General features: G+C 43.3%; 44 protein-coding genes and 1 riboswitch (2 of these 45 only partly in view). Of the genes, 18 read left to right on the top strand and 26 right to left on the bottom strand.

Features of this window, described 5'->3' with window-relative positions; all coding sequences use genetic code 11:
- The 4 genes from ACYVBM_RS03335 to ACYVBM_RS03320 all read right to left on the bottom strand — a co-directional run.
- On the bottom strand, nucleotides 1–2,101 hold the 5' portion of the coding sequence (locus ACYVBM_RS03335; protein WP_460684196.1) for an efflux RND transporter permease subunit. 1,523 nt of this gene lie to the left of the window's left edge; only the first 2,101 of its 3,624 coding nucleotides appear in the window; its start codon is at nucleotides 2,099–2,101; its stop codon lies beyond the left edge, outside the window.
- Between the two features lie 93 nt (nucleotides 2,102–2,194).
- On the bottom strand, nucleotides 2,195–3,406 hold the full coding sequence (locus tag ACYVBM_RS03330; protein WP_460684195.1) for an efflux RND transporter periplasmic adaptor subunit: 1,212 nt from the start codon (nucleotides 3,404–3,406) through the stop codon (nucleotides 2,195–2,197).
- 31 nt (nucleotides 3,407–3,437) lie between these two features.
- Complete coding sequence (locus tag ACYVBM_RS03325; RefSeq protein WP_460684194.1) at nucleotides 3,438–4,841, bottom strand: TolC family protein; 1,404 nt, start codon at nucleotides 4,839–4,841, stop codon at nucleotides 3,438–3,440.
- On the bottom strand, nucleotides 4,828–5,472 hold the full coding sequence (locus tag ACYVBM_RS03320; protein WP_460684193.1) for a TetR/AcrR family transcriptional regulator: 645 nt from the start codon (nucleotides 5,470–5,472) through the stop codon (nucleotides 4,828–4,830). Before ACYVBM_RS03320 ends, ACYVBM_RS03325 begins: the two co-directional genes overlap by 14 nt.
- A gap of 199 nt (nucleotides 5,473–5,671) precedes the next feature.
- Between ACYVBM_RS03320 and ACYVBM_RS03315 the strand changes: the two genes are divergently transcribed.
- Both ACYVBM_RS03315 and ACYVBM_RS03310 read left to right on the top strand, forming a co-directional pair.
- The gene (locus ACYVBM_RS03315; protein WP_460684192.1) at nucleotides 5,672–6,265 is read left to right on the top strand and encodes a DUF502 domain-containing protein; all 594 of its coding nucleotides are present in this window, start codon (nucleotides 5,672–5,674) and stop codon (nucleotides 6,263–6,265) included.
- An 11-nt stretch (nucleotides 6,266–6,276) separates the two neighbouring features.
- Entirely contained in the window at nucleotides 6,277–6,849 is a 573-nt protein-coding gene (locus ACYVBM_RS03310; RefSeq protein WP_460684191.1) for a UbiX family flavin prenyltransferase, read from the top strand.
- Between the two features lie 50 nt (nucleotides 6,850–6,899).
- On the opposite strand, the gene ACYVBM_RS03305 is transcribed toward ACYVBM_RS03310, so the two are convergent.
- Nucleotides 6,900–8,645, bottom strand: coding sequence for an ABC transporter ATP-binding protein (locus ACYVBM_RS03305; protein WP_460684190.1), 1,746 nt, complete (start codon nucleotides 8,643–8,645; stop codon nucleotides 6,900–6,902).
- Nucleotides 8,646–9,024: 379 nt separating this feature from the next.
- Here ACYVBM_RS03305 and hflX point away from each other — a divergent pair, with 379 nt between their 5' ends.
- From hflX to ACYVBM_RS03285, 4 genes are all read left to right on the top strand, one after another.
- Complete coding sequence (gene hflX, locus ACYVBM_RS03300; protein WP_460684189.1) at nucleotides 9,025–10,212, top strand: GTPase HflX; 1,188 nt, start codon at nucleotides 9,025–9,027, stop codon at nucleotides 10,210–10,212.
- A gap of 75 nt (nucleotides 10,213–10,287) precedes the next feature.
- The gene (locus ACYVBM_RS03295) at nucleotides 10,288–10,614 is read left to right on the top strand and encodes a Rieske (2Fe-2S) protein (protein WP_460684188.1); all 327 of its coding nucleotides are present in this window, start codon (nucleotides 10,288–10,290) and stop codon (nucleotides 10,612–10,614) included.
- A 119-nt stretch (nucleotides 10,615–10,733) separates the two neighbouring features.
- A complete protein-coding gene (locus tag ACYVBM_RS03290) occupies nucleotides 10,734–10,997 on the top strand; it encodes a type II toxin-antitoxin system HicA family toxin (RefSeq protein ID WP_460684187.1) in 264 nt (87 codons plus the stop codon).
- Nucleotides 10,990–11,355, top strand: a complete 366-nt coding sequence (locus tag ACYVBM_RS03285; RefSeq protein WP_460684186.1) for a type II toxin-antitoxin system HicB family antitoxin — start codon at nucleotides 10,990–10,992, stop codon at nucleotides 11,353–11,355. The genes ACYVBM_RS03290 and ACYVBM_RS03285 overlap by 8 nt, the downstream gene beginning before the upstream one ends.
- 126 nt (nucleotides 11,356–11,481) lie before the next feature.
- On the opposite strand, the gene ACYVBM_RS03280 is transcribed toward ACYVBM_RS03285, so the two are convergent.
- A complete protein-coding gene (locus ACYVBM_RS03280) occupies nucleotides 11,482–12,963 on the bottom strand; it encodes a S41 family peptidase (protein ID WP_460684185.1) in 1,482 nt (493 codons plus the stop codon).
- A gap of 88 nt (nucleotides 12,964–13,051) precedes the next feature.
- Here ACYVBM_RS03280 and uvrB point away from each other — a divergent pair, with 88 nt between their 5' ends.
- The gene (gene uvrB, locus ACYVBM_RS03275; protein WP_460684184.1) at nucleotides 13,052–15,091 is read left to right on the top strand and encodes an excinuclease ABC subunit UvrB; all 2,040 of its coding nucleotides are present in this window, start codon (nucleotides 13,052–13,054) and stop codon (nucleotides 15,089–15,091) included.
- A gap of 175 nt (nucleotides 15,092–15,266) precedes the next feature.
- Nucleotides 15,267–16,028 carry a DUF5995 family protein gene (locus ACYVBM_RS03270; RefSeq protein ID WP_460684183.1) on the top strand — a complete coding sequence of 254 codons (762 nt, stop codon included), beginning with the start codon at nucleotides 15,267–15,269 and terminating at the stop codon, nucleotides 16,026–16,028.
- A 94-nt stretch (nucleotides 16,029–16,122) separates the two neighbouring features.
- Here ACYVBM_RS03270 and ACYVBM_RS03265 read toward each other — a convergent pair whose 3' ends face one another.
- Nucleotides 16,123–16,290 (bottom strand): hypothetical protein, encoded by a 168-nt coding sequence (locus ACYVBM_RS03265; RefSeq protein WP_460684182.1) that lies wholly within the window; start codon nucleotides 16,288–16,290, stop codon nucleotides 16,123–16,125.
- Between the two features lie 204 nt (nucleotides 16,291–16,494).
- Nucleotides 16,495–16,698, bottom strand: a complete 204-nt coding sequence (locus ACYVBM_RS03260; protein ID WP_460684181.1) for a hypothetical protein — start codon at nucleotides 16,696–16,698, stop codon at nucleotides 16,495–16,497.
- Between the two features lie 100 nt (nucleotides 16,699–16,798).
- Nucleotides 16,799–16,895, top strand: a riboswitch (TPP riboswitch).
- A gap of 34 nt (nucleotides 16,896–16,929) precedes the next feature.
- Between ACYVBM_RS03260 and pnuC the strand changes: the two genes are divergently transcribed.
- Entirely contained in the window at nucleotides 16,930–17,562 is a 633-nt protein-coding gene (gene pnuC, locus ACYVBM_RS03255) for a nicotinamide riboside transporter PnuC (RefSeq protein ID WP_460684180.1), read from the top strand.
- A complete protein-coding gene (locus tag ACYVBM_RS03250) occupies nucleotides 17,543–18,631 on the top strand; it encodes an acyl-CoA dehydrogenase family protein (protein WP_460684179.1) in 1,089 nt (362 codons plus the stop codon). Before pnuC ends, ACYVBM_RS03250 begins: the two co-directional genes overlap by 20 nt.
- A 7-nt stretch (nucleotides 18,632–18,638) precedes the next feature.
- Here the strand turns inward: ACYVBM_RS03250 and ACYVBM_RS03245 are convergent, their stop codons facing one another.
- The 4 genes from ACYVBM_RS03245 to ACYVBM_RS03230 form a co-directional block, all read right to left on the bottom strand.
- Complete coding sequence (locus ACYVBM_RS03245; RefSeq protein WP_460684178.1) at nucleotides 18,639–19,277, bottom strand: hypothetical protein; 639 nt, start codon at nucleotides 19,275–19,277, stop codon at nucleotides 18,639–18,641.
- 85 nt (nucleotides 19,278–19,362) lie between these two features.
- Nucleotides 19,363–21,570: an FUSC family membrane protein gene (locus ACYVBM_RS03240; protein ID WP_460684177.1), complete on the bottom strand. Its 2,208-nt coding sequence runs from the start codon at nucleotides 21,568–21,570 to the stop codon at nucleotides 19,363–19,365.
- Nucleotides 21,571–21,775: 205 nt separating this feature from the next.
- Entirely contained in the window at nucleotides 21,776–22,861 is a 1,086-nt protein-coding gene (locus ACYVBM_RS03235; RefSeq protein ID WP_460684176.1) for a mandelate racemase/muconate lactonizing enzyme family protein, read from the bottom strand.
- Between the two features lie 194 nt (nucleotides 22,862–23,055).
- Nucleotides 23,056–25,206 carry a S46 family peptidase gene (locus ACYVBM_RS03230; RefSeq protein ID WP_460684175.1) on the bottom strand — a complete coding sequence of 717 codons (2,151 nt, stop codon included), beginning with the start codon at nucleotides 25,204–25,206 and terminating at the stop codon, nucleotides 23,056–23,058.
- A gap of 358 nt (nucleotides 25,207–25,564) precedes the next feature.
- Between ACYVBM_RS03230 and ACYVBM_RS03225 the strand changes: the two genes are divergently transcribed.
- From ACYVBM_RS03225 to ACYVBM_RS03215, 3 genes are all read left to right on the top strand, one after another.
- The gene (locus ACYVBM_RS03225) at nucleotides 25,565–25,987 is read left to right on the top strand and encodes an SET domain-containing protein (protein WP_460684174.1); all 423 of its coding nucleotides are present in this window, start codon (nucleotides 25,565–25,567) and stop codon (nucleotides 25,985–25,987) included.
- A 165-nt stretch (nucleotides 25,988–26,152) separates the two neighbouring features.
- Nucleotides 26,153–27,157: a GTPase ObgE gene (gene obgE, locus ACYVBM_RS03220; protein ID WP_460684173.1), complete on the top strand. Its 1,005-nt coding sequence runs from the start codon at nucleotides 26,153–26,155 to the stop codon at nucleotides 27,155–27,157.
- Between the two features lie 271 nt (nucleotides 27,158–27,428).
- The gene (locus ACYVBM_RS03215; protein ID WP_460684172.1) at nucleotides 27,429–30,125 is read left to right on the top strand and encodes a family 78 glycoside hydrolase catalytic domain; all 2,697 of its coding nucleotides are present in this window, start codon (nucleotides 27,429–27,431) and stop codon (nucleotides 30,123–30,125) included.
- A gap of 277 nt (nucleotides 30,126–30,402) precedes the next feature.
- On the opposite strand, the gene ACYVBM_RS03210 is transcribed toward ACYVBM_RS03215, so the two are convergent.
- Nucleotides 30,403–34,224, bottom strand: coding sequence for a TIM-barrel domain-containing protein (locus tag ACYVBM_RS03210; RefSeq protein WP_460684171.1), 3,822 nt, complete (start codon nucleotides 34,222–34,224; stop codon nucleotides 30,403–30,405).
- A gap of 340 nt (nucleotides 34,225–34,564) precedes the next feature.
- Between ACYVBM_RS03210 and ACYVBM_RS03205 the strand changes: the two genes are divergently transcribed.
- A complete protein-coding gene (locus ACYVBM_RS03205) occupies nucleotides 34,565–35,062 on the top strand; it encodes a hypothetical protein (protein ID WP_460684170.1) in 498 nt (165 codons plus the stop codon).
- A 218-nt stretch (nucleotides 35,063–35,280) separates the two neighbouring features.
- On the opposite strand, the gene ACYVBM_RS03200 is transcribed toward ACYVBM_RS03205, so the two are convergent.
- From ACYVBM_RS03200 to ACYVBM_RS03190, 3 genes are all read right to left on the bottom strand, one after another.
- Nucleotides 35,281–37,437 (bottom strand): PspC domain-containing protein, encoded by a 2,157-nt coding sequence (locus tag ACYVBM_RS03200; RefSeq protein WP_460684169.1) that lies wholly within the window; start codon nucleotides 37,435–37,437, stop codon nucleotides 35,281–35,283.
- Nucleotides 37,438–37,460: 23 nt separating this feature from the next.
- Nucleotides 37,461–37,793 (bottom strand): PadR family transcriptional regulator, encoded by a 333-nt coding sequence (locus ACYVBM_RS03195; RefSeq protein WP_460684168.1) that lies wholly within the window; start codon nucleotides 37,791–37,793, stop codon nucleotides 37,461–37,463.
- Between the two features lie 350 nt (nucleotides 37,794–38,143).
- Nucleotides 38,144–38,341, bottom strand: coding sequence for a hypothetical protein (locus ACYVBM_RS03190; protein ID WP_460684167.1), 198 nt, complete (start codon nucleotides 38,339–38,341; stop codon nucleotides 38,144–38,146).
- Between the two features lie 101 nt (nucleotides 38,342–38,442).
- Between ACYVBM_RS03190 and ACYVBM_RS03185 the strand changes: the two genes are divergently transcribed.
- From ACYVBM_RS03185 to ACYVBM_RS03175, 3 genes are read left to right on the top strand one after another with little or no spacing between them, the layout of a single operon-like run.
- On the top strand, nucleotides 38,443–39,144 hold the full coding sequence (locus ACYVBM_RS03185; protein WP_460684166.1) for a DUF1003 domain-containing protein: 702 nt from the start codon (nucleotides 38,443–38,445) through the stop codon (nucleotides 39,142–39,144).
- A 53-nt stretch (nucleotides 39,145–39,197) separates the two neighbouring features.
- Nucleotides 39,198–40,175, top strand: a complete 978-nt coding sequence (locus ACYVBM_RS03180) for a 2-hydroxyacid dehydrogenase (protein WP_460684165.1) — start codon at nucleotides 39,198–39,200, stop codon at nucleotides 40,173–40,175.
- A 19-nt stretch (nucleotides 40,176–40,194) separates the two neighbouring features.
- Nucleotides 40,195–40,863 (top strand): YceH family protein, encoded by a 669-nt coding sequence (locus tag ACYVBM_RS03175; RefSeq protein ID WP_460684164.1) that lies wholly within the window; start codon nucleotides 40,195–40,197, stop codon nucleotides 40,861–40,863.
- A 70-nt stretch (nucleotides 40,864–40,933) separates the two neighbouring features.
- Here the strand turns inward: ACYVBM_RS03175 and ACYVBM_RS03170 are convergent, their stop codons facing one another.
- From ACYVBM_RS03170 to ACYVBM_RS03145, 6 genes are all read right to left on the bottom strand, one after another.
- Nucleotides 40,934–41,923: an FAD:protein FMN transferase gene (locus ACYVBM_RS03170; protein WP_460684163.1), complete on the bottom strand. Its 990-nt coding sequence runs from the start codon at nucleotides 41,921–41,923 to the stop codon at nucleotides 40,934–40,936.
- Between the two features lie 253 nt (nucleotides 41,924–42,176).
- Nucleotides 42,177–44,366 (bottom strand): PepSY domain-containing protein, encoded by a 2,190-nt coding sequence (locus ACYVBM_RS03165; protein WP_460684162.1) that lies wholly within the window; start codon nucleotides 44,364–44,366, stop codon nucleotides 42,177–42,179.
- A 51-nt stretch (nucleotides 44,367–44,417) separates the two neighbouring features.
- Nucleotides 44,418–44,897, bottom strand: coding sequence for a DUF2271 domain-containing protein (locus ACYVBM_RS03160; RefSeq protein ID WP_460684161.1), 480 nt, complete (start codon nucleotides 44,895–44,897; stop codon nucleotides 44,418–44,420).
- Between the two features lie 202 nt (nucleotides 44,898–45,099).
- On the bottom strand, nucleotides 45,100–46,593 hold the full coding sequence (locus tag ACYVBM_RS03155) for an ankyrin repeat domain-containing protein (RefSeq protein WP_460684160.1): 1,494 nt from the start codon (nucleotides 46,591–46,593) through the stop codon (nucleotides 45,100–45,102).
- 210 nt (nucleotides 46,594–46,803) lie between these two features.
- Complete coding sequence (locus ACYVBM_RS03150; protein ID WP_460684159.1) at nucleotides 46,804–48,231, bottom strand: hypothetical protein; 1,428 nt, start codon at nucleotides 48,229–48,231, stop codon at nucleotides 46,804–46,806.
- 24 nt (nucleotides 48,232–48,255) lie between these two features.
- Nucleotides 48,256–50,700 carry a TonB-dependent receptor gene (locus ACYVBM_RS03145; protein ID WP_460684158.1) on the bottom strand — a complete coding sequence of 815 codons (2,445 nt, stop codon included), beginning with the start codon at nucleotides 50,698–50,700 and terminating at the stop codon, nucleotides 48,256–48,258.
- A 404-nt stretch (nucleotides 50,701–51,104) separates the two neighbouring features.
- Between ACYVBM_RS03145 and ACYVBM_RS03140 the strand changes: the two genes are divergently transcribed.
- Nucleotides 51,105–52,187, top strand: a complete 1,083-nt coding sequence (locus ACYVBM_RS03140; RefSeq protein WP_460684157.1) for a helix-turn-helix transcriptional regulator — start codon at nucleotides 51,105–51,107, stop codon at nucleotides 52,185–52,187.
- Between the two features lie 126 nt (nucleotides 52,188–52,313).
- Here the strand turns inward: ACYVBM_RS03140 and ACYVBM_RS03135 are convergent, their stop codons facing one another.
- The 4 genes from ACYVBM_RS03135 to metE form a co-directional block, all read right to left on the bottom strand.
- Nucleotides 52,314–52,964 (bottom strand): tetratricopeptide repeat protein, encoded by a 651-nt coding sequence (locus ACYVBM_RS03135; RefSeq protein ID WP_460684156.1) that lies wholly within the window; start codon nucleotides 52,962–52,964, stop codon nucleotides 52,314–52,316.
- Nucleotides 52,965–53,371: 407 nt separating this feature from the next.
- A complete protein-coding gene (locus ACYVBM_RS03130) occupies nucleotides 53,372–54,499 on the bottom strand; it encodes a hypothetical protein (RefSeq protein ID WP_460684155.1) in 1,128 nt (375 codons plus the stop codon).
- Nucleotides 54,500–54,547: 48 nt separating this feature from the next.
- Nucleotides 54,548–55,504: a methylenetetrahydrofolate reductase gene (locus ACYVBM_RS03125; protein ID WP_460684154.1), complete on the bottom strand. Its 957-nt coding sequence runs from the start codon at nucleotides 55,502–55,504 to the stop codon at nucleotides 54,548–54,550.
- Between the two features lie 50 nt (nucleotides 55,505–55,554).
- A protein-coding gene (gene metE / locus ACYVBM_RS03120) for a 5-methyltetrahydropteroyltriglutamate--homocysteine S-methyltransferase (RefSeq protein WP_460684153.1) crosses the window boundary here: on the bottom strand, nucleotides 55,555–57,671 show its 3' portion. Its footprint extends 190 nt past the window's final position; the window shows 2,117 of its 2,307 coding nt (coding positions 191–2,307); its start codon lies beyond the right edge, outside the window; its stop codon occupies nucleotides 55,555–55,557.

The raw sequence follows: 57,671 nt of genomic DNA, 5'->3' as shown, positions 1-57,671 counted from the left end.
CGGCAACGTTCGCGATCACACTTTCCACTACCGGGTTTGTTTTATTTTTCGCATGATCAATATCTAAAGCCTGGTTCACCCTGCTTTCCAGGTAGCGTGTAACAGAATCGGTGTATTCAACATCTGTTCCTGTGGGTAGCTTCAGATAAACATAAATAAAGTTAGGATCGGAGCCCGGGAAGAATACTACCTGTGTTCTGCCTACTGCACTTGAAATACTGAAGACGATAAAAGAGAAGATGAGCAACCCGAATGCGCCTACCAGCAACCAAACCGGCCTCCAGCCGTTAACCGCCCATTTCAACAGCGATTCATAGTGATCCATGATCCAGGGCAATACTCGGTTCTGGAAACCATGTATCCAGTCTGTTAAAAAGTAAGTATTCAGCACCGTAAGTAAAGCCATGCAAAGGGAAAGATTACCCACAAAGAAAAAACCGCTTCCATTAGGCCTTGCCATTAATCCGAGTATATCGAACAGTACACCAATGATGACCATTGTTAAAAATGGTTTGGAACGGAATACGCGGGATTTCTTTTTTTCTGTATGATCTTCGGGATGATTCATGAAATCCACTGCAAATACAGGGTTCATGATAAAGGCGACCAGCAGGGATGCTGTAAGCGTAAATATCAGCATCAAAGGCAGGTACACCATGAACTTCCCAATGATGCCCGGCCAGAAAAGAAGCGGGAAAAATGGAGCCAGCGTCGTAAGCGTACCGGCCAGTACCGGCACAAACACCTCTCCGGCAGCCATCATGGCCGACTTCTGCGAATCAATCGCACCTTTGGCTTCTACAAAGATGCGGTGGGTATTTTCTATTACCACAATGGCATCGTCTACAATAATACCAAGGCCGAACAGAAGCGCAAACAGCACCATAAAATTCAGCGTAATACTTCCACCTATCACTATTTCTCCTAACGGAATGAACATAAATGCCACGAACATACTCAGCGGTACGCTTAATGCTACGAAGAAGGCATTCGTTAATCCCATAAAGAACATCAGGATAATCAAGACCAGTATGAAGCCGATGACAATAGAGTTGACCAGGTCGTTAAATGATGTGCGTGTAGAGATACTCTGGTCGCCGGTAATTACCACGTTCAGGTCCTGCGGAAAGATATCTGCTTTCATTTCATCAGCGATTTTTTTAACAGCATCGCTGGTTTCAATAAGGTTTTCACCAGACCTTTTCACTATATTCAGCGTTACCACATTCTTTCCATCCAGCCGCGCATAGCTTTCTGTTTCCTTCACAGTATCCTTAATAGTGGCGATATCCTTCAGGTAAACGGGGTTGCCGCTGGTGTTGCGCAGAATTACTTTTTCAATATCGAAAGCGGTTTTAAACTGGCCTTTCAGCTGCAGGTTGCGCCTCATGTTACCCACTTCAAGCAGGCCGCCGCTGATATCCATGTTTTCGTATTTGATAGCATTGGATATATCATCGAAGGTAATGCCGGCGGCCTGCATACGTGCGTTATCCACGTTTACCTGGAATTCCCTTTCAGGGGCACCCACCATATCTACCCGTGTTATTTGCGGCAGTTCTTCCAGCTTGTCCTGTAACTTATCAGCATATTCCTTTAAACGCACCCCGTCATAATCGCCACTGAGGTTTACATACATAATAGGCATTTCCGAAAGACTTACTTCGAGCGCGGTAGGCTCCTGGGTAAGATCGGTAGGAAGGTCCTGCTTGGCTTTATCAATCGCGTCTTTTACTTTCTGCACTGCCACATCTACTTTTACATCAGTTCCAAACTCAACCTGTATGGCGGAATAATCCTGTACCGAAGTACTGGTTACTTTTGAGATCTTAACACCTGTAATTCCTTTTATTTGTTTTTCTATGGGTTGGGTAACCAGGTTCTCCATATCCTTGGGAGAGTTCCCTACGTAAATAGTAGAAACATAAACTGTAGGGATTACCACGTCTGGAAAGCTTTCTTTAGGAAGCGTAACAAAAGTGGTAGCGCCAAATATGGTTACAAAGAGAATAAGCAGGTAAACCGTGGTACGGTTTTTTACAGCCCACGATGTTGGCTTAAACTCTTTAAATTTTTCAGTGAAATTTTCTAAAACACTCATTGAGGTTATTTTTGATTTGACAAAGGATAGTTGACAGATGGCAGTAAGCAGAGGTGAGATGTCGCTGTTATCTGTCCTCTGCCAACCATCAGCTTATTGACTAGCGGTTGTGGTTATTACCTGGCCATCATATATGCTTTGGTAACCTTCGGTTATCAGCTGATCTCCGGCAACAAGTCCCGATTTAATTTCCAGCCTGTCGCCATATAGTTCCCCGGGAATAACGCGTTTTTTACGCGCGATCATTTTTTTGTTTTCGGTAACAGCAACTAAAACATATTTGCCCTGCTGGTCGGTTTGCAGTGTATTTACCGGGATGGTGATGGCATCGGGCCTGCTGTAATCTTCAATCTGCACTTTAGCGATCTGGTTGGCACGGATGGCAGGGTCGGCAGGAACTCCGGCTTCTACATAGAAGCTTCTTGTAGCAGGATCGATCAGCTTACTTACTACTGAGGCTTTCGTTTTTATTTGTTTATTATTGGCTTCCGGCAATGTAACAGTGATCGGTGTGCCAACATTTACCCGTTCCAGGTAATTTTCCGGAACGTTTACCAGTAACCTTAAAGCGCTTGTGTTCACTATTGATATTTGAGGGCCTGTAGCGCTTACGCCGGTAAAGGCTTCGCCTACTCTTACGTTCAGCTGGTCTATAGTTCCATCAATATCTGCTGTAACATTTGTAAAACCAACCTGTTCTCTTGCGGCACCGGCCTGCGCTTCCACTGCTTTTAGCTGTGCATTCAGCTGGTCTACATTTGCTTTGGCCTGTATTACCTGCATTTCAGCACCGATATTATTTTCCCAAAGATTTTTCTGGCGCTGATATGTAGTGCTTGCCAGTTCCAACTGGGCTTTTACAGTAGCTACCTGTTGCTGGGCGGCCACTAACTGCTGACGTGCGATCGCATCATCTAATTTTAAAAGGGTCTGTCCCTTGCGTACCCTGTCGCCTTGTTTTACGAAAATAGCACGTACAATACCGCCCTGGCCGTTGCGCGGAGCCACATATGCATTTTTCCGGGCATCTATTTTTCCCTGCAGATCGATATAATGATCAAAAGCATCGCTACCTATTTTTTCTACTGAAACCAGCTTGGCTTTTATATAAGTGGGGTCTAAAGCAGCGATTTCATCATTCAGCGTATTGATCTGATCTGTAATTTTCTTTTGCTCGCCTTTCAGCTTCTCGAGCTCGGCTTTTTTATCATTTAGTGCGGTGTTCTTCTCTTTTTTGCCACTGCCGCAGGAAGCCAGGACAGCCGCAAATACTACGATGGTTGTCAGTTTTAAAATATATTGCATAAAAGGGATTTTAGTGGTTTGTTTATAAGGTTTAAAGTTTGCCCGATGCTTTTAAGAAATCTACTTTTGCGATTACTGCATTATAAAGGGCATTGTAATAATTGGTTTGAGCGCTCTGCAATTGAACACGAGCATTATCGATCTCCAGCTGGCTGCCGGTTCCCACTTCATATTTCTTTTTGGTTTGCTGGTAAACTCTTTCTGCCAGCGACATGTTTTGCTTTTGGTAATCCATATCTGTAATGGCCGATTTAAAAGTATTTACAGCAGTCTCGCGCTCCTGGTCAATACTTAATTTAAGCGCATCTATCTGGTTCTGCGTTTGCTGTAACCTGATCCTGGCCTGGGCAATTTTTGCATTAGTGGCAAAGCCTGTAAAAATCGGGATGTGCAGGTTCAATGCTATAGAACTTGCGGTAAACCACTTGCCGTTCATGGTTCTGCTCAATGTGTTTTCCATAGCCATTTTTGTATAATTACCGCTTAATGAAAGAGTAGGGATTTTGCTGTACTGGTATCGCTGAATATCATATTCATTCAATTTTTCTCCCAATAAAGCCGTTTGGTAATCTTTTCTTTGTGAATAATCAAAAGCCATCGCTTCCAGTATGCCCTCTTTCAGGTTCTCATCAGTCAAAGTATCAGAAAGCTGTAACTGATCTTTCATTGGCATACCCATTAGAACCTTTAAGCCCAGATAACCATTGTTTACACTATTAAATATTTGTGTTTTCTGGGATCTGATATTGGTTATTTGCACATCCAGCTTATCAATATCCAGCTTTTCAGCAAAACCATTATCATACATGATTTTGGTATCGTGCTTATTTTTTTCAAGTAATGCCAGATTTGAATCGATAAGCGCGATTTGTGTTTTGCTTAATACAAGCTGATAATATATTTTTGCGATGTTTTGTTTTATCTGTTCAAAAGTTACTTCGGCAGCCTTTTCCTTATAGTCAATCAATGTTTTCCTTGCCTGTAATCCGGTAAAGACCTGGCCGTCGAATAATATCTGGCTCAGTGAAACGCCGGCATTGGAAGTCCATTTAGTGCCGAACTGGGCATCAATAAATCCATAATCGCCGTTTGGATTCGCTTCAATGGGTTGCCCGTTACCGTTACGCACATCTAATTCCTGTAATACTCCTATTATTGCCGGTGCAAAGAAATTGGGAAACCGCTGAACGGCAACATTAGGGTTGTATGTGATATTGCCATTAGCGCTTATTTGCGGATAAGCATTACCGGTAACCTCCCTGTTTACCTCTTCCTGCAGCTTAATATCCAGCAAAGCATTCTTCACCTGCATATTATTCTTTTGTGCGTAGTCTAAGGTTTGTTGTAGAGAGAAATAGTGCGTTTGCTGGGCAAAGATTGGTTTTGTAAATGCAAAGAGCAGGAGGGCTGCTATTGCTATTTTATTTTGTGTCATCGATCAGTGGTTTTAACTTTTCGGTTTTATATTTATTGATCATCCTTGTACCTTTGGTAGTTGCTATTGCATGTAAGAACAGGATAAGTATCTCTTTTTGTAATGCACCTGGGTCTGTTTTTATTTCCTCGTAAATCTTTCTCTGAAAAGGCAGGTTTATACCTTCTATTCTTAGCCGGCTTACCAGGTGTATATTAATATCATCCCTGAACAAACCGTCCCTTACTCCCCATTCAATATTTTGACAGATAAAGTTGTACAGGGATTCTTCCTTAAATTTTAAGAACTTGCGGTAAGCGGCAGGATAATATTTTTGCATATCGAACAATAAGGCCGGGTTCATACTTTTCATCATTTCTTCTACAAAATCTGAAGCTAAAAAACCTTCATGTATAGCATTATGAGCTTTTTGCCTGCAATATTCACAATTGGAACTGCTGATTTTGAGAACCATTTCAATAGTATCGGCTACCAGTGTTTCTTTATCAGTATAATAGTGATAAAGAGTTTTTTTACTCATACCAATAGCATTAGCTATATCATCCATGCTTACGCTTCTTATGCCTAATTGCATAAAAAGCTCTCTCGATTTCTCCCGTATCCTTGTTTTATTGTCAATAAGCATTACCATTGTGCCGCGAAACTAAGGAAACTTTTACAGGTTCTAAAGTTTCCTTGTGTAATTTTTTGGTCAAAAAGTATTTAAGGAATAACGATCGCGAAAGTAAAATACTTTATTTTCAACCGGTATTTTTTTAGGTAAACAGCATTTTTTTAAGGGTTAGCTGTTATGATGCCGATCCGTAAAGATATGCTATCTTGCACGGCAAATGGCCAGATATTTACCACACAGACCCCAGGATACGGTTTTGAAAACGCTTTTCAGGTACTTTGTCCAGGGAGTGATTATTTTAGCTCCTATTACTATTACAGTATATATATTGTATGTTGTATTTGACTGGATAGACAGCCTGCTGCGCCCAGCCTTGTTTACGACACCGGGTATAGGCTTTTTGCTTATTATAGCGTTTATTATTTTTATCGGCTGGTTAAGCAGTTATTTTATTATGGAAAGCGTGATCAATTTTTTTGATCACTGGCTGGAACGTACGCCGGGCATTAAGCTGATCTACAAAGCGATCAAAGATTTTTTCCAGGCTTTCGCCGGAGACAAAAAAAAGTTTACCAAAGCAGTATTAGCGAACGTATTCAATAATGATGTATGGATCGTAGGCTTTTTAACTGATGATGAAATGGATAAATTTAATATGGGGCATGATATGGTTGGGGTATATGTACCGCAGGCATATAATTTTGCTGGCCAGCTTTATATTTTACCTAAAGAAAGGGTGAAACCAATAGAAAATCTCACCCCCGGCGATGCTATGAAGTACACCGTAACCGGCGGGGTAGTGGAAAGCTAAAAAATTTTGATATGACGAAACGAGTGCTGATTGCAATTACCGGGGCCAGCGGTTCAGTTTATCCGGCCCAAATGATCGATAAGCTTTTACAATTAAAAGATCAGTGGGAAGAATTATCTGTAGTAGCTACCGATAACGCAATGGAAGTGTGGCATGTAGAAATGCAGGCCCCCTTCATCAAAAAGGAAGGAGTGCGATACTTTCACAAGAACGACTTTTCGGCCCCTTTTGCATCAGGTAGCGGGCAATACGATACCATGATCATTGCACCCTGCTCTATGGGAACGCTAGGTCGTATCGCCGGTGGGATATCCAATGATTTAATTACCAGAGCCGCGGATGTGATTTTAAAAGAGCGCCGCAGGCTGATCTGTGTGGTAAGGGAAACGCCTTATAACCTTATTCATATCCGGAATATGGAAAAAATAGCTATGGCAGGCGGTATTATTTGCCCGGCTACTCCGTCCTTTTACAGTGTGCCCGAAACGATTGAAGCGCTTGTTGCTACGGTTACAGACAGGGTGCTCGATCTTGCGGGGTTTGATATCAAGAGTTTCAGGTGGGGCAGTAGTGGTGAACAATAAGTGCTGGATGCAGGCACTCCTTGCTCATTATCACTCCCTATTTCCAATTACTAAGCCATTTCCTGCATATCTACCAGGCGGCGGTAAATGCCCTTTTCAATTTGCATCAGCTCATGATGTTTGCCACGTTCAGCTATTTCACCCTTGTTCATTACAATGATCTCATCGGCATTACGAACAGTACTAAGGCGGTGAGCAATAACCAGTGAAGTGCGGTTCTGCATCATATTGTTGATGGCATCCTGCACCAGCCTTTCGCTCTCCGTGTCTAAAGAAGAAGTAGCCTCATCGAGGATCAGGATCGGCGGATTTTTTAATACAGCGCGGGCAATGGTGAGTCGCTGCTTTTCCCCGCCGCTTAATTTTGCACCCCTGTCGCCAATATTGGTGTCAAATTTATCGGGCTTGCCCTCGATAAATTGGAAAGCATTGGCCACCTTCGCGGCATTTTCAATTGCTGTGCCTGATGCATCCGGGGCTGCTAAAGTGATATTATTACCAATAGTATCATTAAATAAAATAGGCTCCTGGCTTACAATACCAATTTTTTCCCTGATGCTTTGGATGCTGTAATCTTTAATATTCACCCCGTCTACCAGTATTTCTCCATCTGTTACATCATGAAAGCGGGGAACCAGGTCGGCCAGGGTGCTTTTACCTGCGCCGCTGCTGCCTACCAATGCTACAGTTTTACCTTTAGGAATGATCAGGTTGATGTTCTTAAGAATCGGCGTATTGTTATAGGAGAACGATACGTTTCTGAACTCGATGCCCTGCTCAAAAGAAGCCAGTTTTTGCGTACCATTATCTTCAACCTTTACAGGGGTGCTCAATAAATCCTCGATACGTTCAATAGCGGCAGAGCCGGCCTGTACGTTGAAGAAAGAGGAAGACAGCGCTTTTGCAGGGTTGATCATCATGGCAAACATAGCAATGAAAGCAATTAATTCGCCGGGGCCCAATGAGCCGCCTTTAAGAATAAGATTTGCACCAAAATAAATAATAATGCACAGCACCATTACGCCCAGCAGCTCTGTAAGCGGGGAGGCCAGATCTCTTCTTGCCGATATTTTTTTATTAATACCCAGCAAAGTGCTGTTCAATGCAAAGAAACGGTTACTCAGGATTTTTTCTGCACAAAATGCTTTGATAATTCGGATACCGCCCAGCGTTTCATCCAGTATAGAAAGGGTATCGCCGACTCTTAAGGCCGCGGCATTGCTTTGTTTCTTTAAAGTGCGGCTGATACGCCCAATAATAAAAGCGGTTGCCGGCAATAGTATCAAAAGAAAAACAGACAGGCTTGGGCTGATAGTGATCATTGCAGCTAAATAAAAAAGAACCATAATAGGGTCTTTGATCATGCCTTCCATCGCGTTGACGATCGAGCTTTCAATTTGTCCCACATCATTCGTCATCCGGCTCATAATGTCTCCTTTTTTCTGCTCCGAAAAATAACCAACCGGCAGCGTCAGCACCTTTGCGTACATATCATTTTTTAAATGGATAATGATAGAGCTTCTTACCGGAACCGATATTAGTGAAGAGAGGTACAGCAACAGGTTTTTCAGAAAAATCGCGATGATAATAAAAAGACAGCATAAAAATACCGCATGCATTTGCCTGCCGTTATTCACTGCTTCCAGCAATGCTTCTCCCAGATAATGGCCGCCCGGTATTTTTTTAAGAATACTTTCGCTGGAAAATCCCTGTACATTAAAAATGATAGACATCAGCGGAGCCAGCATACTGATAGAACAGACAGACAGAGCGGACGCAAGAATTGTCAGCGACATATAAAGGACTATTTTTCCTTTATACAACCCGATATATTTAAATATTCTTTTGAATTTTTTCAATTGATTTCAAATTTTAAAACGCACAAAGGTAGTTATTTACCCATTATTGGGGCTGCAGAACAAAATTATCGCGCGCGCTCCTTGAAGGATGGCTAACTTCTTTTGCCCAAAACGGTATCCTCAAAAATGTTCAAAAGAGGCCTGTTGCCGGCAATTTGAATCATCCCAGAACAAAACGCATCGGATTTGTACCTCCGAAGGAGCCGTTTAAGACATCCACTTCAGCTCCTGTGGATGGCTCAGCCAGCTTATAAGACGAACAAATTGGCATAAACCTTTATCCGGCAGCATTTTTGTTAACTTTGCTAACATCAATATGTTAGATAAAAAGAATATTATACAGGACAGGGAAACGGCTGTCATAGTGGGTGTTGTGCAGAAGGACCAGACAGAACAACAGGTAAAAGACTATCTAGATGAGCTGGCTTTTTTGGCAGAAACCGCAGGTGCGGAAACAAAAAAGCGCTTCATCCAGAAATTACAGCACCCGGATTCCCGGACTTTTGTAGGCAAAGGTAAATTAGAGGAAATACGCCAGTATATTGTAACGCAGGGCATTAATCTTGTGATTTTTGATGATGAGCTGAGTGGCGCCCAGATCAATAATATCCAGAAAGAGCTGAAAATAAAAGTGATCGACCGCTCGGACCTGATACTCGATATTTTCGCCCGGAGGGCCAAAACAGCCCAGGCGCGTACACAGGTGGAGCTGGCACAATATCAATACATCCTGCCCCGGTTACGCGGTATGTGGAGCCACCTTGAAAGGCAGGGAGGCGGTATTGGTTCGCGTGGACCAGGTGAAACAGAGATTGAAACCGACCGCCGTATTGTGCGGGATAAAATTACCCTGCTTCGAAAAAAGCTGGCTGAAATAGATAAGCAGGCATATACACAGCGTAAGGACAGGGGAGAGTTTATCCGGGTGGCTTTGGTGGGTTATACCAATGTGGGCAAGAGCACGATTATGAATTTATTAAGCAAACGCGATGTATTTGCTGAGAATAAGCTATTTGCCACGCTGGATACCACCACCAGTAAAGTTGTTTTTGAAAATACGCCTTTCCTGCTAAGCGATACTGTCGGCTTCATTCGTAAGCTGCCGCATCATCTTGTGGAAAGTTTTAAAAGCACGCTTGATGAGGTGCGTGAAGCCGATATATTATTACATGTGGTAGATATATCGCATCCCAATTATGAAGACCAGCTGGCAGTGGTTAATAAAACCTTACAGGAACTGAACGCGTCTGATAAGCCAACGATCACTATCTTTAATAAAATGGACCTGTACGAAGCACACACTTTTGATGAATGGCTGGCTGAAGCAACCAAAGAAGAGATTTTGCGCGATTTATATGATCGCTGGAGCAACGAGCTGAGTGGCAGCGTGGTATTTGTATCGGCTACCGAACGCCGTAATGTAGATGGTTTGCGCGAAACGATCTTAAATAAAGTGAAAGAACTGTATGGCATCCGCTACCCGTATAAGACAATGTTTTATTAGCTTATAGTTCATGGTTGATGGTTCATAGCAAATTGCACTGTTCGGCCATGAACCATGAACTATCAACCATGAACCATGAACAAACCTCTCACCTGGTATTTAATTGCGCTTCATCCGAACGAGCTGGATTTCAACCACGAAAATCTGACTGAAAAAAAAGTGGGTGGAAGGCAATTATGCATTGCCCGTGTAGAGAATAAGTTGTATGCCTGTGCGGCTAAATGCCCTCATGCCGCAGCGCCGCTGGTAAATGGTTATGTAAATCTGCAGCACCAGGTTGTTTGTCCTTTGCATCGCTATAAGTTCAGTCTGGAAAACGGGCGTAACGTTTCCGGAGAAGGCTATTTCCTGAAAACCTACCCGGTTGAGGAAAGAGAAGATGGGTGGTATGTAGGAATTTGAGGATTTGACAGAGTTGGTTAAAAAGAATTTGAAAAGTATTAAAATTTAATTAGCTTGCAACTAAAATTTAGTTGCAGACCGCCTCTCATTAATGAGAAGCGAAACTGTATTAAAAGAAGATGACTAAAAAGCGTAAGCTGGCAGACAGGATTCTATCCATTCCATCGGATTTTACATGGGATGAACTGACAGGGTTACTATCTTTCTATGGTTATGATGAAGTTAGGAAAGGGAAAACAGCGGGGTCAAGAAAGAAATTTGTTGACGCGGATGGAAATGTGATTTTATTGCACAAACCACACCCATCTAATATTGTCAAAAAATATGCTATCAGGCAGGTTGTTGAATATTTAACAGAAAAAGGAAAAATTAGAAATGACTGATGTTTTACAGTATAAAGGTTATTATGCTAACATTCATTTTAGCGTTGAAGACGATATTTTTTTTGGGAAAATAATCGGCATTAATGATTTGGTAAATTTCGAGGCTGATTCTGTAAAGGGGCTGAAAAAAGCTTTCAAAGAGTCCGTAGAAGATTATCTTGAAACCTGCCGGAACCTTAAAAAGACGCCGGATAAAACTTATAAGGGAAACTTTAATGTGAGAATTTCATCAGACCTTCATAGAGAAGCGGCACTTTTTGCTGCTATAAAAAATGTCACGCTTAATGACTTTGTGAGATACGCGATAGACAGAGCCATTTCAGATGAGAAAGCCGGGAAAGATTTGCAACTTCAATAGGATTAATATTGGGGTTTGGGGAGAAACAATTCATGTTGTTTAAAAATGCATATTCATTTGTGCATTTTTTTATGTTTTGCACAAGCAGATATGCAAAATGACGGGGTTAATAGCGTAACAATTAGTTTACGGGTGCCGGTTTATGGCTCTGCCCCAATCCTGCTTTTTCAAAAAGTATTGATACTCTCCCTGAAAATCGGGGGTGATTGTATCCCCTTCTATATCATTATAGAGTTTTTTATCAAAAGTAATTTGCATTAAAGGAAGCGTTACCTGGATTCTTGTATTGGGAAGCTCGTAGTGAAGCAAATGCCCTGCTGTTAACTCCCTGATGGAGCCGCCGGGTTCCTGCCCGATAATGCTGCCCCTTTTGTTTGCCCTAAAAAGCGCTGTAAAATATGCTGCGGCTGAAAAAGTACCCTCATCAACAAGCAGGGCCACCTTACCCGGAAAGCGATAGGGGCTGGGCTCGCGTTTGTATAAAATAGTGTGGTTCGATTTTCCTCCGCTGGTATGAAAACCGTCATACAGGCGATATACTCTTTTTGGGGCATCGCTTTTTGAAGCAATGAATGTATTGTCTATTTTTTTCAGATGTGTAAGCGGAATATCTTTGACAGGCAACATTTTTTGATAATGCGCTTCATAAAAGACGGAGTCTGCCAGGTACGAAAACAGCAGCCCCGGCACATCCATAAGCCCGCCGCCATTACCCCGTATATCTATAACTAAAAATCGGGCAGCTTTTGACCGGATATCCCTGAACAAGCTGTCAAGTCCAGCTTCGACCTCAAGTGAGCGTTTGCTTTCAGGTGCAGGTCTGATTTGCTGAGAAGTGGGCATACTGTCAGGCCGAACTTCGCCAAAAGCAAAAGAGCGGAACTGTAAATAATAAGTTCCTGATTGCGCATCAAATTGTGTATGTACTTTGTTCAGCGGTTCGAAACGGTTTAGCGGAAACACTGCCGCGTTTTGCGCTCCCGCTAATGCCTGTACAGTAACGGCTGTACAGGTTATGGTTTTTACCGGAGCATCATTTACCGGGGCCTTATAGGTAATATTAAAGGTATCCTTAGCGCCATACTTCATGAAAAACAAAAACGAAAAACTTGTATTCAACTGGTATTTACGAAAGTTACTGTTATTCCCTGCGCCTGCCAGTTCTTTTATAATTTCATTTACTTTAACCCCGTTGATACTTTGCACGATACTTCCAAAAGGAAGCGGGCTTTTTTCAGTATTCACAAGCATACTGTCCTGCATAATATAAATGGGAACAGGGAAAAAAGAAGCTGTTGCGGGAAAGAATTTATCGTTGAGCGTAATACCGGCATGGTCATCGTAGCCCGTATTTGCTTTCAGTCTTCCAATGTAGCGAACAAATTCAAGACCCGTGGCTTTTTTCAGCGGAAATGATTTTATCGCCTGAGAAAATTTTTTATCTATGCTGTCTTTTCCGGCGTTTGTCAGGATGGGGTTAGTGTTTACAAGAATATCGTTTAATACTTTTAAATCCTCAACAAGCTGCTGCTTTGTATATTCCTGCTGGGCGCTGGTATTCAATACTATTGCTAACAAAAGAACAGCGCTTATAAAGCGTTTCATCATTCTTTAAAAGTTTAGTACCAAATATAGGAGTTCTGATAACAATGTTTATTCTTTTAACTTTGAAACTTCAAACGTTAAACAAAAAATTTTGCCTTTCAAACTTCATACCCCGTTCCCTCCGGCAGGCGATCAGCCATCGGCCATTGCGCAATTAACCGAGGGCGTTTTAAGCGGCGAAAAATATCAGACCCTTTTAGGCGTAACCGGCAGCGGTAAAACCTTTACTATGGCCAATGTGATACAAAATACACAAAGGCCTACGCTGATCATTACGCATAATAAAACCCTCGTGGCACAATTGTATGGCGAGTTCCGGCAATTCTTCCCCGAGAATGCCGTAGAATATTTTGTTTCGTATTACGATTATTATCAGCCGGAAGCCTATCTTCCTGTAAGCGATACATACATTGAAAAGGATCTTGCTATCAACGAGGAGCTGGACAAGCTGAGGCTGCGTACCATTACCAGCTTATTAAGCGGGAGAAGGGATATTATCGTGGTGGCTTCTGTAAGCTGTATATATGGAGCCGGTAATCCCGCGGATTATGAGAACAGTATTATCCGTATCAACCGCGGACAAACCATTTCCCGGCAGGGGTTTTTACATGCGCTGGTAAATTCTTTGTATACCCGCACCACTATCGAGTTCACTCGCGGCACTTTTCGCGTGAAAGGCGATACAGTGGATATTAACCTGCCCTATACCGATTATGGGTATCGCGTTACCTTTTTCGGAGATGAGATAGAGGAGATCGAAACCATTGATGTGGCTACTAACAAGCGAATTGCTAAAATTGAGAATGCCGCTATTTTCCCCGCCAATATATATGTGGCTCCAAAAGATATGATACAACAGGTGATCTATGAGATCCAGGACGAGATGATGGCGCAGGTGGAGTATTTTCAAAGCACCGGCAAGCTGATAGAAGCCCAGCGTATTAAAGAACGTGTGGAATATGATATAGAAATGATCAAAGAGCTGGGCTATTGTAATGGCATAGAGAATTACTCCCGGTTTTTCGACAGGAGAAGTCCCGGTACAAGGCCATTTTGTTTGCTGGACTATTTTCCGAAAGATTATCTGATGATCGTGGACGAAAGCCATCAGACCATGCCGCAGATCAGTGGTATGTATGGTGGGGACAGGAGCCGCAAGCTGATACTCGTAGATTACGGGTTTCGCATACCATCGGCTTTGGATAACAGGCCTTTGAATTTTCATGAGTTTGAAAGTCTGCAGCACCAGGTCATTTACGTTTCGGCTACGCCGGACAGCTATGAGCTCGAGAAATCAGAAGGTGTTATTGTGGAACAGGTGGTGCGCCCGACAGGCCTGCTGGATCCGCCTATTGAAGTGCGCCCCAGTGTTAACCAGATAGATGATTTGCTGGATGAAATTGATAAGCGTGTAAAAAAAGGAGATCGTGTTTTGGTAACGACCTTGACCAAGCGAATGGCAGAAGAAATGGATAAATACCTGCATCGCATCAACATCAAATCCAAGTATATCCACAGCGAGGTAGATACTTTAGAGCGCGTTGAAATACTGCGCCAGTTGCGTTTGGGGGAAATTGATGTGCTGGTAGGCGTAAACCTTTTACGTGAAGGACTGGATTTGCCGGAGGTGAGCCTGGTAGCCATCCTGGATGCGGATAAAGAGGGTTTTCTGCGCAACGAAAAATCATTAACGCAAACGGCTGGACGGGCTGCACGTAATGTGGACGGACTGGTGATTTTTTACGCCGATACCATGACCGGCAGTATGCAGCGCACGATTGATGAAACTAACCGCCGCCGCGAAAAACAGGTGGCCTATAATATAGCGCATAACATCACGCCCCGTACGGTGACCAAGTCGAAAGAAGATGTGTTTAAACAAACCAGCGTTCTGGATATTAAGGGCTTTGATGAAAAAGAGCCCGGCGCTATTAGGTTTGATGAAGACCTGGTTACTGTTGCAGCAGAGGAAGAAGTGATATATAAAACTATCCCGCAAATGGAAAAAGCTATTGCCAAAACCAAGAAGGAAATGGAGAAAGCCGCACGGGATCTTGATTTTATGGAGGCTGCCAGGTTGAGAGATGAGATGTTCCGGTTGCAAAAGGAGCTGGATGGGATGAAGCAATAGGGTTGCATTTAAAAGTACAAAATTTTATTCCTGTTTTATAAAAAGCAATTTTGGTCTGGGAATGAAATGTTGAGGTTGCAGTGGTAGGCGGTAATAATGAAATACCTAAATCAGGGTATATTCAAATACCCATGCTTTCATTAAGTTTACTTCAAAAAGCTAAATCGCTTCAACTATGACCCCGGCTACTACTATCGATGAAGTAATTGTGCAACTTGAGCAGATCATTGGTGATTGTATCAAAAACAAAGACAGGTCGGGGTATTTTGCCATGTTGTATTGCAATGTAACGCGGCGTGTAAAGCAGGGTATTGGCAATCATGAATTTTCGGATAATGGATTTGTTGAAAAGCTGGATGTGCTTTTTGCCAATCATTATATAAGAGCATGGCCCCAATGGCAACATGGCCTGCAGCCATCGGAATCGTGGGCTACAGCCTTTAAAGCCGCTATAGCAGCACCTTTGATCGTACTACAGCATTATCTTTTAGGCATGAATGCGCACATTAATCTTGATTTAGGCATTGCCACAGCTGAAGCGCTGCAAGGGAAAGAACTGAAAAGCATTAAAAAAGATTTCGATGCCATTAATATGCTGCTGGGTTCTATGATCGATGCTACAAAAACCTGTCTTGAAAGAATAAACCCGCTGATGTACCTGTTGCGGCTGCACAGAAAAAACTACGACGACCTCCTGGTAAATTTCAGCATAGGAAAAGCCCGGGCAGGCGCGTGGTGTTTTGCAGAAAGCCTTACGAACCAAACCGGTAGCAACTACGATAACTGTATTGCTGACCGTGACAAATTAATTGCACAATTAGGGCACAATATAGCCTACCCGCAGAGTAACCTGCTAAACAGCTCTTTAAAAATGATACACCGGTTTGAAGGTAGTGATATAGCAGCTAATATCAGGCATCTTAAAATTCTGACCTGAATGCAAACGGCCATAGGTATAAAATTACAACTCCGTATAGCGGCAGCGTTACAAATAAAAAAATGTCAACCTTATATACCACGCCTGGCTGACGTTATAATTTCCTGATTGGTTCCTTTTTGCTCACCTGCTCCTTTGTTTTCTTCCATGCAAGGAACAGCTCCTCATTACTTTTCAAAGCCTGGTACAAACGTTCGCCCGGCGATTTTTGCAGCCATATTTCTAATTGCAGTTTTTTAATATGTTCCGGTGTGTCCTGCATTTATAAAAGATTAAAAGTATTTAACTGTAATTGTCCTATCCATTTTTTTATGTACTCCATATCCAGTTGAGGTGTTTGTAATAATTGTCTAATATCTTCCATCTGTATGATAGATTGTATTTCCTGGATCCCAGATAAGCTTTGCCGTCGCTCAAATTCTGTCTGCCTGAACGGAGCGTTCATCAAAATTACAAAATCAGCTTTTTAGCCACTTTCATAATCAATGATATTAAATATGCTTTTATGCTTTATTGCATCATGTATTGAATCCGGATCACAATAAAAACCGTCTTCAAACGCAGATGCGAAACGTTCAACATTTTCTTCTTTCAGTAATATTACGAAATCAAAATCTCTTGTAGCCCCTGGTACCACGTAAATACTCATAGCAACACTACCAGATAGCATATAAGGTACCTGGTGTTTTTGCAGGGTGTCTACTATTTTGTCGTTTTTATTATTATAGTTGGATAAAAGTACAACATAAACCTATTTGATACCTATCTTTGCCCTACTCATGGGGTGCCTTAATATTACGGGCTGAGATCATACCCAATAACCTGATCCGGGTAATGCCGGCGTAGGGAATAAGTATTATCAGATTTTAAGTGCATCCGTGGCGGTTAAAATATCACAGTTATGAACATGCACGAATGGGTTCAGACTTTTTGGGAACAATTAAAGGGAGTGCCTGCCCTGGAGTGGATCGGCGTCAGCTTTGGCGTTGCAGAAGTATTGCTGGCAAGGGCTAATAAAATATGGCTATATCCGTGTGGTATTTTATCGGTTATTATTTCCACCTATATTTTTTTTCATGCGGGCTTGTATGCAGAAAGCACCCTCAATCTTTATTATTTATTGATGAGTATTTATGGCTGGTGGTGGTGGGTGAACAGGAAACAACATGCTGCCCCCCAAATTACGAGAGCTGATAAAAAAGACTGGCTCGTTACCATTCTTATTGTAACGGGCGCATTTGCGGTGCTTTATTTAGTGCTTCGGCATTTTACTGATTCAACAGTACCTGTTTTTGATTCATGGGTAAGTGCCACGGCATGGGCAGGCATGTGGCTGCTGGCTAAAAGGAAAGTTGAAAACTGGCTGTTGCTCAATATCAGCAATGCTTTTGCGATACCCCTGCTGCTTTATAAAGGACTGCCTTTATATGCGGCGCTTACTTTATTTCTGTTCATTATTGCAGTGCTGGGATATATGGACTGGAGCAGGATTGTTAAACAAAAAGAAAAAGAACATGCCTTTAGTTTTAAGTAAAGACCAGGCAGACCGGTTAAGAAATTGGTGTGCCGGGGCGGAAGCGAGAGGCGCCTTAACCCCGGCCATACTGGAGCTTGCCTATAAGCAAAAATGGTTCAAGCTCTTTGTTCCAAAAGCGCTTGGCGGGCTTGAGCTGAATCTTCCCGAGGCTTTACAATATGAAGAATACCTGGCCTATATAGATGGCAGCCTGGGATGGACGGTTACGCTTTGCGCCGGCGCGAATCTTTTTTGCGGTTATATACAAAAGAAAAAAGCATACACGATTTTTTCAAAAGAAAAAGTTTGCTTTGGCGGAAGCGGCGCTGCAGGTGGCGTTGCCAGGGAAGTAAAAGGCGGCTATATCGTAAACGGGTACTGGAAATATGCCACGGGAGCACCACATCTTACCCATTTTACTGCCAACTGTGTTATTGAGAAAGATGGAAAAGCCTTGTTGAAGGAGGACGGTACTCCGCTGACACGATCCTTCTTTTTTAATAAAAATGAGGTAATAGTACACAAAGACTGGAATACGATGGGCCTGAAAGCGACTGCCGGCCATAGTTTTAGTGTGCAGGATATAAAGGTAAGCAATGACCGGAGCTTTATTATTGACGGATCGCATACTACACTAGAAGGTAATATCTACAAATATCCCTTCCTGCCTTTTGCAGAAGCGACTATTGCTGTAAACACCCTGGGTATGACCCGGCATTTCCTGGAAGAGGCTTTGTATATTATTCAGCAAAAAAAACGGCAGCATGCCCGGCAGGGCCATGCTGCGAACCGCATTGCGGAAATCGCCATTGTAAGCGCACAACAAAAGGTATATGATCTGTCAGACCGCTTTTATACAATAACCGATATCTCATGGAAAGAGCTTGAGCATAAGCATGTTTCTAAAAAATCAGTCAATAAAATCGCAGCACTCAGCAGACTAATGGTGAAGGAGTGCCGGCAGCAGGTGGCCACTATCTATCCTTATTGTGGATTGGCGGCAACCAATAATGGTACTGTGATCAACAGGGCGTTCCGCGATATTTTTACCGGCAGCCAGCATGGACTGCTTACGTTCTCTAAATAAATAATTATTATTCTTTATTAAACGGGAAGGAGGTCTGGTGCTTTTTTCGTAAAAACCCGGTAAGCGCGGCTTCTATTCCCTTGGGAAAACCCGTTCCATGATAGGCCTCATCCTTTAAATACACCAGGCAATGGCGGGGTATAGTCGGAATCCAGACATTATACTTAGCTATCCATAAATATAAATGTGTTTCCAGGCGGTTGAGCTGGCTGGCTAATTCCGTGGCTTCGGCTTTCTTACCAGCTGTTTTATATTCAAAATCGTTTTGCAGCCAGGTAAGCATCCGGGTGTTTAAATCATGCAGGGCGTTGCTATATCCTCTTATAACAGAATGCGTTTCTTTTTCTGTTTCATTCATGATGGTATAGCAGCTGCTTAAAAAAGCATCCATTGTCTGCCCGCTTTCAAGACTCAGGCCAGGCCGTTCCAGTAAGCGGGTGCATAGCACATGGGCTATGCTGTTTTGCTTTTTGTAAATATCAAAAGAAGCATTGAGCAGCGAACAAAGTTCTACAAGTTTTGCGAAGCGTTTCTTCTGTCGCTCTCTGTGAGCTCGTGTAAGCTCTATTATAAACTTTCCTGCAAAGCCCAGCAGGCTTATAATAGCTGCAAGTATAGCAGCTCCCAACCATTGAGGCAAATCCATCAGCATGAAATAAAAATAGAATAATAGCAACCGTTAAAAAATACCTAAATCAGGGTATGATAATTTAACCCCCTCACTGTTTTTATTAAAACTCTTTTGCCAGTTTTTTAATATCTCCTGCAATACGGCTGATAAAAAGGAACTGATCTACGACCGGTTTCAATGCCACGATCATTTTTCTTGTTTCTGTATCTACAAGTCCCTGTTGCAGTTCCCTGCGCCGTTTGCTGACGAGTTCGTCCAACTCTTCTTTTAATTCGATAGGCGCCTGGTGTTTTATTTCATTGACTGCTTTATGAGCGATCATTGAAATCGATTCATTAAGCTCTGCCACTATATCATCTTTAATAGATTGGAAATTTTCTTCGGTGTACTGCTGTTTAAAGTTCCGGGCTAAAGCGCCGAGCGATACAATATGGGAGTTCAATGTATAGATCAGCACTACCAACTGGTGTATTCTTTTGATGTCGCCCTGCTTGTTTTTAGGCTCGTTCATCATACGGGTAAAGCCGCCCGATAAATTGGCCTGCTCAATAAACGCATCTTTACGGCTCAGCCTGTAGTCAAGATCGGTTAAAGTGCCAGTTGAAAAGCTGGCAGCTACTATCTCAAAATAACGCCTGGATTTTTCCAATGCAGTAATGATATAAGAATTGATCTGCATTTTTTCCCAGGAGGGTACCAGCACATAGGCGGCTATAAAAGCAATAACAGAACCTACTACAGTATCAATGAGCCTGCTTTTGAATATTTCATAAAAATGGTGACTGTTGAGCAGGTAGAAAAAGATCATGATAAATGCTGTCATGAAAATCACGCTTACCAGGTATTTGGTACGCATAAAGCTATAAGTGATGATCATTAACACGATCATAGCCGCAAACTTCCCGTTTTGTGTAGGAATAAGGAAAAGCAGGGCAAGCCCTCCCAAAGCGCCTACAAAAGTACCTAAAAGTCTTTGGTAGTTTCTTTGCCGGGTAACGCTATAGGTAGGCTTCAGGATCACGATGATAGTAAGTAATACCCAATAGCTGTATTGTAAATGCAGCGCATGTGCTACTATATAACCTAAAACACAGGCCAGGGTAACCCGTATTGCATGCCGGAAGCTGTTTGACTTTAAAGAAAAATTTTCTTTCAGAATTTCAATGTCAAGATCCGTTTTAGTAACGAAATGATCGTAATCGCCGGATAGCTTATATGCTTTGATCTTTTTTTGGTCGTATCGTGTATAATGGTGTAACGTGTAAATGCGAAGGGTGATCTCTTCTACCGATTGGAGCAGCTTACGCATGTTTACAAGCGCATCAAATGTTTCCGGTTTCCTGTATTGATCGGCAAAAGCTTCGTACCTGGTTTGTAATACCTTAAGCTCATTATTCAGTTTTCTCGAAGCCCTTGATGGCCGGCCGCTTTGCACGGCCAGGCCGATATGATGTAATTCCTCTACGATCACATAGATCATTTGCTGAAAGTGGTTCAGAATGCCACTGTCGTCAAAACGTTTATGCATGGCCTCGTAGTTATAATAGGTGGCAGAAGCTTTTTCGAACAGATCAATAGATTCAACAAATATTACCAGGAGGGTGCGGCCGGTGAGGGTGGACTCTTTCACAATATTCCGGCTTTTGAATAGCATTTCACGTAACAGGGACTGTTTTTCCTGTATCTGCTGCTGCTCTTCCATCAGCTTTTTATAAATCGCATTATAGTCCGCATCTTTATTATAGAATAACGCCCGCGTTCCAAAATAATCTGCAATGGAAAGGATGCTATCGCCCAAAGCCTGCTGGATCACTTTATAAGGGCGTACTCCAAATAATGCCAGGCTGAGCAACATATACCAGCAGCTTCCCGCTATGAGAAATAGGCTGTGAAGCAGGATATCGGTTCCCCTTGCATGGTAATCAAGGTTCAGTATCATGATCAGCATACCCGCGAAGCCAATAGAATTGGCCCTTGCACCATACACACCAATAACACTCAGCGCAAAACAAAATATAATTATCTCCAGGCCAAGCAATACCGGATGCTGGTTAATAAGACCGGTGACCAGCGATACAAAGAAGATCAGCCCGGCGGTTATCAGCATTCCGTTACGGCGCTGATGAATGGGCCCGGGGATATCTGAAGCGCTTACTGCCATAGCTCCCATGGAGAGAATAAGCCCAATTTCTAATTTTCCGAAATAGCTTAATACAATGGCAGGAAGGGTAATGCCAATAGTAATCCGTATAGCCTCATTAAAATAATAGCTGTTTATAAATTTTTTATATTCTTTAATATAATCCACTTAAGCAAAATTAAGACCGGGCCTGTTTAACTTTTATTTTTAACGGTAACATGCCCCTGGGTATTTTATTTCTATTGGTATCTTTATGTTTTAACGTTCTTAGCCATTAATTTGTTCTTTTTTGAAAAGAGCTAACCGGTTCGTGATATATTCTGGCGTAAAAGAATGCAGCGCACTTATAGTAGCGATTCTTTAAAAAATTTTCCTAAAATTTCTTTTTCAGCGTAGCCCCGATCCCCGGTGCTTCCGGTACTTCGATCACTCCGTTTTCTTTGTAAATAATGCCTCCTTCTACCGGATCTTCGCTAAACATCAGTGCAGTATCAAAATCGAAATAAGTAATGTTATCGCTGCATAAAGCCAGGTGTGCAAAAGCCGTCATGGCAATTCTTGATTCTAAAAATGCTCCTATCTGAATTTTCATATTCGCCGCTTCTGCAAGCCGTATCATTTTTAAAGCCTTGAAGATGCCACCGCTTTTACCCAACTTAATATTGATCAGGTTACAGGCCTTTATATCAATCAGCCTTTGAACATCGTTGTGATCGCAGCAGCTTTCATCGCTCATTATGGGAATAGGGCTCTGCTTCCTTACCGCTGGCAGCTGCATAAATGCCCAGCGTGGTAAAGGTTCTTCACAATGTTGTATGTTGAAGGGTTCAAGCGCTTTCAAGGTTTCGATTGCTTCCTTAAAGCCCCAGCCCTGGTTGGCGTCTACCCTTATCGGTATATCATATCCTACCGCTTCACGGATGGCTTTAATACGCAGCACATCTTCCCTGCCCCCTTTCCCTATTTTTACTTTGATAACAGGAAATCCTGCGTCTTTGATCTTTAACGCGTCTGCGGCCATATGCGCCGCCGCTCCCACGCTCACTGTATAATCGGTAGCAATGATTTTGTTTTTTGTTCCTCCCAGGAAGCGGTACAAAGGCTGGCCCTCGTTTTGAGCAGCAATATCGAATAAAGCCATATCAAAAGCGCTTTTGATACTGTTATTGCCATAAATTACCTGATCCAGCTCGTTCATACGCTTCTCAATCTCGAGAGCATCTTTACCTATCCATACTTTCTCAAAGTACTTACCTACTACCAGCCCCGTATCAGCGCTTTCACCGTTAATGCTCATAAAAGGGCTGCACTCGCCCCAACCGGTGATACCTTCATTGGTATGAATAATTACTATTACATTATCGGCACTGTAAACGGGGCCTAATGAAATAATAAAGGGCTCTTTAAGCGGAACAGATAATTTGATGAGATCTATTTGGGTAATTATAGCCTTGTCCATGTCCTAAAAATAGGAAAGAAATGGGCTGTAATAGAACAATACGCATGATATTTAGTTTTTTAGTGGGCTAGCGAGGCTCTGGCATACAAATATGCAGCAGGTAGCGATACAGGGTGTACACTTCAGCAATCACTATTCATAAAAAAAAGACAGGTACGCTACCTGCCTTTTCCTTTATGTTTGCATAGCGGCTCTTATGGCACCAGCTTCAGCTCTTTGATAATATTAGACGCGCCGCCCAGTTTATCTATACACCAAAGCACATAGCGTATATCTACATTAATGGTACGGTTCAGGTTTTTATCAAAGGCCAGCTTATGGCTTAATGCCTCGTAATTACCATCAAAAGCAAGGCCGATCAGCTCGCCATTGCCGTTAATAACCGGTGAGCCCGAGTTACCGCCGGTAATATCATTGGAGGTAATAAAGTTAATTACCAGGTCCTTACGCACCGGGTCTGCATACCGGCCAAAATCTTTTTTCTTAAAAAGCTCGATTTGTTTAGAAGGGAGGTCAAATTCATAATCCCCGGCTATATATTTTTCCAGTACTCCTTTGGATGTGGTTACATAATCATAAAATGCCGCATCTTTTGGAGAATAAGGTTTCACCTGCCCGTAGCTTACACGCATGGTAAAAGTAGCGTCGGGGTACATCTGCTTTGCTTTTCCCGGCTCCATTGCCATTACTCCCTTAAGATAGATCCTGCCGTAATCGTTATTTTTAATAGTAAACTGCTGAAATATCGGGTCAAACCTTTCTTTGTAATTATTAACAAAAGCTGCTGCATGTTTAAATGCCGGGTCGTTATTTAATTCATCTGTATTCAATGAACTAATAAAGGCGTTCCATTTAGTATCGTCAAAAATGAGGGTATGCTTAAATACATCAGCTGCATATCTCTTATAGGAAGACGACTCGCTCAACGGGCCGTACTGTTGTTGCAACGAATCATAAAAGGCTTTTGGCTGCTGATCCTTTTCTACGTTGTCGTAAAATATTTGAGTGGAGCTGCCTAAAATATTCTGATCGGAAGGTTTATCTTCTGCTGCAAGAAAAGCATCTCTTCTGGCATTCAGCTGTTTTACCAGGGCGTCCTTATTTGCATTAGGCGCAGTTACTAGCTGATATACCGTATTGGCAAAGGCAATAACCGGCGATCCTAAAATACCTTCCGATAAGTAAACGCGTTCTGCTGCATAAGGCTTCCACTCGTCGTAAGCCTTCGCCCAGTCTGCAAACAGGGTTTGATATTCCGGTTTCCCTTTTGCCCAGGCTGTGAATTTGTCTTCGGCAGCTTTTTTCTGCCCATATATATCGTATTTTAACAGCTGTTTGGTTTCTCCGTCAAAAAACTTCCAGTAGTTGGCGATACCTGCATAGCTGGAGGCCAGCTTCAGTTTTGTTGCGGGATCTTTCTTCATTTCCCCGAACATATATTTCAGGCGCATATCGCGCAGCTTTACAAGCGTGGGATTGTTTACTTCTGTTGCCAGCTTAATCCCATAAGAAGACTCATAACGGTTGGTGCCGCCGGGATATCCCCATATCATGGCAAAATCATTTTCTTTTACACCTTTTAACGAAATAGGAAGAAACCATTTGGGTTTATAGGGAACATTAGCGGCATCGTAGGTAGCAGGCTGGTTGTTCTTATTGGCGTAAACCCTGAAAATAGAGTAGTCGCCTGTATGCCTGGGCCATTCCCAGTTATCGGTATCTCCGCCAAATTTGCCTACACTTTCAGGTGGGGCGCCTACCAGGCGGATATCTTTATATATTTCATATACAAATGCCAGGAACTGGTTGCCTTTAAATACCGGGCTTACACGGCACTCTATACTTTGATCCGCATCACTAAGCCTTTTATTGATAATGCCCACTACTTCAGCCTGTTTGGCAGCTCTTGCTGCTCCCGAAAGCCTGCCTAAAGCTCCTTCTACTTCCTTCGTTACATCTTCTATGCGCAGCAAAAACTGAACAGTAAGCGGCGTTTTAATTTCTTCAGCTTTATTTTTTGCGTAGAAGCCATCACGCAGGTAATTATGATCTACTGTGCTGGCAGCGGCAATGGCACCGTATCCGCAGTGGTGATTGGTAAATATCAGGCCCTCGGCGCTTACCATTTCGCCGGTACATCCGCCGCCGAAAATAATAATAGCATCTTTCAGTGAGTTTTTGTTTACACTGTACAATTGATCTTTCGAAAGTTTTAAACCTTTCTTCACCATGTCATTGTAAACCTGCTGACCTAATAAATGAGGCAGCCACATACCTTCATCAGCAAAGGTTTTAAATACTGATGAGAACAGCACCAACATTACAATAAGTGATCTTTTAAACATTATCATATAATTAATATTGAATAGAAACGAAAGTAGTACCTCTTCCTTTTAACTGCCAAACATACAAAGAAAACAGGAGGCGTTATTGGTATACAATGAAGGTTTTGCACACAAAGGAGCGTATTATTTAAAAAATATCTGCATTTCATAAAATTATTCCTGTTAAAATGCTTTATTTTTATATAGCTACTAATTGGCCCTCTTGTGAAAATAGATTTTTTAAAAATTTTGGCTGTCTTTCTTTCTGCACCTGATATTGATATCGGTCAAGCCGGCCCGGGATTGCTCCAAAGGATCATAATTGATTTTATGGCACGCCCTATTTACAATATATTCGCAAACAAAATTTAAAAGCTGCATGTGTTTACCGGCAAAACATTTAAAAGTAAAAACCTCAACTATTCCTCAATCAGGCAAAGGGCTTTTTGTAACAGTAAATGTTCCCAGGGGTGCAGTGATAACCGAATATATCGGTCGCAGGGCTACATGGGCCGATGTAGAAAATGATGCAGACAATCCCTACATTTATTATATTGATGATGCCAATGTGATAGATGCGTCCAAAGATCTCAAATCTTTTGGCCGTTATGCTAATGACGCTGCCGGCCTTACTAAGGTTCCCGGTTTAAAAAATAATGCCGAATACGAGGAAGTAGGCAACCGCGTTTTTATAAAAGCCAAAACCCATATTGTTGCAGGCAGCGAAGTGCTGGTTTCGTACGGGCGCGACTACTGGAAACAGGTGAGAGAGAATATTAAGATTGAAAAAGCGGGGAAATAGTATAATTATAATTGCGGCGATGTGTATATAGGTGCTGTAAAATACCATTTAGCTATACGGTGCGCTCACTTTCAGGCTATTAGTTTTTAATGACCCGGATATCGGGCTTTTGCTTTAAGCTTTGAGCCTTCGGCTTATCTTTGCCGCCATATCAATAATTACAACGTGGAGAAGAGCAATTTTGTAGACCAGATACGTGTTTTTTGTCGCAGCGGTCATGGTGGCGCGGGCATTAAACATTTTTTACGTGATAAGTTCACCGCCAAAGGAGGGCCCGATGGTGGCGATGGCGGACGTGGAGCGCATATTATCTTACGGGGCAACCGCAACCTGTGGACCCTGCTGCATTTGCGGTATCATAAAAATGTGCTGGCCGAGAATGGCGAAAATGGCGGACACAATAACTGTACCGGTCGCAGCGGGAAGGATATTATTCTGGAGGTTCCGCTGGGAACGGTTGCCATTGATGAAGAAACCGGGACGCAAGAAGCAGAAGTGCTGGAAGACGGGCAGGAAGTGATTTGGATGCCCGGTGGAAAAGGAGGTTTGGGCAACAGCAATTTCGCTACTGCCACCAACCAGGCGCCCGAATATGCGCAGCCCGGTATGCCCGGCGTAGAGGGATGGAAAGTATTAGAGCTGAAAGTACTGGCGGACGTGGGTCTGGTAGGATTTCCCAATGCCGGAAAATCTACCTTGCTGTCCGTAATCACAGCGGCCAAGCCTAAAATAGCCGATTACGCATTTACTACCATTACGCCTAACCTGGGCATTGTTGAATATCGCGATGGAAGGAGCTTCTGTATTGCCGATCTTCCGGGAATTATAGAAGGCGCCGCAGAAGGGCGCGGGCTGGGCCATCGATTTTTAAGGCATATTGAGCGCAACCCTGTTTTACTTTTTTTAATTCCAGCTGACAGTAAAGATCACCGCAAAGAATTTGAGATCTTACTGAATGAGCTGAAGCAGTACAACGAAGAACTGTTGCATAAAGAAATGCTGATTGCTATCAGCAAAAGCGATATGCTGGATGATGAGCTGAAAGAGGCCATCAGCGCTGAAATGCCGGATGATATACCGCATATTTTCATTTCATCGGTGGCTCAGCAGGGCCTGGTAAAACTAAAAGATATGCTGTGGGAGGCATTAAACAAACAGCCGGAAGAATAGCGGAGGAGCCGGAAGGGGCGGCTTAAGCTTTTATTCTGTCGCCTGCCCATATAATAAAGACGATAATTACGCGTCAACTGGCTGTACTGAATAGCACGAGATCGCTGTAAATGTTGCCTGTACGCAGGTCGCAGTCACTGCAGCTAAGGATAGTGTAGGACAGTTGTGCAGTTAATCGCCTTAACTTTATTAGCAAACGATCTCTTCATTGGTCCTGGAAATCTTATCAGCCCGGGTAAACAAAGGCTGGTACCAATAAAACTGTATTGAAATGAATAAAATGATTGCCTCTTTCAGCCTGTTGCTGCTTTGTACCGCTGCATGCGCACAAACCAGCGTCAAAAATCTTTTAACAGAAAACCTCGTTAATCCCATTGGCCTCGATGTTGTGCAACCTTCCTTTAGCTGGCAGCTGGCCGGGCCAGGCCGCAACATTGTACAATCGGCTTACGAGATAAAAGTATCGGAAGAAAATAAAACAGCCTGGAGCTCCGGAAAAATAATGTCTGATTCTTCGGTACATGTTACTTATAAGGGAAGCCCGCTGCGGTTCAACACAAAGTATAAATGGCAGGTAAGGGTGTGGGACCAGGCGGGAAAAATGTCCGGATGGAGCCCTGTCGCCTCGTTTCAAACAGGTTTGCTCGACAGCACCAACTGGCAGGCACAGTGGATCGAAGCAACATTTGCCCCCAGCGATAATGAAAGCCCCTGCCCCCTTTTCAGAAGGCCGTTCAGTCTTTCTAAAAAAATTGCCCGGGCTACGGCTTATATCACTGCTCATGGCCTGTATGAAGCTTACATTAACGGAACCCGTATTGGTGATGCCTGGCTTACACCTGGCTGGACCAAATACAGTAAAAGGCTGCAATACCAGGCTTACGATGTAACCCCGCTTTTAAAAAGCGGTGCCAACGTGGTAGCAGCAATGGTGGGCAATGGCTGGTACCGTAGTGTTTTAGGATGGCAAAACAACGGTAATATTTATGGAAAAACGCTGGGCCTGCTGCTGCAGGTAAATATCACCTATAGCGATGGCTCTTCCGAAGTAGTAACTACAGACAATTATTGGAAGTCTTCGAGCGGTGAGATCATGTATTCGCAGGTATATGATGGAGAAATTATTGACGCCAGGAAGCAAAAGCAGGGCTGGAAAGAAGCGGGTTATGATGATGGAGACTGGAACAGCGTCAAAGTAGTAACTCATCCGAAAGATATTTTAATAGCTACTGTAAACGAACCGGTAAAGCAACATGAAACATTCAGGCCGGTGAAATTGATCACCACACCGGCCGGCGAAAAAGTGATCGACTTCGGGCAGAACCTGGTAGGGTGGGTGCAGGTAAAAATGAAGGGCAATGCCGGAGATACCCTGACTATTTCGCATGCCGAAGTGCTGGACAAAGAAGGAAATTTTTATATAGAAAACCTCCGTGCGGCCAAAGCACAGGCAAAGTATATTTTAAAGGGCGGCGGAACGGAAACCTTTCATCCTTACTTTACATGGATGGGCTTCCGGTATATCAAGATAGAAGGTTACCGGGGAGAGATTGATCCTGCTGACTTTGAAGCGGTGGCTTTATACTCGGCCATGGAGCCAACAGGCAGCTTTACAACGTCCAATTCCCTCATCAACCAGCTGCAGCATAATATACAATGGGGACAAAAAGGCAATTTCCTGGATGTCCCAACAGATTGCCCGCAAAGGGATGAGCGGCTGGGCTGGACAGGTGATGCACAGGTATTTGCAAGAACCGCTGCGTTTAACATGAACGTACATAACTTTTTTGCAAAATGGCTGCGTGATATAGAGGCCGAGCAGGACAACGGTGTAGTACCGTATGTAGTGCCTAATGTTTTGGGTAAAGCCGGCAACAGCGCCGGCTGGGCCGATGCCGCCACTATTGTGCCCTGGCAAATGTACCTGGCCTACGGCGATAAGCGCCTGCTTGCTACCCAATATGGCAGTATGAAAGCTTTTATAGAGAGTATACGGCGTGCGTCTAAAAACGACTTGTGGAATACCGGATGGCATTTTGGCGACTGGCTGTTTTACCGGCCTTTTGATGACAACGACGGGCGCAGCGCCGTAACCGACAAAAACTTAATAGCACAATGTTTTTATGCGCATGCTGCACAGCTATTGATTAACACAGCAAAGATTTTAGGTAAAACAGCTGATATGGAGGAATATACTGCCTTGCTGAAAAGAATAAAAGATGCTTTTAATACCGAGTATGTAACGCAAAGCGGCCGCCTGGTATCGGGTACACAAACTGCTTATGTGTTAGCCCTGCAGTTTGATATGCTGCCCGAAGCGCAAAGACAACCAACAGCCGAAAAGCTGGTGGAGAATATAAAAAGCTACGGGAACCATTTAACAACAGGATTTTTAGGCACCCCGTATTTATGCCATGTGCTCACCCGTTTTGGAGCCGATAGCGTGGCGTATAAATTATTGCTGCAGGATAGTTATCCCTCATGGCTGTACCCGGTAAAGATGGGGGCTACTACCATCTGGGAAAGATGGGATGGCATGAAGCCTGACAGCACTTTTCAAACACCCGGCATGAACTCTTTTAACCATTATGCTTATGGCGCTATAGGCGATTGGATGTACCGGAAAATGGCAGGAATTGATACTTATGAAGATGGCGCTGGATACAAGCATATATTGGTAATGCCACATATAGGCGGCGGTTTTAAAGACGCATCGGCAACTTTAAAAACCTATTATGGCCTGCTAGGCAATAGCTGGAAGGTGAATAACGATAAGCTGGTAATGGCTACGGAAATACCGCCAAACACGCGGGCTACTGTCTACATACCGGCCGAGGACGTACAAAATATAAAAGAAAGCGGCAAAGCTTTATCTGAAATAAAAGCGATTAAAATTACAGGTAAAGAACAGGGATATGTAATTATTGAAACTGGGTCCGGAAAATACAATTTTGAGGTAGTGAAATAGAACCAGGCATATTCAGATAGACAATTGTTATCCCGATCGTAACGAGAGATATCAACGTGTTGATAAGACTTCTCGCTATGCTTCGCTCCGTTACCAATGATGTATTTGCAGGACGCTGATTAGCAGTCGTCACCTCGACAGAAAGGAGCGACCGGCTGCATTAGGGTGAGATTCCTCCTTACTGTCGGAAAGATGATAAAAAACTGGTCACCGCCGCATTGATAGCCCTATAGAAAATTGAATATCCCGATTAATTAAAACTTTATGTCAGTCTCTCTCAAAACCTCAGCTCATTCAGATCTTTATCAACCAGTATCCCGTCAATAGCTTTTAAACCAGCTTTCACATCTTTTTTGGCTTTAAACCTGATGATGAAAAGGTCTTTATTGCCATTCAAAGATGGTTGGTTGCCTACATTTACGAAGGTGGGATAAAGCGCCCTGGTTCCGTTGGTATGCAGCCTGTCATAAGAAAGGTTTTCCATTTGATTTGTGCCAACAGGCTGAGTGCCGATGTACTCGTAATGCTGCCCATTGTATGGCAGGGCAAAGCTCAAAGCATTTACACTACTCAGGCTTTGGCCTTTTACCCTGATCTCGATTGTTTCACCTGCCTTGTAGGATATTTTATTTGTTGATACGATGAGCTTACCGCCAATTCCGGCAATGGAATCACGGCTTACCCCACCTTCAAGCTGTGTAGCCACGTTTGATATATCGTAGGCATCTATAAGATTGTTTTTATTGATATCTCCATTGCTGATATAGCCTTCAAAATCGCTATCGCCCTTGCGCAGGCCTGTGTAATTGGTATAAGAGGTAAGGTCGTTATGGTCGATCTTGCCATCGTTATTAATATCACCGGGAATATAGCTGGCACTGCCGGGCACTTTAAATACATACAGCTCCCTGCCCGAACCAAAATTACCTGTGCCTTCTGTTACGCTGAGCTTAATGTAGCGCGCTGTTGGCTGGCTGGCAAAAACAAACTCTTTTACGTTATTATCGCTGGCCCATTGCACACTGTCTGCTTCTATCCAGTCTTTCTTATTGCTGCTGTAATAGATTTTTGCTTTCGTAATAAGACCGTTACGCCCGCTGATACGTGGCAGGTATTGCATTTTATCTAGCTGGTTCACGCTTTTCAGATCCAGTACCATATCAAAAGGAATAGCGTTGCGTCCGTATTTAGTATGCCAGTTATTGCTTTCATCAAAGTCGAACAATTTTGTTATTCCCTCATTATCCTGTGACGGAGCCGTACAGTAACCTGTAATACCTTTGATAGCGAACTGTAAGGGGTTCATCTTTGTTTTGCTGCTAATAGCAATCCAGTCTGAGTAACCTGATTTGTTAACAGCCCTCAGTTTGAAGGTATAAGTAGTTTCGGGCTGCAGCTCATCCAGCATAAAAGCCGTATCTTTTATGTGGGTGTACAACATGCTGTTGAAATCTATTTCGTAGAAATCTGCGTTGCTCACCTCTGTCCACGAGGGCCTTAAAAAAAATGAACCGGTATTGGGTACTGTCACCTCTGCGCTGGCAGGCGTTGTTAAAGCGCCTTCGGTTTTTTTGTAAGCATTGCTGATATTAAACGCAAATCCTGTAATCGTTGCGGTAACCCTGTTTTGGGTAACATCTGTTTGGGCAAGCCTGATAAGCAGTTGCGGATTTTTTGTGATCACAGTTTTTTCAAAAGCGCTGCCTTTTGTTGCAAACCGGTTAAGATCGGGCACAGCGTTGTAATAATACACATTAGTTTGTGTATTGAATGCTTCCAAAGAGTTTACAGCTTTCAGCTGGGTGCTTTTTCCCCCGATCCTTGCTGAAACTTTATCAGGCCGCTGCGAAACATTGATCTTTAGAACGGTTTCCCTGTTCTTAACAAATCCATCGAAGCTTCCTTTTGCCGGTTCGATATTTACAGTAACATTATCTCCGGACTGCTCCACGTTAACAAGAGTCTTGGCGAATACCCCGCTCCTGTATTTTTCAGTAATACCATCATCGTCATATTCTGTAAAAGAAGAGTTGCCGCTGGGGTATAGCTCATAAATCCGAAGCGCCTGGTTTATTTGCCGGGGATTATTATTAGGGTTTGCCATAGGAATAATAGCGCCGGGCTTTACAAATACAGGCAGCTTCCATAGGGGTACATCAAAATAATTGAGGATACGATTGCCTTCATAACGCGCTCCGGTGAAATAATCTATCCAGTCTCCTTCGGGAAGATAGATGCCATGACGGATATCATTACCCGCATCATCTGCTTTGGTGCTTTGATAAACAGGGGCTACCAAAAACCAGGGACCATACATGAACTGGTACTTTGTTGCAGTGCCCAACGTGTACGGATTGGGATACTCCAGGAACATAGCCCTGATCATAGGCAGGCCGTCTGTTGATATTCTGGCAATGCTATACGCATAAGGCATTAGTTCCGATTTTAACTTAAGGTAGTTCCTGTTGATAGAAGTTGCAGGTTCGCCCAGGGATTGGGGATATTTGGCATTAGACCCCCAGCCATCCATATTTAATTGCATGGGCGTAAAAGTTTTCCATTGAAAATCCCTTACGTTAACCGGAATATTTCTTCCTCCAAAAATTCCATCCATATCCGATGTGATATTGGGAATACCCGACAGTCCAGAACCAATATAGGTGGGAATATGAAACCGGATATACTCCCATTGGCCACCTGTTTGATCGCCGGTCCATATACCCGCGTAACGCTGTGTGCCGGCCCAGCCGTCGAGCGATATAATAAATGGCCTTGCATGGTTGCCATATTTGGGTATGATCTGCGCTACATCGGCCACCCCGTTCAAGCCGAATGAGTAACCGGCACCTACCCAGGCCACATCTGTTTTTAATACACGCACACCGGCCTCTCTTACTTCCTTAACAATATCTCTTTGCAGCAAGGCACTTACCCCCTCTTTAGGGTGCAGGTCGCTTTGCGTCCACAAGCCAATCTCCACCCCGTTTTTACGGGCGTAGTCGCCAAAGCTTTTCAGGTTTAAGATATTACTGTCGAGCGTTCCGGTTTGCCCGTAACCGGCGCCATATCCGTCGTTAGGCAGTATCCAGCCTAAAGGCATATCGTTGTGCTTATAACGATCGATCACTGCTCTTGCAGAGAAGGGATAGCTGATTTTTGATTCACCATTCAGCGATTCTTTTACTCCTCCGTTATCTTTCTGGCTTTCTTTATACTTTTTTCCATCTTCAAATAAAATACCTGTAGAATCTTCTTTCCAGTAATCGCGGTTGTAGGCATTTAAGTGACCTTCATAAAAACCAAACCTGGGTAATAGTACGGGTGTTCCTGTTAATTGATAGTAATCATTCAGCAAAGCTGCAGCACCATCACTTACCATAAAAAACAGGTCTAAATAATCAGTTTCATGATAAAGACTCACCATCCCTTTTTCGCGGGCTCCAAAGTCGTATTTGCCTTTTTTAAAAGTGTACCACATTACACCGTAGCCATTCGTGCTCCAGTAAAATGGTGCCGGCGAAGCCACTCCTCCGTCTGTCCAGCTATTTTGGTTCTCGATTGCAATTGTTTTTCCCTTATGCGAAAAGCGCCCGTTTTGTACACCGCCTCCATAGAAATATTCCTGCGGCTGTTCTTTAAGCGTTACGATTATCTTTTTATTTTCAAAAGCCACCGGCTTTATAACTTCGGTTACTGTGGCGCCTGTTTGCAGGTTGACTATTTTAAAAGTTGTGGTGTTTTTATCAAAACTGATATGTATCTTTTGGGTGGTAATTGAGATCCAATGGCCGTTATCGGAAAGGGTTACAGCCGCTACCTTTTTTCTTGGCTGATTCACTAAGATCTGAGCTGCTGGTTTTGCTTCAGGATCTCTCAGCCATTTTGCCGTGCTATCTGCAAAAAACCTGAAAATATTTTCTCCGTAGAAGTCTATAAGAATATGCCTGTCATTATTAAGTTTCAGCTCTATTGCTGCAGGATTAATTGCCTTTGCACTAACAATCCGGGGCCGGGTATCCGCTGACTGGGCCAGAGAAGCGATGGAGGCCATCAAACACAATGATAATATCCGGTATCTTTTAAAACTGTAGTAAATCATTATGCCTATATATTATCTGGAAAAGAGTAAATAACAAAATTAAGCAATGGATAGCAGCAAATGCTAAGCTGCTCAATCGTATGCGCAGGTGTGATATGCCTGAACAGGTGCATTTTACATGATTGCAAATACACCTCACCCCAAGCCTCTCCAAAGGAGACGGGTTGTACGCACCAATCTTTGTGTATTTCGTTTTTAGAAGCAGATGTAGTCTCCCTTTCTTTGGGAGAAGATTTTGCTGGATGCGACAGTTTGGAATATACTGCTGAACCTGCAATTAAAGTTTTTATACAGCATAAGACATACCTTTACGGCGTTAATTTATTAAAATCCTATTTCTATGAACATGAAACAACTGCTGTTCGCTGCTGCTGTAACGCTGTTTTTTGCTGATGCCCGGGCGCAGCGCCACGACCTGGAGGCCCAACAGTTCCGGAGAGATTTTGTAAGTGTAAAAAAAAGGAACGTGAATGGCCTGTTTACCAACGGGGAAAAGCTATCTACTGTTTTTAATGAAGAAAAGTATCTTAGGTTTAGAAATATGCGTAATGGCGGAATAGCACTGACTTTTGTTGGTGCGGGGCTTATTACTACGGGAGCCTTATTGATTGCATCGGCTGAAGACGAGAGGGATTACGATTATTACGCTGATTATAATAATGATCGTAAGGAGCGCAAAGTTATAGCCGGTGTATTCTGCATTCTTTTTGGTACGGTTTCTACCGGTGGGGGCATTACCATGTGGGTAATAGGGAATAATAAGATGAAGAAGTATGGCGGTGGACAAGTGTCTGTACAGCCGGCTAAGAACGGGCTGGGAGTGGCCTGCCATTTTTAAAGGTGATCGTAGCCCAAAACCTTTTTTAATTCCGGCTCCTGCTGGTGAGCAGTCACAGGTTTGTAACCGGCCGGTACCCGTACAGGTAGGGTCCATATCATGGGATGCTTTAAAGATCAGGCTGTCCAGCTTCTTTATTTCCTGGTACAGCGGCGATAACCTGGCTACTGCCTTGGGATATAAAGAGCAGCAGGGCCCGCTGCATAAAACAGATTTTATTACTCCAGTTTCTTTTTCAGCGCTTCTATTTCCTTTTGTTTTTGTTCTAATTCCCTGATTATTTCCTCTTTGCTTTTATTTTGCGAAGGGCTTTCGTTATAATGATAAACATGTGTTGTATCAATAGCTGCAGGTGGCAGCGGAGCAGGTGTTGGTATAGCAACTGCGGTACTGTCTGTACCATTAACACCGTTCCACCTGTAATTATCGTTTGCAGCAGTGCCACTGGCAGGGCTTACTATATCTTTGCGATCGTCTTCACTTTTCAGCGATCCATCGGCCTGCATGATATAATCTGTGTTAGACCGGTATCTTTTCATATTATGGGTCACATATCTTGAGCTTCTTATTCGCCTGCCGCCATTATTAAATTCAAGATCTATATTGTTGAGCTTATCAAAAACCGATTCATCAATATTTATTTTTTTACCTGCCGGAACGTGTACCAATACCAAAACATTCTGCCCGCGGTATTTGCTGCTTTTATCTATTGCAAAACCCGGTGGCAGGTCCAGTACGCTGTCGGCCTGGCTTACCCTGTATACAATTTTTTTGGCGCGGGCCAGCGCGTCGGCATCTGTTTTGCCCATAGATTGTTTTACAATGGTAACATGGTACAGGCTGTCATCGCTTTTTTTAAAATCGATATTGATGGAAGACAGCTTTAAAGAATCTGCTGTAAGTGTAAAGCCTTCCAGGTCACTCTGGTTATCATTCAGCCATCCGAAATTGCCTTCATGTACCAGTTCCGGCTCGCTTACCTTGAAGATCATTTTGCCGTTTGCAGGTTGTTGTATAAGAACCTGCTCTTCTGCCGAATCGTATCTTTTAAAGTCGTTAGACAGGCTGGCCAGGAAAAACATCAGGCATATCCAGCCTATGGTCCAAAGTCCGCCGAAGGTCCAGTTCAGGTAGTTACCGGGAGTACGTACATTTAATATTCTTCTTACCAGCCATATGAGCAGGCCCACGATAGGTGCTCCAAAAAACAGGATCAGGGTGCCCCAGCCCAGCATTTGCTGGGTTTCGCTGGTCCATAGAAAATTATTAACGGGTGCCCATGCAAAGCCGCTGAATAAAAAAGTAAGGAACAGGGCGAGCAGCGATACTGCAATAATACCTCCTATGATCACAAAAAAGGCTTTAAAGATCATGGCAAATACATAGCCGATACCGCGATTGCGCTGTGCAGGAACATAGGTAAATTGCCTGGGTGGCTGACTTGTTGCAAATTCATTGGCTTTCTGCCCCAGTCTTTCTGCGGCATCTTTTACTTCCCCGCTCCAGTTCTGTATACGCTGGTTAAAATCGCCCATTGAGCTCTGTACTTTTTCCCTGATGCTGTTTACGTCAACATTTTTTCCCCTCATTTCCATTTTCTGGTAGGGGGTAAGTGCTTCAGGCAATACGATCCATAAAACAATATAAATAAAAATAAAAGTGCCTGTAAGCCCGCTGAAAATGAGGTTCGGGAAAATATCAAAATCATTCCCAAAAACATTAACGCCTTTTAAAATACTTAGCAATAAAGGAATGGCCAGTATCCCGCGGATCGTATTGGGATTGATATTGAAATAAGCGCCCATACCACCAGCTACACCGCCAAACCATTTATTATCCGGGTCGCGAAACATTCTTTTGCCCTTATAAACATTCATATTGCGGGCGGGCAAAAAGATCCATAGCGCTATGTAAATAAAGATGCCGGTACCAAATCCACCAAACGAAACAATAGCAAACAGTACCCGTACCACGGTAGGATCAATATTCAGCCAGTTGGCGATGCCGCTGCACACGCCGCCGAGTATTTTATTATTTTCATCCCTGTACAGCCGGCGTTTTTCAGTAAACGTAAAGTTGGGCGTATAGCCGCTTTGCGCTTCGGCATTATCCTGCGCGGCAAAATCTTCCGGGCGGCCCAGGGTGGCGATCATCTCTTCCACATCCGCATCTGTAATATGGGCGGCGCCTTTACGGATCTTTTCGCTCATCAGCTCGGCAAAGCGGGCTTCAATATCTGCCACGATCTCATCCCGCCCTTCCTCATTTTTAAAGTACGCGCGCAGGCTGTCGGTATAGGCCTTTACTTTTTCATAAGCAGCATCTTCAATAGCAATGCTCCTGCCGCCTAGTGTTATATTGATTATTTGCTTCATGATATATAGTTTGTTGGTAATGTTTATTTTGATGCGTTGGTTAATGTATTTACCGCTCCCGAGAGCTCATCCCAGGTTTGTTGCAGCTCCTGGTAAAAATTATGCCCCTTTTCTGTGAGTGAAAAATATTTGCGGGGAGGGCCGCCGCTGCTTTCTTCCCATCGGTAAGTTACCATTTCAGCGTTTTTAAGCCTGGTAAGCAGCGGGTAAAGCGTGCCTTCCAGTATATGTAAACCCGAGCTTTTCATTTCTTCCGCAATATCACTGGGGTAAGCCTCGCCGCGTTGGATAACGGAAAGGATGCAAAACTCCAGTATCCCTTTCCGCATCTGGCTTTGTGTGTTCTCAATATTCATCTGCTTTCAAATAGGATACAAAGATATGGGCAGCCATAGGTAGTATGCAATACAAAGTACTGTACATAGTAGCGAAAACTCGGTAAATGGCGGAAAACGAACGGCGGATAGAGCCGCCTTACACGCTCAGGTAGATGCAAAGCCTCCAACTTGCCTTGCCGCAGAAACGCGTTTGAAAGAAATATAAACTGTTTTCAACAAAAGATATGACGGGAAGATACCTTAAAAACAGCACCAATCACCCGTTCCTGCCAGCGGAGCATTTTTCCTGGTTGCGAAGATATAAAACTACCACCAGACAGGCAGGTTGCAGTCTTGTGCGCAGATCTCCGACCGGCATTCTATACTGTTTAGCCTTGTTCTGTCTTGATGTTATAAATTGAGTGCAGCACCTTTTTATGTAGCGTATTTTCGGGGCGCGCTCTTATGGCAATTCTTTTGAAATGTTCATTATCGGCTCTTGGCGGTTCACCGCTTTCATTTTTTATAACCGGCGGCGAAAGGGTTACGCATTCTATGAATGGAACAGTAGAAATTATTTTGTACATTAGTTTATTACTCGGCTTCAGTTGCTGGCTGACGCTTCCTCCATGTACGTCCGTCTGCCAGGCCTGAAACCATTAACAGCTATTTTAATTGAAACCCGAACATGAAAATTAGTCAGATATCTAAAAAGGAAATTATCCAAGGAGAAGAAGTGCCGGGCTACGACATCAGGGAGGCGATCTTTGAATTCATCAAAAAAGACTATCCCGGTTTTACCCGGGATCAGTACATTTCGTTTGCAGAGCTAAACAGGTACCGGCGCCTCTACCTGACCTATTTGATCGAAGAGGAAAAGGGAGAGCTTGCTACTATTGACAGGGATGTTATGGATGCTATTAAAAATAATTCCATACTCTCTGAAAATATTCAGGATGAAATGGAGAAGGATCTGACGGTGGGGCAAATAATCGCGGATAAGGTTGCTGCATTTGGTGGCAGCTGGACCTTCATCATTATTTTTTTTCTTTTTATCCTGGTTTGGATGGCCATAAACATGTGGATCTTAACTAAAAAGGCTTTTGATCCTTATCCCTTCATTTTATTAAACTTAATCCTTTCCTGCCTGGCTGCCATCCAGGCCCCTATTATTATGATGAGCCAGAACAGGCAGGAAGAAAAGGACAGAAGAAGAGCGGAGCATGATTATAAAATAAACCTGAAAGCAGAGCTGGAAATCAAATTGCTGAGTGAAAAAATAGACCATCTTTTAGTGCATCAAAACAAAAAGCTCCTGGAGATCCAGGAGGTTCAGACCGATTATCTGGATGACCTGATGAGAAACAGGAAAGAGCGAAACGATCAATAAACCCACAAACTGCTGCTGTGTTTTTAGTACTGTTTTTATATTTCAAAAAATAAATGATGAAAGTATTTGTAACAAAACCAATTCCTGAAGCGGGTATTAAAATGATGGAAGACGCGGGCTGTGAAGTTACGGTCTATAACGAAGCAGCGCCTTTGCCTCAGGAAAAGCTGATAGCACAGTGTAAAAGCTATGATGCTTTATTAAGCGCGGGTTTTAATAAAATAGACGCCCGTTTCCTGGATCAGTGTAAACATTTAAAAGTAATATCTCTTTTCTCTGTAGGTTATGATAGTGTGGACATTGAGGCCGCAACGAAACTGAAAATACCGGTTGGCAATACGCCTGATGTCTTAAGCCGGGCTACATCAGATGTGGCTTTCCTGCTAATGCTGGCTGTAAGCCGGAAAGCCTTTTATAATTACAGTAAAATACCGGCCGGCAAATGGCAGGGCTTTGAGCCTGTTGCAGATCTGGGTCAGGAGCTTTATGGCAAAACGCTGGGTATATTCGGGCTGGGTAAAATTGGCTTTGAACTGGCCAAAAAATGCAGGGCTGCTTTTGACATGACGGTCATTTACCATAACCGAAAACCCAATACAGATGCAGAAGCGGCGCTCGGCGCTGTCTATGTGAGCTTTGATGAGCTGCTGGCCCAAAGCGATGTGCTCTCGCTGCACGCTAATTTAACCGGTGAAACAAAAGGGATCTTTAATAAAGAGGCTTTTGCCAAAATGAAACCAATGTCTATTTTCATTAATACCGGCAGAGGTGGATTGCACAATGAAGCAGATTTAAAAGAAGCGCTGGACAACGGCACCATCTGGGGTGCAGGACTGGATGTGACCAATCCTGAACCGATGAATAAGGACAACCCATTGCTGAAAATGCCTAATGTTTGTATTTTGCCACATATTGGCTCAGCCACGCAGGAGGCGCGCAATGCCATGGCGGTTATGGCTGCAAAGAACGTAATAGCGGGCCTGGAAGGAGCGCCGCTGCCGGCTATTGTAAATCCTGCTGTATATCATTAAAAGCGTATTTTTACCCTGTATGGAATTAAATGAACTCAAGTCCCTGCCCGTACTTGACAGTGAAGAAATACGGGTATTGGGCGCATTGATGGAAAAGTCGAAAGCGACGCCGGAATATTACCCCATGACCTTAAACGGGCTTACTGCGGCCTGCAATCAAAAGTCATCACGCAACCCTGTAGTGAATTATGATGAACAGACCGTAACGCTATGCCTGGACCGGTTAAAGCGCAAAGGACTTGCTGCTACCGTAACAGGAGGAAGCAGCCGGGTGGTTAAATACAGGCACACTATTGCACTGAACTATGAGTTTACGCCTGACGAGTTGGCCGTATTGTGCCTGCTCTTTTTAAGAGGACCCTTAACACCGGGAGAGATCAACAGCAATTCGGGCAGGTTATACGGGTTTGACGACCTGGCCGAAGTACATACCGTACTTGATAAATTATCTGCTGCTGAAACGCCTTTCGTTAAACAGCTGGAACGCCAGCCTGGCCAGAAGGAAGCGCGCTATATGCATTTATTTGGAGGCGAAAGTATCCTGGAGGATTATATTACAGAACCGGCACCAGCTACGGCTGTACCGCAAGCCCGTAACAATTTAGAAGAGCGGCTGGCCGTTGTAGAACAGGAGCTGGCTGCTTTAAAAGAAGCGTTTGAAAAACTAATGAAGGAGTGGATGAGTTGATGAATGTTTTTATTGATGTTTCATGCGCACAGGGTTCTGAAATGGATGAGATTGTATGGCTTTTGTAACATTACTCTTCTATACGGTACTTTTTCAGGTCAAACCCGCGGCTTGTAATATATCTCCCCTTATCTGTAATCATTAAACATGTATAAGCCGGGTATTTTTTAAGCAGCTGCAATCCCGCTTTTCCTCCCAATACCATAATGGAGGTACTGAGCGCGTTGGAAAATTCTGCATAGGGGCCCATAACAGTTACACTTACCAGTCCGGTTGCCGGATAACCGGTTGCGGGGTTAATAATATGGGCGTATCTCTTGCCATTGATCAGGGCATATTTTTCATAGCTTCCCGATGTGGTAATAGCTCCCTCAACCGGTATGGCGGCGATCAGCTCCCCGCTGTTAAAAGGGTCATTAACGCCGATGGTCCAGGGGTGACCATCAGGATGTTTGCCCCATGCCTGTATATCTCCGGTAGCATTTATGATGCCGGCTGTTATACCTCTGGCAATCATCATATTGCGGCATTTGTCAGCAGCATATCCTTCACCCAAAGCGCCAAAGCCTATTTTCATGCCTTTGTGTTTCAGGAAAATGGTAGCGCTGTCTTTATTAATGATAATATTTTTATAGCCCACTTTTTCCCGGGCTTTTTTTACAGCTTCCGGTGAAGGCATTTCGGTCATACTGCCGTCAAACTTCCATATCTTTTCCATCGCAGCAAAGCTGATATCGAAAGCGCCGTTAGTCAGTTCCGATATTTTAATAGCACGCTCAGTCAGCTCCAGAATTTCTTTATCTACTTTAACAGGTTTGATTCCGGCATTTTGGTTAACGAGTGAAACCTGTGTAGTAGGTTTCCAGTCGGATATCAGGTATTCAATCCTTGATATTTCAGCAATTACCGTATCAATGTTTTGATTGGCTGTCTGTGAATCTTTAGCAACGATGGTAATATCAAAACGGCCGCCCATCAGAAGTGCATCGCGTGTAACGCTAACCTGTGCCCCTGTAACAGTGAAGCTGCATGATATTATTGCCAGGAGTAATATTCGCATAATAATATTGTTTAAAATATTTCGGTGGGTATGCCTGCCCCGTTTCAGGCTCATTCAACATAAAAACGAAGGTCATGGTGAGCCTGACGGACCATGATCCGATTGTAAACCTGCTCTTCGTCACCGCCTGGGCTGGATCCAATCGGAATAACGATACTTATTTGTCATTTTAAAGAACTTAATTTCCCCATTATTGAGACCTCATCAGGGGCAACTTTACTTGTATTGACTACGATCACTTAAACGACGCTTGTCAATAACAATCTGTAAGTATTTGTCCTTTTTCTGCAAAGTGTGCAGGAGTGCAAAGGTTATATTTTTCGCAGATATCATCCAGCACTTTCATTACATCATTTTGCATGGAAAGCGACCCGCATATCATCATCGTGTGTCCACTTTGCAGTGCCTGGCCTATAGCTTCGCTATTTTTTAATATACGATGGCTTACATATTCCCGTTCCGCTTCGCGGGATAAAGATAAATGGATATGGCGAAGCTTTCCCTTACTGATCTGCTCCTTTAAGAAGGGCTCATACAGGGTAAAAGATGATTGCCTGCGAAAACCGCAATAGAGGAGCACCGGTACCTTATTTTTATTTTCATTAATCATACCCAGGAACGGGGCAATACCTGTTCCGTTCGATATCATTATGACCTGTTTTACCCGTTCGGGAAAACGGAAATGCAGGTTCTTTACCAGCTTCGCTTTAATGGCCTGTCCGGATTGCAGTGTGTGTAAAAAGCCCGACCCCAATCCATGCTCGTGCAGCTTTACGCTTAACTGTATTTCATTATTGATCTTCCCGATGGAATATAACCTTTCCCTGTGATCGTTTTTCGGATAGATCGCTAATAAATCGCCTGAAACCGCTTCTTTAAATTTCCGGGATTTGAACCTGATGATAAAGGTATTTTCGGCATCGTTAGCGGTTTTTTCAGTAACGTACAGTTTTTTCAGATCGTGGCGGGCAGGTTCAAGCAGCTCGCGCGGCATCATCATCTGGTAACCCGTTTGCCGGGTCCATGTGGTAAGCCATGCGCTGAAATCCTGGGGGGACTTATCATTAACCGTATGAACCGGCATAAGCGATTTTGCCCATACTGTTTCTTGCAGCAATCTATCGGCGTCATAAGCAAACTTGCAGTAATGCAGGTAGCTTCGGGAACCAAAACCTACTATAGCGTAAGGTATAGTTTGCTGTTGCGGGTACTGTTTTAATTTTTCTGTAAACTTTTTGGCATTAGATGGCGGATCGCCCTGGCCATAAGTGCCGGCCATTATAATAAGGTGCTCTGCTTTTGGAAATAATGTGTAATTGCTCATGTCCGTAAGGAACACTTTTACCCCATGCTTGATAAGCTGGCTGTAAACCGCATCGGCAAATTTAAAAGTGCCGCCGTTTTCAGATCCGACCAGTATCACCAGGGACGCTTCTGTGGCACTGAATTTATTTTTGGACCGGTTACGCCTTCTTTTTAAAGTAATGGCGAATCCCGAATAAATAAAGAAAAGAACATAGCCCGATGTAATGGCCATGATAATGGCCCATATAGTGCCGGACCGGCCGGTATGCCAGCGAAGGCTGAAGTTTGCCAGCTGGTAGATTTGGGTATATGGTACTTCCGCCAGTATATCGCCCGTAAACTGGTTAATGCAAATCTCTTTATCCTTTAGCTGTACATTATAATAGTCTTCGGGAAATTCAGAAAAGGGATATTGCAGCTTCTGAAGATGGGAGAGGGGCGCTTGCTGAAAGACTGCAAAAGTTTTTAATTCTTTAACAGGCTCCTCTTTAATATTGGCTTCATTGATCTTTTCGCTGGCTTTTGCCGGTAGCGGAACAAACCGGTACACGGCCAGGTAAGCACCGGTAAGGGCTAATGCTAAAATGAAAAAAAGTGAAATGCGGCCGAATACTACATGATAGTATTGTGCCCACCCCGTTTTTTCTACATGGGAGAAAAAATTTTTCCAGCCGTTCTGCCTTTGCACCACCAATAGTATGCCCGAAGCAGCAATAAGGATGAGCAAAAAAGCTGAAACACCCACCAGTATCCTGCCGGTTTCTTTTAAAAACAACGACCGGTGCATAGCGGTCATCCATTGAAAAAGCGGATGCTTTTCTTTAGGTACGCCCAATATTTTACCGGTAGCAGGATTTACATAAGCCTGTTTATCGCCACCTTCTTCTTCCGAATACTTTATCAGAACAAAATCGTTATCGTCTACTGTTATTTCCTGTATGCCGGGAAATTTTTCTTTCAGTAACGGAACAGATTGTGCAAGGGTAATGGTATCAAACCCATCGGCTTTATAGCTTTGAGATTTTTCTATAACCGGTTCAAACGCCAGAAAGATACCGGTAACCGATGCTGCTATCAATAATAAAAAAGAAGATATAGCCAGTGCCAGGTGACTATATCTCCAAACTGAAATAATCATTTGTTATAAAAAGGCAGACCTGTACGGTTTACAAAACCTTACAGGTCATTTTTAATTTCCACTGAAACGCACATACCTGATATAGCCTTTGCCATCTGTTTTAGCTGCAAGTCCTGCAGTAGTAAGCGGCACTTCCACATCTTTTACATGATATTTTTGCTCTTCCACCGCGCTTTCAAAACGCAGCTTATAACCTGCATTGATCTTTGCTTTATCAATTTCAAGGGTAACAACGGCCCGGTCGCCACCGCCTATTGAAGCACCGGTTACGGCACTGATTTTCTCTTTGGTCCGGGTCTGAAACTGATGCCATTCTTTTAAGGTGTTGAACCATTGCTTGTCAGGCCCGAGCACCGAAAGTGTTTTTTCATATTCTCCTTTGGGATTGATCAATGAAACAATTACATAAGCTTTCTCTCCCTGGTAGCTGACCATCTGGATCATGCACTTGTATTTACCTGTTTGGGCAAAAGAGGGTTTGGCAAATAAAAATAAACAGGCTGCCAATATAAACGTTACGGGTACTTTCATGCGTATACTATTATAATTAAAGTTGTTTAAACTATGATGCAAATTGTATGTCAGGCTGTCCCGATAGCTATACGGGATGACGAAGCTTCTTTGTGGGGAAATGCATCTTTCCTCTACAGTTCGTCAAGCTCACTGTGACACCAGGACGACATTTTCACGACAGCGCACGGCCAAGTTAAAAGATCTAAACAAGCTTATTTGTCTATTTTAAGAAATCGACAGCAATATTATTGCTTTTCAAAAAATCGTTTTCTTTTGCCAGGTCATAAGCCGTTTCGTCGAATTCGGTTTTTAAGTCTTTTTTCGCTCCTGATGCGATTAAAGCTTTTAATACCTTATCATCCTTAGCGATCAACGCCGCTTTGTGCAAGGCTGTAGCACCTTCTTTGTCCTGTGCATTGATATTGGCGCCCAGTTCGGCCGCTTTTTTAATCAGGGCAGCATTTTCTTTGGCAACGGCCAAATGGAACAGCGAGCTTCCGTCTCCCTGCGGTGCAGTTACATCAAGACCATTGCTTTTTAGTACCACCAGCTTATTCGCGAAATCATTGTCTTGCGGGCCACCCGCCCGGCCTTCCCTGAACGAATTGAACCAATGATACGCCAGGTTGCGTCCGTCTTTATCTACTACTTTAATATCAGCGCCATTTTTCAATAATAAAGCAACCACTTCGGCCGAGCTATTGGCAACAGCTTTAGTCAGTGCCGATTCGCCTTTGTCGTTCACTGCATTAATGTTGGCGGTTTTGGCGATCAAAGTAGCTACTAACGCCGCATCCCTGCCATTGGCGGCATTTATCAGTACGGTATTTCCTTCGTTATCTTTTTTATTAATATCCACACCTTTTGAAAGGAAATAATTAATGATCTCTGTATTAGGACGGCGTACCAATACGTGCAGGATAGTAGCGCCATCTTTAGTATAAATGGCTTTGGGATCCAGCTTCAGTTTTTCGACTAAGTACTGGTAGGTGTCGATACCGTTTTGCGACATCCTGGAACCCTGTGTGGCAAAGAAAAGTGCATTGTTGGTGGGTTTTATCCCTTTTTCGATTAATTTTTCGATTATTGCTTTATTACCCAGCTTGGCTGCATAATCAGCAGCAGTGCTCCCATAGTCATCTGTATCCGTGTACAATAAACCTTTAGATACCAAATAATCTGATATCGTCAAGTCATTGTCCCTGGGTATTGCCAGTAATAATAATGTAGCACCATCCTCATTTTTTTGTTTAGGGTCTACGCCTGCCTTGATCAGGGCCTCGTAAATGGCGGTGTTTTTATTGCCGTTCATGGCCGCATTGGCTATTACGGTGTATCCGTGACTGTCGGACAGATTCACATCCGAACCCTTTTCGATTAAGTAGGTAACCAGGTCGGTATTTCCTCTTGCTGCTGCCCAGTGCAAATAAGAGGCACTATGATGCGTTTTTTTGGTTACGCTATTACCTTCCTGCTCTATCATGAATTTAATGGTTTCCAAAGGCGCATCATTCAAGATGGCTCTGGCAGCAGGATCCCAGGAAGCCGCATCGGGTTGTGACGGGCTGTTGCCTTTGGCAATTTCTGCTTTTACCTGTTCTATAGTAGGCTTGGCCTTCCAGAAGTCAGCGCTCATCAGGGTATTGGTACCCGAAGGCTGCGCTACAGCGCTACAGGATGTAAGAACTAAAAGTGCGGTTGCTATATGTTTCATTTTGAGAATTTAGATATTAGACGATAGTATTTAGATAATAGAAGTTAGATGTTTTCAGTATCCCTGATACTATGAACCTCCCCGGCAAAATTAAAAATTTAACAATGGTAGCATTTACGAAATGCGGAAATTATACTAAGATCCATTCTTTATAAAAGACAAAGAAGCCGGTGATAATGCGGCCTCTTTGCAGTTATTATTTTTATGATATTAATAAGCGCCGATAAAGAAACTGTTAGAAGCATTTTTCAGCTTAGCGCCTTTTTTAACCTCTTTAGTTTTCCAGTTAATGACGTATAAGTTGCCATCTTTACCATTTGGAGTCATTGGTACATATACATAATCGCCTGCAACACCAATATTCTGGAACTGACCAAATGTACCTGTTAAGGCTGTACCGCCATTTTGAGCAGCAGTAAGTCCGGAAAACCCTGCATCAGTTTCAATATCTATAGCCAGTTTTGTAGCAGTTTTTGCATTGAGATCGACAAGAGCAATATAACCCCCGGCAGTTCCTGATCTTGTATACAAAACTACACCAACGCCGTCTTTGATATAACGGAAAGCCCTGATACCTGCATCACTGATCCCCAATGCAGTGTTCAAACTAAAGTTATAGCCGTTATCATAGTCGTTAGTTGTTTTGCTGATACGTAATATCTGATGTCCGGAGCCCATGCTGGTTGCAGCCTGGTAAATATGTTCATCAGTACCTACATATTGCGTCATGGTACGGTAAGAAAGGTTATCGGTGTTGGCCACAGTAGATGTAATTAACTTCGGATTTCTCAAAGAAGGGTAATCCAAAACCATTGTTGTGGTTCCCAATGTTCTGTTAGTAGTGGTTGCCCAGCCGGTAATAGCGCCGGTATTTGGATTTCTGGTTACTGTACCGTTAAGATCGTGCCTGCGAATACCTAACCCGATAAAAACCTTATCCCTGGCCTGGTTCAGCACCGGTACGTCTGCACGCCATACATGGTAGCCCTGGCCTTCGAGTTCTGCTCCTAAGTCAATATCAACGCTGCCGGTATTGGTAATAGCTGTATTGTTCAAGTCTAAATTAGCAATACGGATCTTACCTTTGGGGTGCCTGTATTGGAAATTAGGAGCGGTTCCTGTATAAGGATCCAATGCTTCACCGAAAGATACGCCAACGCCAATGCCTTCTGCAGCTTTTACCCAACGCGGAGAAGTTCCCAGGATAACTGCAGTATTTAATTCGTAGCCCTCCTCTTCATATTTTCCTTCGCCAGACACTTTATATTTGTTAAATACACCACCTTCTGTACCGGTATACTGGATATTATATAAATATTTGCCATCTTCAGAGGCCTGTACACGGGCTGTCCTTTTAGATTTCAATCCGAAACCCACAACATATCTGCTCCCGTCCATTTTAAATAAGTCTACCTCATAATTAGGGTTAGCGGCGTTTTCAGGTGTTATAGCATAAGCTAATGTACCTCCATCGCCCGCGCTGGTGCCCTCCGGGTAAGCGCCGGTAAGCGTAATCCAGCGTATGTCGTCTCCGCCGGAAGGATTAGGATCTACATTAGTATCTTTACTGCAACTGGTCAGCGACAGGCCGGTTATTACCGCACCGAACATGGCTGTTGTAAATAGTTTTTTCTTCATCGTATTCATATTTATTTTCTGATTTTATAAAAATTTGCTAAGTGTATAATTTAACTTGAAATAGATACCCCTGCCGGGTTTTTGTACCATGAAGTTGTCGTATATCTCTGCATTGAACATGTTTTTAACGTCAATACTGGCTACGAGCTTTTGATTGGGAAAGCGATAGCTTACACCGATATCATGTACAAATTGTATGGGTGTTTTAGACCATTCGGGCTGCCCCCAAACCACATAGTACTCTCCAACAAAACCTGTATTGTAATAGAGGTTTAAAATAGACCGTTTTTGAAAAATGTTATTCAACCTGTATTGTACATTGCCATTCACTGTAAAGAAGGGCTCATTGGGTATTTGCTGGTCATATAAACTGTGCGCATTGCCGGCCTGATCCATTTCCTGTTTAAATAAATTATTAAACCTGGAAAAGTTAAGGGCTGCATTTATACGATTGTCATACACGTAAATAACTTCAGCTTCCACACCTTTAGCCTGTGTTTTCCCAAGATTAATATACCGGGTAGTTTGAATATCGGCGTCTGATTCCTCATCAATTTCGTTTTCATCCACTACCTGGCGGGTAATTTTATCAAACCCGTTACGCCAAAACGCGCTGGCATAAAAAGAGACTTTGTGTTTGTCAAAATCCAGGGCACCCCAACGAAAACCAAGATTCCAGTTTACATTTTTTTCAGGGTTTAATTGCAGGTTGGGCAATATGTTCGTTTCCGGATCGCCATATAGCTGTATTTCGCTGGGCATTATAAAGCCGGTTTCAGTAGAGGCAATAACAAACAGTTTGGAAATTACATTATAAGACAAGGTAATTCCATAGCCAAAATTCCCGGCATTGGTAGTCGTATCTCTGCGAACGATAGTGTTCTGGTCGTTTACCCTAACTATTTGGGGTTTGATCTGGTGAGTACGGTTGTGAGTGTACTTTCCAAGCAGGTTGGTTCTTAGTTTATTATTAAACGTCTGTGCTTCGTAATTTAAAGACAGAATATTTTTTGCAATAGTGCTTACTATAACCAGGTCCTTATGAATAGGATTCAGCAGGTCGTTATCATCCCTGTTTGTGGTTTCAAATTTGTGGTTTAAAGATATGCGGTGCCCGGGAGAAAGGGTATAGCCCAGGTTAGAGCGGATATTGATGATTTCCCGGTCGATGCGAGTGATGGTTTTAGCGCCCTGCTGCCCTCCCAGCGTAGTACGGAGCGGCACTCTTTCGCCAAACTCTATCACTTCTCTAACCGTTCCATCCCAGTTATAGGCATAGCCTACGGTATCCTGAAGATAAGTGCTTCTGTTACTATATACAGCATTGACGTTTAACGCAAGACCATCTGCAAACAGGTTACGCTTATTATAGTTCAGACTAAACACATGTGCATTGGTTTCGGTAAAACGGCCTACATAAGGTGTGGCCATAGTAGTGCCATGCGGTATTTCATTATAGTTGTCTGAAATATTATATCCCAGGAAAAACAAGTCGGCCCATTTTACATCGGTAAATCCTGCTTCAAAACGGCCTCCTATTGATTTGTACGCGTCATTGAATCTTTTGGCTCTGTAAGGACGTGTTATCTGTTGCAGATGGTTTACGTATGTGGTCGATCTGCCCCAGGTGGTAAAACTGTTATCGGTATAAGTGTAGAATCCGGATGCCCGTGCCGAAAGACCGGTCTTCTTATCGCGAAAAGTGGCTCCTATATCTGAATTAAAAGTATTGAATGATCCATAAGATGTGGCCAGCGTAACGTTATTTCTTGATGCATCTTTTTTCAGCACCACATTAATGGCTCCTCCTACATAATCTCCTGTTAAATGCGAAGGCAATACTCCTTTGTACACCTCAATACGTTCTATCATAGCAGGGGGAATATTATTTAAGTTGAAAGACTGCCCGTAAGTAGATACTTCAATACCGTCCAGGAACAAACCAATGGTGCTTCCCGACATGCCATTCAAATTATATTCTACCTGGGAGCCTACTCCACCATTCTGACGTACCCGAACGCCCACTGCCCTATCCAGCAGCTCGTTAGTTGTGAGGTTTCTCAATGATGCTTCTTTTGTTTCGATAATCGCAACTGCAAATCCCTGTATTTCTAAAGAGCGTTTTTTGGTTAAGGTTTCCACAGTAACCTCTTCGAGTTGTTCCTGTGTTGGTTTTTTTAAACGAATATTGAGTATAACTGTTTTGGATTCAGTTACGTTAATTTCAGTCTCCTGGGATTCATATCCCACCATGGAGCAGGTAATTTTATGTTTCCCTTCCGGGAGCTGCAACGTATAGCTGCCTTTGGCATCGGTTACAGTTAATGTGGATGTTTCAACAACACCTACAGTAGCTTTTTCAGCCGGGCGGCCTTTTTCATCTGTTACGATCCCTTTTACCACACCCTGAGTTTGCGCTGTTATATCACTGTTCAGAAATATGCCAAAGCAGGTACACCCTATCCACAAGATTATTTTATTGCACGCCATTTATTATCAATCACCGATTTGCTTAAAGAATAATTATAAGGCTTAAAAAAGCAGGCAGGACCCGTTCCCGAAACCGGAACACCCTGTTTTCAGGCTGCAAAATTCTAACAACCTGTTAACTGTAAACGGAAATAGAATAACGTAATCGGGAATTTACTGTCATGTTTCTGTCAGAACAGGAAAAAATTACGCATTTCGTAAGCCGATTAGTTAAATAAACCGGATTTTTGCATGAGAAGGGTACTTATTTTAACTACAGGAAGGTCAGGCCTTTAGTAAGCGCTAATACTGTACGGTCCCACTTTAGCAGTTAATCGGATAAGTATATTTTTGAGCTCTTCAACAGTTTGTTAATAATTATTTATAAACCTGATGTAGTTAGAATGGCGGATGCAGTGCATAGCAATACATGTTCCTGTAAAAATTTATTGCCCGGAGAAGCGCAGGATATTATACCCTACGTTCGTTTATTTCAAATGGGCGACCATGAAATCGAAGAATCCGGAACCAGCGATCAGCGTAATCCGTTAAAATATAGCTATTACGAATTTTTATCGAAAGGATTACATTTTATACGGGTTACAGGCAATGATGACAGGATAGAACAACACGCTTCTTTTAAGAGCGCTCAGCCTTATATCAGCTTTGTATTTTCTTTTAATGGCAGGAGCCTGTTCATTAATAAAGCCAAGAACAAAGCCTTTGCAGATATCAGGCATAATCAGAATGGACTGCTTTTTATCAGTAACCAGGTTTTTGAGAGCCAGTGGGTAGCAGAAACGGGGGCCGAGCTGTATGTTATTAATATGACGGTGGAGTACTTTAAGCGTTTCTTGCCGAGACACCATCCTTTATTTGAAACTTTTGCGAGCAGCCTGAAAGAAAATACACCGGTACTTTTAAATGAAAGGGCCATAGAGGTTACGCCGCGGATGAGATCCCTGTTGTACGACCTGTTTCAGAGTGAGCAGAAGGATCATTACAAAAGGCTCTACATGAAATCGAGGTTTATTGAATTGCTGATGTTTCATTTCCAGGAGTATGAGACTGTGTATAGCAGCGCCGGGGCTGCAGTAAGCGATAATAACCTGGTGAAGATGTACGAAGTGCGGGAAATTATTAACGCTAATCTTACCCAACCCTGTACGCTTGTAGACCTGGCACAGCAGGTGGGCACTAACGAATGTTATCTTAAAAAGCATTTTAAGCAGGCTTTTGGCACTACGGTGTATGGGTATTTGCATAAGCTGCGTATGGAGCGCTCAAAGGAAATGCTATTGAATGAGAACCGTAAGATTGCAGAAGTAGCCAAATTATCAGGCTATAAATACGCCTCTCATTTTACCACAGCATTTAAAAAATACTTTGGCTACCTGCCTAACCAGATCAAGCTATTGTTCCTCCCTCTTTTTAACAATACAGAATTAGCTTGTAGTATAGAAATGCTATACTGCTTCCCTGTATAAAAACGACCGCCTATAGACGGCAATTTTAAAATGGGAGTTGACTGTTTGTCTTTGCCGGAAGCTAAAAAAGCTTTAAGCCTTGTGCCTTTGGCTTCCTGTTGCAACTAATGTACGTTCGGCCTGACATTATCCCGGCATCCTTGAAATATACTTGCCGATCTCCTTTAATTGGTCCACTATCTGCGGTGTGGCAGGATTGCAGGCTTTTGCTTTCCGGTAAAAATCTTTTGCAGCACGAAACTCACGCTTGTTCATCATAATGCTGCACATCTGCAGGTAAGCAGCCGCTTCGTTCTCTTTATCCGGGAGTCCTTTCCTGATAGCCTGCCGGATGTAGCTTTCCCCCTGCTTTATATTGCCTTTCTGCATAGCCAGCATACCCATTTGCAGCATACTTGCCCCTTCGGCCTCTTTCATAGGCATGCCCAGGTCAAGCCCTTTCTTCATCATGGTTTCAGCGCTGTCAAAATCCTGTTTGCTCATGGCAATATTCCCTTTAAGAGTGTAATAAACAGAGCGGATGGGCTTGTATAAAAGATTGGGGAATTTAATGGAGTTCAGTACTTTTTCAGCACCTTCCATATCGCCGTTCTCCATATGCTCCTGGATCAGCCTTAACGGTCCGAAAAAGAAATGGCTGAAAATAAGGATGGCCGCGATGAGGTATAAGGGGAAGGCTGGCCAGAAACCAGCACTGAAATTGGTAAATACACCCAGCAATATCAGTATAATACCAATAATAAACCTGTATCTTATCAAAAAAGTATATGCTTTCATTCGTATATTCTTAATTTTTTCAACGCCCCATTTTACAGGCGCTTTATTTAATGTGATTCCTGTTTTTGGGGCAGGCAAAGATAAGGGTTATATCGAATGAGGAACACCCTCCGGTACCTGGGGCATAACATTTTTTGAATGTATGTTTTATCACAGAAAAAGCGGAGGAATCATAATACTGTACATGCTGAGGGTATACCCGGCTAAAAAGTTTTCAGTGTATGCTGTGGCTTCGGTGAGTGATGCTCAGGTCAGCCCCTATACCTTTATTTCTCACGGACTGCACAGAAGATCACAGAAGTATGGCTGTATATTCTCAGTGAATCGCTATGGGTCTTGAAATGTTATGCACCTCGTGCCTATTGTGCGGGCACCTCTTTGGCGGTACATTTTTTTTGCATAAAATCTTACTGCAGGCCTGCTTCCAGTGAAAGCGTGGTAAGGTCCTGCTTGATCATTTTTACATAAGATTCTATCTGGTCGTACATCTTAGCCCGGTTATACAGCTCCTCGGTTCCATACTTCCCCTTATCGCCCAGGTACAGCAATTCGAATGTTTTTAGATCTTTCTTACTGGAAACGTCAACCTGTTCAAAGCCTTTCCAGCGTTCAATTATTTTTTCTCTTAAAGAAAGTCCTGCATTATCTTCCGGCTTTTTATAATTAAGATAATACCAGATAGAAGAAGGGAAAATATCTGATTCGGCATTCCCGTACCAGATATCCTTTAATGCGTTGCGCGGGTGCAGCAGTTCGGTTGTTTTATTATTTTTCAGGATCAGCAAGCCTAAAACAGCTTCCGTAATACCTGTAGCAATGCCCAGGTAATCGCCGCTGTTACCGGCTTTTTCGCTGGCCGATAATATGCCGGAAGCCACCCCGCCAATAGCGCCTACCCCAATAGCGGCTACAGTAAGCCTGGTTTCGCGCTGCTTCTCTTTTCCTTTTAAAAAATCGGCCACCTGCGTAATACGCTCTTCCTCGCAATCCAGCTCCGATGCAAAAGAAGATATTTCCAGCGATGCCTGGTTAATGCGTTCAGAAAGCTTCATGGCAAGCTCCAGCTTTTGTAAACGGTTCTCTGTTGTAGGGTAAAGGCCGTAAGTGTTTTGTATATCTATGTATTGTTTCAGCAGTTCCATAAAGCTAAAGGCGTTGGCAATGTTTAAGCTTGACGGGCTGAAACGGTTGGAAAGAACAGTATCAACCTTTAGCTGATGGAGTGGCTGAGGTTTTGTACGTTTAAAATCGAAGGTATTTACCTGGTGGCACGAAATCAGGTTGGCATAATTACTGACCTGCACTTTTTTGCCGGTGCTGCAGGAATTGAATGAAACGATAGCAACACCCGGCAGGATAGCAATAAAAAAATAACGGCAACAGTATAAAAACCCGGTGAACATATAGCGCAAATATGCTATAAATATCGTAAATGCGGGTAACATCACCGGGAAGGGCGTATAAAATTTTCCGGCAGCGGCAGCGCTTCCATCATAAGTGCCCCATCCGCCGCAGGCCGACCTGATGGGTGCCATCAAGAATCAGAAAAATCTTATGTCCCACGGGCACAGGACCGTCTTAGTTTATCCCGGCAATATTAGTTTAGCCGTTTCACGGATGCCTTTCTGCTCCAGCATTGCCCCGATTTTATTTACCATATAAACAGACGCTTCTATTTCCTGCTTCCTGATCGCAACACTTTCTACATTAAAGCCAAATGGCATTGACTGCTCCATACAAAAATCAGTAAGTGCTGATGCAATGTCCAGGCATACCCTTACTGATTTTTCCAGCATATCATCTGAATTTTTAAAGGTTTCCTTCAAATCATCCGGTATATGAATCCCCAGCCATTCCATAAACTTCAATGTTTTAAGTGAACCGCAGGCCGAAAGCGTAAAGATGATCGTTGGTGCCGGCACGCGCTCTTTTTTACAGGTATGTACAAGATCCTCAACCACCTGCTTCGCGTAGTCAACGTTAAAAACGCATTGTGAAATAAAATAGGAGACCCCGCAGCTTACCTTTTCAAGAATACGTTTATCCTCGTCTTTGAGCTCCGCATGCCTTTCAGGGATGGTTACGGCTCCTATTACAGAAGTGTTTTTTTGCTCCCTCCAGATCTGATAGGCATCTTGCAGGGTTGATTTAACAGGATAGTCTGGCGCAGGCAACCCCACAAAAACAGGGTAAAAGCCATGCTTTTGCAAACGGTTTAGCCAATCGTGCAATTCTTCCTTCGAGAACTTTCCTGCCGGGCGGTAGATAATTTTATCCACATCCAGCTCCTGCAGGTAACGGCTTGCAAACTCAAAAGGATCGAGTGCTTTAAGAAATGGAAACGGCCTTTCTTCGCTGGTACGGGCCGACTCATCCTGCACATCATACACGATCAGTGCGTCGATATTTAACTGTTTCAGCCGCGATATTGTCTTGCCTGCGATCTCCGCAACACGCTCAGGGCTTGTTTCAGATTTGGGGGGTGTGATGCCGTACATCAGGATACCGGACTGGCCGGTTTTAACTTTATCTACAAACATGATTAAACTTACTTATATGCAGCGGGTGGTTTTGCCCGCTGCAATATAAATTAAACCGTAACACCACTGTTTATTTTTTTACGGGCCTGTTTTGCCGCTGCTACCATATTTTCCAAAGCAGCCTTTGTTTCCGGCCATTTGCGGGTTTTCAAACCACAATCCGGGTTTACCCATAAGTTGCGTGCAGGAAGCAAAGCTGCTGCTTTCGATAAAAGTGAAACCATTTCTTCTATACCGGGTACACGTGGCGAATGGATATCATACACCCCGGGGCCTATTTCATTCGGATACCTGAAGTGTGCAAAGGCCTGCAGCAGCTCCATTTGTGAGCGCGAAGTTTCGATAGTAATCACATCAGCATCCATTGCAGCAATATGTTCAATGATATCGTTGAACTCACTATAGCACATATGTGTATGCACCTGCGTTCTGTCGTCTACTCCGCTTGCAGATATACGGAAGGCTTTTACTGCCCAATCCAGGTAATGAGGGCGCTTCGCTTTCCGGAGCGGCAATCCCTCACGAATGGCTGCCTCATCGATCTGTATAATGCCGATACCTGCTTTTTCCAGGGCCAGCACCTCATCACGGATAGCCAGCGCGATCTGGTTGGTGGTAACCTCGCGGGGCTGATCATCCCGTACAAACGACCACTGCAATATGGTTACAGGTCCTGTCAGCATACCTTTCATCGGTTTATTGGTTTGTGCTGCTGCAAAGCTGCTCCAGCGGACCGTCATATCCTTTGGACGGCTTATATCGCCATAAATAACAGGAGGCTTTACGCAACGGCTTCCGTAGCTTTGAACCCAGCCGTTTTTAGTGAACAGGAACCCTTCCAGCTGCTCTCCAAAATATTCCACCATATCATTTCGCTCAAATTCGCCATGCACCAATACATCCAGTCCTGTCTGTTCCTGCCAGCGAATAGCGTCAATAGTGGCCTCTTCTATTGCCTTTTCGTATTGTTCTGTAGTAAGATCTCCTTTCCTGAATTTGGCGCGTAACTGGCGTATATCGTCTGTTTGTGGAAACGAGCCAATGGTAGTGGTAGGGAAGGCTGGCAGATGAAAACGTTCGCGGTGCAACTGCTGGCGTACGGCGAAGGCACTTTTACGTGTAGCGTCTGCTTCTGTAATAGCAGCAACACGGTCTTTTACTACCTGCTTATGAACCTTAGCGGAAGAGCGCCTGCTTTCAATGGCTTTTTTATTGGTTTCCAATAAAAGCTCATTACCCGCTGCAATTTGTTTCAGCTCCTGTATTTCAGTTAATTTTTGTTTAGCAAATGCCATCCAGTTTTTGATCTCCAGGTCAATAGCTGTCTCTAAGTCCAGGTCTATAGGGCTATGCAGCAACGAGCAGGAAGGAGCAATAATCACCCGGTCGCTGCCCAGCTTGGCAATAGCTTTGCTGATAAGGGCTATCGATTGTTCATAGTCATTCTTCCATACGTTCCGGCCGTCCACCACACCTAATGAAAGCAGGAGGTTGTCAGGCACCAGGGCCAGCACTTCGTCCAGTTGCTCCGGCGCCCTTACCAGGTCAATATGCAATGCCGCTACAGGGAGACTTAAAGCCAGCGGCGTGTTATCTGACAATCCTTCAAAATAAGTAGCTACCAATAATTTTATGCCGGTAACTTCAGCGGCAATAGTGCGATACGCAAAACCGAACGCTTCTTTTTCCTTTTCCGACAGGTCTAAAGCAAGGAAGGGCTCGTCTAACTGTATCCAGGTAGCGCCCTGCTGCTTCAGCCGGTTAATAATTTCAATATACACCGGTACCAGTTGTTTAATAAGGTCGATTCTTTCAAAACCGCTTTCTTTTTCTTTGCCCAATAAAAGATAGCTTACCGGGCCAACCAATACCGGTTTGGCTTTTTCACCAAGCACCTTTTTTGCAGCCGTATAGTCGTTGAAAACTTTTTCAGAGGTGATTGTAAAGCTTTGCCCGGCGGTAAATTCAGGAACGATATAATGATAGTTCGTATCCAGCCATTTGGTCATTTCCATAGCCGTAATATCTAACCCATCTTTCTGATAGCCGCGGGCCATTGCAAAATAAAGGTCGGTTGCTGTATGGGTTGTAACCTGGCTTAGTACAGGAGCATAGCGCTCTGGGATGGCGCCGAGTGTTAAGCTCAGGTCCAGCACCTGGTCATAAA

The organism is Niabella aquatica (assembly GCF_054779315.1).
Note: the sequence above shows the minus strand (reverse complement) of the source record. Positions and strands in the feature narration are given on the sequence as shown.

Coding starts and splice junctions, on each gene's coding strand:
- ACYVBM_RS03270 (WP_460684183.1), top strand. CDS start 15,267: ATGACCCCGGCTACTACTATCGATGAAGTAATTGTGCAACTTGAGCAG.
- pnuC (WP_460684180.1), top strand. CDS start 16,930: ATGAACATGCACGAATGGGTTCAGACTTTTTGGGAACAATTAAAGGGA.
- ACYVBM_RS03210 (WP_460684171.1), bottom strand. CDS start 34,224: ATGATTTACTACAGTTTTAAAAGATACCGGATATTATCATTGTGTTTG.
- ACYVBM_RS03225 (WP_460684174.1), top strand. CDS start 25,565: ATGTGTTTACCGGCAAAACATTTAAAAGTAAAAACCTCAACTATTCCT.
- ACYVBM_RS03330 (WP_460684195.1), bottom strand. CDS start 3,406: ATGCAATATATTTTAAAACTGACAACCATCGTAGTATTTGCGGCTGTC.
- ACYVBM_RS03175 (WP_460684164.1), top strand. CDS start 40,195: ATGGAATTAAATGAACTCAAGTCCCTGCCCGTACTTGACAGTGAAGAA.
- ACYVBM_RS03160 (WP_460684161.1), bottom strand. CDS start 44,897: ATGAAAGTACCCGTAACGTTTATATTGGCAGCCTGTTTATTTTTATTT.
- ACYVBM_RS03325 (WP_460684194.1), bottom strand. CDS start 4,841: ATGACACAAAATAAAATAGCAATAGCAGCCCTCCTGCTCTTTGCATTT.
- ACYVBM_RS03140 (WP_460684157.1), top strand. CDS start 51,105: ATGGCGGATGCAGTGCATAGCAATACATGTTCCTGTAAAAATTTATTG.
- ACYVBM_RS03285 (WP_460684186.1), top strand. CDS start 10,990: ATGACTGATGTTTTACAGTATAAAGGTTATTATGCTAACATTCATTTT.
- ACYVBM_RS03150 (WP_460684159.1), bottom strand. CDS start 48,231: ATGAAGAAAAAACTATTTACAACAGCCATGTTCGGTGCGGTAATAACC.
- ACYVBM_RS03155 (WP_460684160.1), bottom strand. CDS start 46,593: ATGAAACATATAGCAACCGCACTTTTAGTTCTTACATCCTGTAGCGCT.
- ACYVBM_RS03310 (WP_460684191.1), top strand. CDS start 6,277: ATGACGAAACGAGTGCTGATTGCAATTACCGGGGCCAGCGGTTCAGTT.
- ACYVBM_RS03265 (WP_460684182.1), bottom strand. CDS start 16,290: ATGCAGGACACACCGGAACATATTAAAAAACTGCAATTAGAAATATGG.
- ACYVBM_RS03280 (WP_460684185.1), bottom strand. CDS start 12,963: ATGATGAAACGCTTTATAAGCGCTGTTCTTTTGTTAGCAATAGTATTG.
- ACYVBM_RS03260 (WP_460684181.1), bottom strand. CDS start 16,698: ATGCTATCTGGTAGTGTTGCTATGAGTATTTACGTGGTACCAGGGGCT.
- ACYVBM_RS03205 (WP_460684170.1), top strand. CDS start 34,565: ATGAACATGAAACAACTGCTGTTCGCTGCTGCTGTAACGCTGTTTTTT.
- ACYVBM_RS03180 (WP_460684165.1), top strand. CDS start 39,198: ATGATGAAAGTATTTGTAACAAAACCAATTCCTGAAGCGGGTATTAAA.
- ACYVBM_RS03245 (WP_460684178.1), bottom strand. CDS start 19,277: ATGGATTTGCCTCAATGGTTGGGAGCTGCTATACTTGCAGCTATTATA.
- ACYVBM_RS03230 (WP_460684175.1), bottom strand. CDS start 25,206: ATGTTTAAAAGATCACTTATTGTAATGTTGGTGCTGTTCTCATCAGTA.
- ACYVBM_RS03135 (WP_460684156.1), bottom strand. CDS start 52,964: ATGAAAGCATATACTTTTTTGATAAGATACAGGTTTATTATTGGTATT.
- ACYVBM_RS03305 (WP_460684190.1), bottom strand. CDS start 8,645: ATGTCGCTGACAATTCTTGCGTCCGCTCTGTCTGTCTGTTCTATCAGT.
- ACYVBM_RS03235 (WP_460684176.1), bottom strand. CDS start 22,861: ATGGACAAGGCTATAATTACCCAAATAGATCTCATCAAATTATCTGTT.
- ACYVBM_RS03200 (WP_460684169.1), bottom strand. CDS start 37,437: ATGAAGCAAATAATCAATATAACACTAGGCGGCAGGAGCATTGCTATT.
- hflX (WP_460684189.1), top strand. CDS start 9,025: ATGTTAGATAAAAAGAATATTATACAGGACAGGGAAACGGCTGTCATA.
- ACYVBM_RS03125 (WP_460684154.1), bottom strand. CDS start 55,504: ATGTTTGTAGATAAAGTTAAAACCGGCCAGTCCGGTATCCTGATGTAC.
- ACYVBM_RS03195 (WP_460684168.1), bottom strand. CDS start 37,793: ATGAATATTGAGAACACACAAAGCCAGATGCGGAAAGGGATACTGGAG.
- ACYVBM_RS03295 (WP_460684188.1), top strand. CDS start 10,288: ATGAACAAACCTCTCACCTGGTATTTAATTGCGCTTCATCCGAACGAG.
- ACYVBM_RS03185 (WP_460684166.1), top strand. CDS start 38,443: ATGAAAATTAGTCAGATATCTAAAAAGGAAATTATCCAAGGAGAAGAA.
- ACYVBM_RS03320 (WP_460684193.1), bottom strand. CDS start 5,472: ATGGTAATGCTTATTGACAATAAAACAAGGATACGGGAGAAATCGAGA.
- ACYVBM_RS03315 (WP_460684192.1), top strand. CDS start 5,672: ATGGCCAGATATTTACCACACAGACCCCAGGATACGGTTTTGAAAACG.
- ACYVBM_RS03130 (WP_460684155.1), bottom strand. CDS start 54,499: ATGGCACCCATCAGGTCGGCCTGCGGCGGATGGGGCACTTATGATGGA.
- ACYVBM_RS03290 (WP_460684187.1), top strand. CDS start 10,734: ATGACTAAAAAGCGTAAGCTGGCAGACAGGATTCTATCCATTCCATCG.
- ACYVBM_RS03190 (WP_460684167.1), bottom strand. CDS start 38,341: ATGTACAAAATAATTTCTACTGTTCCATTCATAGAATGCGTAACCCTT.
- ACYVBM_RS03215 (WP_460684172.1), top strand. CDS start 27,429: ATGAATAAAATGATTGCCTCTTTCAGCCTGTTGCTGCTTTGTACCGCT.
- ACYVBM_RS03250 (WP_460684179.1), top strand. CDS start 17,543: ATGCCTTTAGTTTTAAGTAAAGACCAGGCAGACCGGTTAAGAAATTGG.
- ACYVBM_RS03170 (WP_460684163.1), bottom strand. CDS start 41,923: ATGCGAATATTACTCCTGGCAATAATATCATGCAGCTTCACTGTTACA.
- ACYVBM_RS03165 (WP_460684162.1), bottom strand. CDS start 44,366: ATGATTATTTCAGTTTGGAGATATAGTCACCTGGCACTGGCTATATCT.